The organism is Phenylobacterium sp., assembly GCF_965284355.1.
GTDB lineage: Bacteria > Pseudomonadota > Alphaproteobacteria > Caulobacterales > Caulobacteraceae > Phenylobacterium.
In genome coordinates, this window is the sequence record NZ_OZ260078.1 from 1,228,209 (window position 1) to 1,282,813 (window position 54,605).

Here is a 54,605-nt window from a genome sequence, read left to right on the forward strand (position 1 = left end):
GCTGCACGAAGCCGCCACGCGAAACGGCGGCAAGCCCACGGTCCGCGACATACTGGAATCCTACTTCGCCCCGCCGATGCGCTGGGCGGCGCCTGACAACGATCGTCGCATCTCTATGCAGTTCATCATCCGCGCCCGGTCCGAGGGGACGGCCGACATGCGCGATGTGCTGCGCAACGACGTTTCCCACCTGGAGCGGTTCGCCGGCGCCCTAATGGCCGCGCGCCCGGACCTGCCGAAGGAAGATGTCTACTGGCGGCTGCACTTCGTGCTGGGCATGGTCCACAACAACCGCTTCGCCGAGTTCGACCGGCTGCATCACCTCTCGGGCGGCATCACCCGCGAGGGCGACACCGACGCCCTGCTGCGCCGGATGCTCGACTTCGCCGAAGCCGGCTTCTCGGCCTGACGGTCGCCGATGAGCGGCCTGGTCTGGAAGGCCGCGACCTACCGGTTCCTCGACACCTTCGTCCTGATATTCCCGTTCTACACGGTCATGTTCGCCGAAAACGGCATGGGCCCGGCGCAGATCGGCATAGCGCTGGCCGCATGGTCGTTGACGGGCGTGGCCCTGGAGATCCCGACCGGCGCGCTCGCCGATCGGGTCTCGCGCCGGTGGCTGCTGTTCGCGGCCCAGGTGTTCCGAGGCGCAGGCTTTCTGGTCTGGGCGCTGTGGCCGGGCTTTTGGGGGTATCTCATCGGCTTCGTGCTCTGGGGCGTGAAGAGCGCGCTCGTCTCGGGCACGTTCGAGGCGCTGCTGTTCGACGACCTCAAGGCCGAGGGCCGCGAGCAGGATTATGCCCGGGCCATCGGCCGCGCCCAAACCGGACGGTTCATGGGCCTGATGTCCGCGGCGCTGATCGCCTCGGCCATCGCGGGCGTTGGAAACTATGCGCTCACGTTGATCAGCTCGGCGTCCAGTCTCGTGGGCGCAGCCTCGGCGCTGCTGTTGCCCAAGGCGCCCCGGGCGGCGCGCGCTCAGCGGGCGGACTATCTGGGCGTCATGCGGCGCGGCGTCATGGAAGCGGTGCGGCGGCCCGGCGTGTTGTCGATCCTGCTGTTCATCGCGCTGATGCAGGCCCTGCTCGCCGCCTGCGACGACTACTGGCAGATCTTTGGCCGTGATGTGGGTTTGGAGCGCTCCCAGATCGCTCTGTTCGTGGCGGCGTTGGGCGCCGGTCAAGCGGGCGCGGCCGCTATCGCGCACCGGGCTCCCCTGGCCAGGTCTTGGGCCCTGCCCGTCTGGGTCGCGACCGCGGGGCTGGTGTTGACGGCAGCGGCCGGGGTGTTCGAGCCCTGGCTGTCCGTTCCGCTGGCTGTTCTGTTCACCGCCATGTGCATAGTGGCCCTCGTACAGGCGGATGCGCGGTTCCAGCATGCGCTGTCCGGTGAAGCGCGGGCCACGGTGGCTTCCGTGAAAGGCTTCGCGAGTCAGTGCAGCATCACCCTGCTGATCCTGAATTTCGGCTTGGTGGCCCACGTCAGCGACTATCGAACCGCCTTTCTGGTGCAAGGCGTCGCCCTGACGCTGCTGGGCTCGGCCTACGTTTGGCTCACTCGCCGGCCAGCGGCGGCGGCTTGACGCCCGCGGCCATCGCGGCCGCCTGGCAGTCGGCGGTTTCGCGGGCGCGCCAGGCCGAGGCGCTGGCGGGCTCCCTGGCGTCCTCGTAGGCCAGCGCCACCAGCTTGGCCTTCACGCAGCGGTCCAGGGGGGCGCTGGACGGAGCCTTCTCGTAATCGTTCAGGGCGTCGCGGACCTTGAGCGCATGCGCCGACCGGGCCTGGGCGTCGAGGGCGTCGGCGCAGCCGCCGAGCAGAGCAAGAAGGGGCATGAGCATCGCGGCGATGAGCAGGGTTTGCATGACACCTGAGCATACCCCTCACGCCACAAGGTTCCACGCCAGCTTGAGGTCGTGAACGAAGGCGGCATAGGCGTCGGCCTTGGCGTCCTCGTCGGGCAGCCGCAGCAGGTAGGAAGGATGGTAGGTGACCACCGCCCGGGCCTGATCAGACAGCTGGAGGGCCTGGCCGCGGACCTTGCTGACCGCGGTGGCCTTGCCGAACACCGCGTGCGCGGCGGTCGCGCCCAGGGCCACAATCACGCGCGGCCGCACGATCCGCCGCTCGGCGTCCAGCCACCAGCGGCAGGCGCTGACCTCGCCCGTCGTCGGCGTCTGGTGGATGCGGCGCTTGCCCCGCAGCACGTGCTTGAAGTGTTTCACCGCGTTGGTGACGTAGGTTTCGGCGCGCGGCACGCCGGCCTCGGCCATCGCGCGGTCGAACACCTGGCCCGCCGGTCCCACGAAGGGGCGGCCCGCCAGGTCCTCCTGGTCGCCGGGCTGCTCGCCCACGAACATCAGCCGCGCCTTGGCGGGCCCCTCGCCCGCCACCCCCTGGGTCGCATCCTGCCAGAGGTCGCAGCGGCGGCAGTGGTCGACGCCGGCGGTCACCTCGGCCAGCGTGGTCGCCGACAGGCCCTCCCACGGCGCATCGCGGCTGTTGCGGATGGCCGCCTTCACGACGCGACGGCTGGGTTCGGTGGCGGGCTTGGCGACCATTTCGGCGGTCCGGCTGCGGGCGTTTGCGACCAGCTCCGGAATGAGCGCCGCCTCGGGCAGGTTCCGCCAATAGCGCCGCGGCATCTCCTTGGTCATGGCGTCGGTGTTCAGCCGGGCCGGATTGAAGATCGAGGCGTAGTAGGTCTTCCAGAACTCCTCCAGCTCGTCGGCGCGGGGCGCGTCGGCGGGGTCGGCGCCGGGTGTGAAGGCCAGCTCCACCAGGTTCCAGTGCACGCAGACGTCCGGGGTCAGGATCGACCAGCGGATGTTGGCGAAGCGAGTGCGGAAGAAGGGCGCCGTCAGCTCGGCCACCCGGTGCGCCGGCTCGAACCAGGCGACGAAGGCCTCGCCCTGGTCGTCGTGGGCGCCGCGGAAGCGGACGAAGGCCTTCATCTTGTGGGCCGCCTTGTCGACGTCGCGGCTGAGCTGGCGGGCGAGCAGCACGTCGGGGTCCGAGGCCACCTGCAGCAGCTGAGGCCGGTCCTGCATTCGCCACAGCAGGCGGTAGAGCAGCGCGAACCGCTCGTCCGAGCGATGCAGCACGACGCGCTGGGCCAGATCGACGAAAGCGCGGGGCGCGGTGAAGGACGCGGCCGAAGTTGAGGTTGGCGTCGACTGCCCTTCGGGTCCGTCTTCCGAGAGGTCGGAGGGCGCGAAGAGGGAGGCCTGGCCGTCTACGGTCCAGAGCGTGTCGGGCGGCCCGACCCCGGCCAGGCGCAGGCGCCGGGCCGCGGCGCGCCAGCCGTCGAAGTCGGTCTCATGGGCCAGCCGGACCACCTGCATCAGAAGAGGTCCAGCTGCCGGGGTTCGAGGCGGGCGCGCAGGTCGGCGCGGTCGGTGAGCGCGCCGGGCGACCAGTCGGCGCAGATCAGGAACGGCTTCAGCGTGTTCACCCGACGCGACAGGCGGCCGATGTCGGCCAGGGTCAGGCGGGTGTGGCGGCGCGTGCCGATGATGCGGTCCACCACCTTCACGCCCAGGCCCGGGACGCGCAGCAGGGTCTCGCGCGGCGCGGTGTTCACGTCGACAGGGAAGTCGCCGCGGTTGCGCAACGCCCAGGCCAGCTTGGGGTCGATGGCGAGGTCCAGGTCGTCGGCCTCGCCCACGATCTCGGCGCGCCCGAAGCCATAGAACCGCATCAGCCAGTCGGCCTGGTACAGGCGGTGCTCGCGCATCATGGGCGGGCGCGACAGCGGCAGGCGCGAGGTGGCGTCGGGGATGGGCGAGAAAGCCGAGTAGTAGACCCGACGCAGGCGGTACGCGCCGTACAGGCTCTCGCTGCGCTTGAGGATCGCGCCGTCGGTGGCGCTGTCGGCGCCCACGATCATCTGGGTCGATTGGCCGGCGGGCGCGAAGCGGGGCGCCCGGGTCTTGCGGCCCTTGTCCTTCGAGGCGTCCTCCGACACCCGAACCGCGCCCATGGCCTTGCGGATGCCGGCGGCGTCCTTCTCGGGCGCCAGCGTCGCCAGGCTCTCGTCCTTGGGCAGCTCGATGTTGATGGAGATACGGTCAGCGTAGAGGCCAGCCTCGTTGACCAGCGCCGGCGAGGCCTCGGGGATCACCTTCAGGTGGATGTAGCCTCGGAAATCGTGGTCCTGGCGCAGGGCGCGCGCCACCCGCACCATCGCCTCCATCGTGTAGTCGGCGTTCTTGATGATGCCCGACGAGAGGAACAGACCCTCGATGTAGTTTCGCTGGTAGAAACCCAGGGTGAGCTTGACGACCTCGTCCACCGAGAAGCGCGCCCGCGGGGTGTTCGACGTCACCCGGTTCACGCAGTAGGCGCAATCGTAGACGCAGAAGTTGGTCAGCAGGATCTTCAGCAGGCTGATGCAGCGGCCGTCTGGCGCGTAGGCGTGGCAGATGCCCATGCCGCCATCGGTCGATCCCATCCCCTTCCCGCCCACCGAGTCGCGCTTCACTGACCCGGACGAGGCGCAGGAGGCGTCGTATTTCGCCGCGTCGGACAGGATTTCGAGTTTGCGCTTCAGCGTGAGAGTGGCCACGCGGGGACAGTATTGTTCCGTATTTGTTCACGCAAGCGGCGCTGTGGCGATTTTGAGCTGAGAGCGCCCCGACCTGTCTGCACCGCAGGTCGGGGCTCGCGTCACCTGGGTGTCGGGGGCCCGGAATGTGACACGATCTCAAAAGCTTGGCTGAAGGCCTCCGGATCGACCGGAGGCCTTCGCACACCCGAACCGATCGGCGAGGGACAGGAACGCTCGATCGGCCCACCTGCACAATCGCGGTGGCGGCCGATGGTTCCGTAATTCCCGATATTCCGATGCACGCTCCTGCGCGATGCGTCAGTTCAGGCGCCAGATCTCGAAGTTGAGCAGCGAGGCGAAGGCCACCCACGCCGCGTAGGGCACGAACACCAGGCCGGCGGGGCGGTCGATGCGCCAGAACGTGAGCCCGGTGAGAACGACCGCGACGAACAGCACGGCGATCTCGGCCAGGGCGAGGCCCGGCTGACGCAGGCCGAAGAAGAGCCACGACCAGCCCAGGTTCAGCACGAGCTGGGCTGCGTAGAGACCGATGGCGCGGCGGCGGACCGGGCCGGACGAGGCTTGCCAGACCCGCCAGGCCGCGATGGCCATCAGGGCGTAGAGGGTGGTCCAGACCGGGGCGAAGATGCCGTTCGGCGGGTTGAACGCGGGCTTCTGGAGCGTCGCGTACCAGGTCTCGACGCTGGAGGCCGTGGCCATGCCGCCCAGCGCGGCGACGCCGAACGCGGCCGCCAGGGACACCAGCGCGGGGATCAACGCGCCTCGCAGAGGGCCGGACTTGTGGACGTCGGTCGACATGGGCATGGCCTCGCCTGGGAATTCTATCATCGCCAACGTCGCGGGCCGCGTTCCGATCCCCGCGCGGGGTCAGGCGCGCAGAAGGCGGATCGCAGCCTCGCGCTGCGGGTCCGACTTTAGCGCAAGATCGGCCGCGCGGGTGGGTACGAGATGATCCGGCGCGATCCCTTCGTCGGGCTGGGGCGTGACGGGGAAGGTGGCCACCAGCGGCAGGTCCAGCGCGAAGCCGCACTGCGGGAGGCGCAGGAAGAAGAAGGCGCCGCCGTTGATGCCGCGGCGGCTGCCGCCCGTGGGCTCGCCGACCAGCCGGCCCAGGCGGTGGGTCTTCACGGTCTGGGCGAACTGGAAGGTGGCCGAACTGTTGGTCGCGTCGATGATGGCGATGAGCCGGCCGTCGTAGCGGGCGCCGCGCGGGCGGATCGTGGAACCGCGCGGATCATCGTCCCACCGGGTGAGCCGGTAGAAGCCCTTCGCGTCGGCGCCCACCGCCTGGTCGCCCCAGTTGCGGAAGCTGCGGTCCCAGGTGGTCAGGAACGGGTCGAGCTCGGCGGGGGTGCGACGATAGCGGACGAAGCGCTGGGCGTCGGCGCGGACGAGCTCGCGGTCGACCAGCCGCTCCAGCAGGTGATCGCCGCACTCGGTGCCGCCGGCGTTGCCGCGGAGGTCGAGGATGATCCCCGGCGCCCGCTCGGCGATGGCCGCGTCGACCTCCCGGTCGAGCCAGGCGCGCCAGTCCCAGCGGCTGTTGTAGACGGCCCAGGTGGGCATGGTGATCAGGCGCGAGCGGTCGGGCAGCACCTGCGACGTCCAGACCGGGCCCTCGCGCGGGACGAACTCGGCCGAGCCGCGCTGGGCCAGGCGCTCGGCGCGGGTCAGGAGGTCGGCCGCGACCTCGCGCAACCGCCCGGCGCCGGTTCGCACGGTCAGGGCGACGCGGCCCTCGGCGAAGAGCCCGGGCGCGAGGCGCGGCAGGGCGGCGTCGGGCAGCGGCCACAGCTCCCGACGGTCGAGTTCGGCGAGGCGCATGCGCTTGCCGTCCGCGCCCCCATCGGCCGCGGCCAGGGCCATGAGGGCCGGCAGCAGACCTTTCGTGGCCTGGCCGCCGATCGCCACGACCTCGTCACCCGGATGCAGGCCGCGCACCGGGCCCGCGTCGCTCACGATCATGCGGCCGCCCAGCCATCGCCAGGTGAACGGCAGGCGGTCGCGGCCGGACTGGAAGAACGCCTCCCCCGCCCCCTCCTGGTTGTTCGGGTTGACGAAGGTGTGGCCGCAGCGGAGCCCGGCGGTGAAGGTGGTGAGCGCGAGCCACTGGGCGCCCGGATCGCGCGCCGCCGGCAGGTCGCGGTGCAGGCGGACGAAGCGGGCGGCGAGCTGGCGTTCGCTGTTGTATCGCAGCAGTCCGGGATGCAGCGCGCGGAACGCGGCCTCCACGATCTGGGCGTCGGTCAGCGCCGCGGCGCGGGCGGGTTGGGCGGCCAGGGCCGCGAGGGTCGCCAGGACGGCGCGTCGGGAGAACGTCATAGGGACAAGCTGCCTGGGCTCAGGCCGGATCGCGCCTCACTTCCGGGGTTTCGGACGCAAATTTCGGTTCTGAGCCGCGGCGGCGGGCGGCCGATGGGGCTTCGCCATAGGCGGCCAGGTAGGCGCGGTTGAAGCTGGCCTTGGAGTTGAAGCCGGCCTCGAACGCGAGATCGAGCAGCGGGCGGCGATCGCCGGCGGCCAGGGCGTCGTGCACGGCGCGGGCGCGCAGGCCGTTGATGAAGGCGGCGAAGTTCTGGCCCAGCCCCTCGTTCAGGGCGCGCGAGACATAGTGGGTGTTGGCGCCCAGCCGCGCGGCCAGGTCGGCCAGGGTGAGGTCGGGCTCGCGCCACCAGCCGGCCGCCTCGATCCGGGCGGCCCAGGCCTGCGCGGTCTCACGCCAGTCGCGGGGCGCGCGCTGAGCAAGCGGCTCGGCCGGCGAAAGGATCGGCCGGCGCAGGCTCGCATGACGCCAGCCCTCGATCGCCAGGTAGAGCGCCAGGGCGGCGATCACCAGGTAGAGGCCCAGCCGCTGGAAGTAGCTGAGCCGGCCCAGCCCGATCTCCCACAACTGGAAGCCGGCCCAGGCGGCGAGCGTGATCGTGAGCGCGATAAGGGCCCGGGTCAGCCAGCCCAGGGTGAAGCGCGCCTCGTCGGTGACCACGTCGCCCAGGCGGGCGCGGTAGCGACGCAGGCTGGCGGCCGACGCCAGCGCGTAGACCGACAGGCTGACGGGGGCCGCGGCCGCCAGGACGGGGGCGATGACCGTGTCGGGTCCGTCGGCCCAGGCGAACTTCTGCGCCGGCGGAAGCGCGAAGCAGACGGCGCTGTAGGCGAACTGAGCGGCCGCCGGCGCCAGGTGGATCGCCAGCGAAGGCCGCAGGGGCTGATCGGTCCACGCGCGGACATAGGCGAAAGCCAGCGGCCCCACCGCCAGCGGCGCCGCGAAGGGCGCGAAGGTGAGCCACGGCCAGGCGTCGTAGAACCCCGCGAAGCCGATCGTATAGGGCGTCAGCATGCCGACCAGCACGACGATCAGCGCGGCGAGACAGCGGTTGGCGGGCTGGTTGCGCGGGGTGGACGCCAGCGCGACAGCCAGCAGCAGAACCTGCACGCTCACCAACGCCAGCACCGCCGTGCGCCATCCGAAAACCAGCATCCCCACCGTCCGGCCTGAGTCCCGGCCTTGAGACTAGCGTGTTCGCGGCGTCCAGGGGTCAGCCAGAGCGCAGGCGAAGTGCGCCACCCCTGATTGTATTGCTTCGCAGATGCCCGCGATCATGATTGACTGGCGTGTGCGGAGCGCCATCCGCGTTGGGATTCGTCACGGCATGGGTTGGTCGAGTTCAGAGTGGGCGTCGAGCCATGAGCCGCCCGGCGGCCCGGGTCCCGGCGCGAAGGGTTGGCGGGCGCGCGGCGCGGACCTGCTGGTCAACGCGCGGATCCTGGTGGTCGAGGACGAAATCCTGGTGGCGGCGCTTCTGGAGGATCGGCTCGAGGCGCTGGGGTGCCGGGTCGTCGGTCCGGCGACGGCGGTGGCCGACGCTCTGGAACTGCTGAAGACCGAGGAGATCGACGCCGCGGTGCTGGACGTCAACATCGGCGGGGAGAAGGTGTTTCCGGTCGCCGATGTGCTGGCCGCCCGCAACATCCCCTTCCTGTTCGCCACCGCCTATGGATCGGCCGGCGTCGCCGAGCCCCACAACCGCCGCGACGTTCTGGACAAGCCGTACCAGGCGCGCGCGCTGGAGCACGCCCTGCGCTCGGCCCTGCAGAGCCGACATCGGCATTAGGCAGGGCGGAGGCCATCGATTTCCGAGACTTGGCCTGACCCCCTCCCGCTCTTGGAACGTCATGGCCGGCCTTGTGCCGGCCACCCAGAAGCACCGAGGACTCCAGGTTCGCAGGCGGCGCTGCCGCGAGCAGCCTTGAAGCGCCTGCGTGTCTGGGTGGCCGGCACAAGGCCGGCCATGACGTTCAGTATTCTGGAGATTGAGGGGAGCGTGCTCTTACCGCGCCTTACAACCGCAGGGCCAGGAACACTGTCCCCGGCGGGGTGGGCGCGTAGTAGGCGGCGATCTCGGTGAATCCCATGGCGCGGTAAAGCGAGAGGGCGGCGGTCATGCCGGGCAGCGTGTCGAGGCGCAGCTCGTTGTAGCCGAGGGCGCGGGCGGAGTCGGCGATGGCGGCGGCCAGGGCCCGGCCGAGGCCCGAGCCGCGGGCCGCCGGGTCTAGGTAGAGCCGCTTCATCTCGCACACGCCGCCCTCCAGCGGCCGCAGCGCGACGCAGCCCAGGGGCGCGCCGTCGGGGCCCCGGGCCAGCAGGAGGGCACCCGCGGGCGGGGCGTACTTGCCGGGCAGTCCGGCGAGTTCGGACTCGAAGTCCTGGTAGTCGAGATCGACCGGCAGGCTCGCGGCGTAGGCGCGGAAGAGGTCGGCCACGCCGGCCAGGTCGGCTGGCCCCCGGGCGGGCTGGATGTCGAAGCGGGGCGCCATCGCAACCACTGAGCCCAGGGGGTCGCGCACCGCAAGCCCGTTGCGGGCCTTCCGTCGCAACACGCGCCTCCGCTAAGGTCATGCCATGGGTAACGCGTTCCGTGACAAGCTTGAGCTGGCGCTGAAGGCGCTTTCGATCAGTCGGGGCCAGCTGGCGGCGGAGCTGGCGGTCGACAAGTCGGCCGTCGGGCGCTGGGTGACCGGGGCGGCGGTCCCTACCGGCCACAACCTGGTGCGGCTGACCGCGGCGGTGGCGCGGCGGGTCGAGGGGTTCACGGCCCTGGACTGGGATCGCGACGTGCACGATCTGGCGCAGCGGCTCGGGGCGGGCGACGCCGTGGCGCCGGCCCCCGCGGGCCTGCCGCTGGTGGTGCTGGACGAGGCGCGGGCCAACACCGTGGTGCGGGCGGCGGCCTATGAAGGCTTCTTCCGCTCGACCCGGCCCTATCTGCTGCAGCCGGGGCGGTTCATCCACGACCACGGCATGATCTGGCTGGACGCCGCGACGGGCCTGCTCGCGCTGCGGATCGGCTCGGGCGGCAGCTTCGCCGAGGGCTGGATGCTGCCGCTGCACAATCAGCTGTTCGCGATCGCCGCCGACGCGTCGGGCGGCGCCGTGCTGACCGGGCTGTTCAATGGCGTCTCAGCGCCCAAGGTCGACGTGGTGGACGGGCTGGTGCTGGGCCCCGCCCTGGACCCGGGCCGCACGCCCACCGCCTATGCGATGGTGTTCGAGCGCATCGGCGAACTGACCGGCGACGCGGCGACCGACCACGCCACCTTCGAGCGCCTGGCGTCGCAGGACCCGCTGGCGCCCGAGGGGTCGGTGCCCGAGGCCATGGCCAGCCACCTGTTGCGCGACGTCGGGCCGGCGCAGGTCCCGCTGGGCGGCGACCTGCTGCTGCGCCTGCCGATCAGCCGATCGATGGCGCGGGGCGCGGCCTACCGCGAAGCTTCAAACTCCTGACGGGCGCCCCCGCGCATCGCGATGCATCGCGGTGCAGTCCGGCGCGCCTTCCCGCGACGCCGTGAGCGCGGTCTTCTGACGACAAGGTCCTTGGCCTCGGCGGCGTCAGATGCACGTCCGCGGCCATGGCGCCGGATCGCGGTCCCCCCGCGCCCCGAGCGGGGCGAGGCGCGGCCGCCGCCGAAGGACCCCGCCAGTGCATCCCGGGCCCGGCCGCCCCGGATGCGGGGTTGGGATGGCGCGCCTCCCGGTGCAGGGAGGCGCGCCACACCCATGCCCGCGTGGGCGAGCGCGCCGTATCGTCGCAGGCAGAGTTAACACGCCGACAACCGATGATGGCCCAGATACCCCCGGTCGAATATCGAGGGCCGCATGGCGGGGAGGCTTCAGTCGATTTGGGGCTCTGAGGCGGCGCGTTTGTTCGCGCTCGCGCTGGGCGCCTTTGGACTGGCCGGCGCCTGTCTGGCCTTCATCGGCCCGGAAGACCATGTGGCCGCGATCTGGCCGGCGAACGCGCTGGCGCTTGCCGTCATCCTCCGATCGCCGCCGCGCCTCTGGGCTGCGTACGCCGCTGCGGCCGCCGCCGGGCTGATGGTCGCCAACCTGGCGGTCGGCGATTCCGCCGGTCAGGCCGTATTGCTGGCGGCCTGCAACGGCGGCGAGATCCTGATCGCCGCAGCGCTGGCGAGCCGCCTCACCGCTCGCGACGTCGACGTGACCGAACCGCGCCAACTGCTGGCGCTGTGTTGCGTGGCGGCCGCCGCGCCTATCGTGCCGGCCCTGATGGCGACCGCGGTGCTGGGCGAGGCGAGCGTAGCCACCCTGATCCGCTGGTATCTGGCCAGCGCGCTGGGCCTGGCCGTGGTCACCCCGGCGCTCCTGGCGCTGGTCTCGGACGCAGGCTCACTCAAGGCCACGTTCCGGCGCAGGCGCAACTTCGCACCCCTGGCTATGCTGGTCGCGGCCTGGGCGCTGGCCTTCGGTCAGGAGACCTTCCCGCTTTACTTCCTGCTGTTCCCGCCGCTGGTGTGGTGCGCGATGACCCTGCGCAGCGCCGGCAACGCGCTGGTGCTGCTGCTGACGGGGATCGTGGCCGTGACCGCCACTCTGACCGGCCACGGCATGGCCGGGCTGATCGACGAGGACATGCAGACGAAGCTGGCGGTCCTGCAGGGGCTGCTGGCGACCATGACGTTTTCGACCCTGCCGCTGACCGCACTGCTGGCCCGGCAGCGCCGACTGAACGCCTCGCTGCGCGATGCGCTGGCCCAGGTGGGCAAGAGCGAGGAACGCTATCGCCTCCTGGCCGACAACGCCTCGGACATCGTGATCACGATCGATGACCGGGGCATCCTGACCTACGTGTCGCCGTCGATCCGGCAGCTGGGCCATGCGCCAGAGGACATGATCGGGCAGTCGCCGCTGCCCTACATCCACCCCGACGACCGCGAGGCTGTCGGCGCCCGGATGCGCGAGCGCCGGCTCAGCGGCGAGTTCACGGACGCGCCGCACCAGACCTACCGGATCCTGAAGAAGGACGGGGGCTTCACCTGGGTCGAAGGAAAGCCGTCGGTGATCCGCAACGCCCAGGGCGGGATCTCGGCGGTGATCTCGCAGCTTCGGGACGTCACCGCGCGGATGGAAGCGGAAGCGGCGCTGGCCGAGAGCGAGGCCCGCTACCGGATGCTGGCGGACCACTCGACCGACATCATCCTGAAGGTCGATGCCGCCGACACCATCCTCTATGTCTCGCCGTCCGTGAGCCGCTATGGCTACACCCCCGAGCAACTGATCGGCGTCTCCGGCTACTCCCTGGTGCACCCCGACGATCTGCCGACGGCCCAGGCCCGGATCGCCGAGCTGTTTGGGGACGGCGTCGTCGACGCCACGCGGGACCGCGCCCACCGCATCCGGACCGCCAGCGGACACTACGTCTGGATGGAGGGCAATCCCTCGCTCGTCCCCAACGCCCAGGGCGAAGTCGAGGCGGTGATCTCGCAGATGCGCGACGTGAGCGTTCGCAAGGGACTGGAAGCCGAGCTGCTGGCGGCGCGGGACGAGGCGCAGGCGGTGGCGGCCACCAAGGCCGAGTTCATGGCCAACATGAGCCACGAGGTCCGCACGCCTTTGACCGCCGTGCTGGGGTTCACCGGCCTGCTGGCCAGTCGCGACGATCTGGCCGCGGACGCGCGTCGCCAAGTGGAGCGGATCGGCGCGGCGGGCCAGGCGATGCTGGCCATCGTCAACGACGTGCTGGACTTCTCGAAGCTGGAAGCGGGCCTGATGCCCGTGACGCCCCGGCCGACGGCGCCGCTGGAGGTGCTGGAAACGGCGCTGGCCCTATTCGAGCCACAGGCCGAGGCCAAAGGGCTGCGGCTGTCGTTCGAAGCGTCGGATCTGCCGGCCCACGTCGGGATCGATCCCGACCGCACCCGTCAGGTGCTGCTCAACCTGATCGGCAACGCGGTGAAGTTCACCGACGACGGCGAGGTGGCCGTCAGCGCGATCTATGCCGACGGACGGCTGAAGGTGTCGGTTCGCGACAGCGGGGCGGGCATGACCGAGGCCCAGCAGGCCCGGCTGTTCCAGCGCTTCTCGCAGGTGGACGGCGACGCCGCGCGGGCCGGCGGCGGGACGGGCCTGGGCCTGGCCATCTGTCGCGGCCTGGTGGAGGCCATGGGCGGCGAGATCGGATTGACCAGCGCCGTGGGCCAGGGCTCGACCTTCACGTTCGAGATTCCCGCGCCGGTCTGCGCGGCGGCCGCTGGGCCCGAGGAGGCCTCGCCGCTGGCCGGCGTGGCGGGGCTGCGGGTGCTGGTCGTCGACGACAATCCCACCAATCGCGAGCTGGCGCATGCGGTGATGGCCCAGTTCGGGGTCGAGGTGACCGACGCGTGCGACGGCGCCGAGGCGGTCGAGCTGGCGGCGCAGTGGCCCTATGACGTGATCCTGCTGGATATCCGCATGCCGGTGATGGACGGGCCCACGGCGGCGCGGCGCATCCGCGGCGAGCCGGGTCCGAACAGGGACACGCCGATCCTCGCCTTCTCGGCCGACCACCAGCTGGACGAGACGGTGTCCGGGCTGTTCGACGGCCACGTGCGCAAGCCGATGGAGGTGACGCCGCTGCTCGAGGCATTGGTCGAGGCGACGGCGTGGGAAGACGCGCTGTACGCGGCCGAGGGGTAGTCTCCCTTCCACGCCTGCGGCGCGGTCAGAACTTCCGGCGTCGTGCGTCCTTCAGCATTCCGGCCGCCGCGTTGTGGCCGGGGGCGCCGGTGACGCCGCCGCCGGGATGCGTGCCCGCGCCGCACAGGTAGAGGCCCCGGATGGGGCTGCGGTAGTCGCCGGCGCCCAGCACCGGGCGGGCCGAGAACAGCTGATCCAGGCTGAGGCGACCGTGCATGATGTCGCCGTTCACGAGGCCGAAGGTGCGTTCGAGGTCCAGGGGCGACAGCACCTGGCGGCCCAGGACCGACTTCGCGAAGCCCGGGGCGTGCCTGTCGACCGTGGCGATCATCAGGTCGGCGACCTCGTCGCGATGGTCGTCCCAGGACCGGCCGCCGGGCAGGTCATGGGCGACGTGCTGGCAGAACAGGCTGGCCACGTGCTGGCCCGTGGGGGCCAGGCTGTCGTCCAGGGTGGACGGGATCAGCACCTCGACGATGGGGTCCTTCGACCAGCCGTGGACGCGGGCGTCGTCGTAGGCGCGCTCCATGTAGGCGAGCGAGGGGGCGATGATGATGCCGGCGGTCAGGTGGTCGCCGGGATCCGGCTTCACGGTGAAGCGGGGCAGCTCGCTGAGCGCCACGTTCATGCGGAAGGTGCCTGAGCCCGAGCGGTAGCGGGCGATGCGTTCCTGGAAGTCGGCGGGCTGGGCTCCCGGCGCCATCAGCTTCTGGAAGGTGAGCTGGGGGTGCAGGTTGGAGACGACGGCGCGGGCCGGCAGGGTCTCGCCGGACGTGGTGACCACGCCCGTGGCCCGGCCCTTTTCGGTCAGGATCTCGGCGACGGCGACGTCGGTGCGGAGTTCGACGCCGCGCTCGCGGCAGCAGGCGGCCATGGCCTGGCTGATCGCGCCCATGCCGCCGATGGCGTGGCCCCAGGCGCCCTTCTTGCCGTTCACCTCGCCGAACACGTGGTGCAGCAGCACATAGGCCGAGCCCGGCGTGTAGGGGCTGGCGAAGTTGCCGACGACGCCGTCGAAGCCGTAGGCCGCCTTGATCGGCGCGCTCTCGAACCAGCCGTCCAGCCAGTCACCGGCCGACTGCGAGAACAGGGCCAGGAGGTCGCGCTTGGCGGTGAGGTCCAGCTTGGAGAGCTTGCGGCCCAGCACGGCGCTCTTGAGCAGCTCGGGCAGCGCCTGGGCGAAGCCGCCCTCGACCAGGTTGGGCGGCGTCACGAGGACCAGCTCGCGCAGAACGTCGGCGATGCGGTCCAGGCGGGCCCAGTAGGCGGGCAGCCGCTCGGCGTCCTTCACCGAGAAGCGGGCGGTCTCGGCCTGGGTGATCCCGTCGCCGACGCTGAAGCTGTCGCCGTCCAGGGGCAGGAAGTTGGAGACCTTGCGCTCGACCACCTTCAGGCCGTGGCGGTGCAGCTCCAGGTCGGCGATGACCTGCGGGTTCAGCAGCGAGACGGTGTAGCTGGCCACGGAATTGCGGAAGCCGGGGTGGAATTCCTCGGTCACCGCCGCGCCGCCCAGCACGCCCCGGCGCTCCAGCACCGTCACCTTCAGCCCGGCCTTGGCCAAGTAGGCCGCGCAGGTGAGGCCGTTGTGGCCCCCGCCGACCACGATCACATCGGTTGTCATGGCCGCCGGATGACACGGCGGCGGGCGGCGGGCAACTGGGGGGCCGGTTTCGCTTGCCCGCGGGGCGGCTCACGTTATCCTGGCCACAGGTATCGGGTCGCGCATCGCCGCGACCGGGCTGGCGCACCCGCAGCGAATTCAGGCTGCGAACGCGAACCCAGTCAGGCGTCCGTCGATAACCTGGCGCCACGACCGCTAACCCCAACCGGGAGGCCGCCGTGGCGCGCAAACTCACGTTCGAATTCCTCCGCACGGAGGCCGCGTCGGCCGGCGTGCTCGCAGCCGCCGCCGTGGCCGCGCTGATCGTGGCGAACTCGCCCCTGGCAGGCGACTACTTCGCCCTGCTGAAGAGCGAGCACGCCCTCGCCCTCGGACCGTTGTCGTTGACCCTTTCGGTCTCGGACTGGATCAAGGAAGGGCTGATGTCGCTGTTCTTCCTGGTCGTCGGCCTGGAGATCAAGCACGAGATCCTGCGGGGCGAACTGAGCGATCCGCGCAAGCTGGCCACGCCGGTGATCGCCGCCCTGGGCGGGATGATCGGGCCGGTCGCGGTCTACCTCACCCTGTCGGGCGTCCTGGGCGCGCCGCATGCCGGCTGGCCGATCCCGGTGGCCACGGACATCGCCTTCGCGCTGGGGGTCCTGGCGCTGGTGGGTCGAGGGCTGCCCCCGTCCCTGCGGATCTTCCTGCTGACGCTGGCCATCGTCGACGACCTGGGCGCCATCGTGCTGATCGGCGCCCTCTACAGCGGCGGGACCGATTGGACGATGGCCGGGGCGGCGGCGGGACTGCTGGCCGCCATCGCGCTGGCGGCCCGCCTGGGCAAGATGCCGTCGCCGTTCTGGATCATCGGATTCGCCGCCATCTGGTGGTGCACCGTCCTTTCGGGACTGAGCACCTCGCTGGCCGCCGTCGCGTTCGCCGTCATCGTGCCGCTGAAACCCCGGCGCGAGGATCACCAGAGCCCGCTGCAGGAAGCCATGCACGACCTGCACCCCTACAACGCCTTCCTCGTGCTGCCGCTGTTCGCCTTCGCCAAGGCGGGGGTTTCGATGGCCGGGCTGGGGATGGAGCAGGCGCTGGCCCCGCTGGTCATCGCCATCGCCCTGGGGCTGTTCCTGGGCAAGCAGACCGGGGTGCTGGGCGCCGTGTGGCTGGTCACAAAGCTGAGGCTGGGCGAGCGGCCTGCGGGCGCCACGTGGTTGCAGCTCTATGGGGTGAGCCTGCTGTGCGGCATCGGCTTCACCATGAGCCTGTTCATCGGGGCGCTCGCCTTCCCCGGCCAGGCCACCGACCTGCAGACCGAGGTCAAGCTGGGCGTGCTCGGGGGCAGCGTGCTGTCGGCCATCGCCGCGAGCGTGGTGCTGACCCTGGCGCGGCGCGCCAAGGCGGCGACGCCGGCGGAGGGTGTCTGATGTCCGTCGAGGCCTGGGCGCTGTTCGGCGCGATGATCCTGGGTCTGGTCCACCTGACGGCGGCCTCGTTCACCTTCAAGGCGCAGGTCGGCAACGCCTACTCGGTCGGCGCCCGGGACGAGGATCTGCAGCCATCCGGCGTGGCGGGGCGCCTGGCGCGGGCGCAGAGGAATTTCCTGGAGACCTTTCCGATCTTCGCCGCGGCGGTGCTGCTGCTGGAGCATCTGGAGAGGACCGGGACAACGCTGGGGGTGTGGGGCGCAGCGATGTACCTGACGGGGCGTATGCTGTTCCTGCCCCTCTACGCGGCCGGCCTGCCCTGGATCCGCACGTTCAGCTGGAACTTCGCCTCCCTGGGCCTGGCGATGGTGCTGGCCGCGGTGGTGTGGCGGTAAGATCGGTCGCAGCGGTCAATCCGCGAAGAGCGCCCGGGCCGTGAACGTCGCTGCGACGGCGCCCGCGAGCTGGGCGGCGATGAAGGCCGGAGCTGACGTCGGGTCGATACCCGCAAACGTATCCGACAGGCTGCGAGCCACGGTCACCGCCGGATTGGCGAAGGACGTCGAGGCGGTGAACCAGTAGGCGGCGGTGATGTAGAGGCCGACGGCGACGGACGTGAAATCCGGCCGGAAGCGGATCGTCCCCAGGATCGTCAGGACAAGGCCGAAGGTGGCCAAGGCCTCTGAGAAGGCCTGAGCCGGGCCGTCGCGCAGCTTGGTCGACACCTGCAGGATCGGCTCAGCGAACATCACGTGGGCCGCGTAGACGCCCGCGATGGCGCCGGCGACCTGGGCGGCGAGATAGGCCGCCGCGAGCCCCCAGCCGATCTCGCGGCGCAGCGCGGACACGAGGGTGACCGCAGGGTTGAAGTGGGCGCCCGACAGCGACCCGAAGATGGTGATCAGCACCACCAGCGCTGCGCCCGTGGCGAGGGTGTTGCCCAGCAGCGCGATGGCGACGTTTCCGCCGGCCAGCGTTTCGCCCATGATCCCGGAGCCTACGACCACCGCCAGCAGCAGCGCCGTGCCCAGCGCTTCGGCCATGACGCGGCGGCCGGGACCGACGGGTTCTTGTTGCGGCTCCAGGCTCGCCGCTGTCAGCACTTGGCGCCTTCCGCGGCGCATCCGGCGCCGGCCTGAGCCGCCAGCGGGGCGCAGATCTCGGGCTTGCCGGCGCAGCAGTCCTCCATGAGGAACGCCAGCAGGCCCCGCATCTGTTCGTAGGCGGCGCGGTAGATGATCGATCGGCCGTCGCGGCGCGAGACGATAAGCCCTGCGTTCGACAGGATCGTCAGGTTGGCCGACAGGCTGCTCTGCGGGCTGCCGGTGGTCCGCGCGATCTCGCCAGCGGCCATCCCGTCGGGCCCCGCCTGCACCAGCAGACGGAACACGTCGAGACGGCCGGGATGAGCGAGCGCGCCGAGGCCGCGGATGGCTTCGTCTTTTTCCATTATTCTGGAATATCAGAACAATTGAGTCGCAGCCCAGAGCTTTTGTGTCAGCAGCAGGCGCCGGCGGAGGTCGGGACCGGCTCGGCCTTCGGGGCCGGGGCGCCGCAGCAGGCGGTGGCCGGCGTCTGGGCCTCGAGCGCCGCCAGGGCGTCACTCGCGCCGTAGGTGGTCGCCTCGCCGAACGTATAGAAGGTTTCCCAGCGCAGGCCGGCCGGATCGGCGACCCAGCTCTTGTCGGACTGGGCGTAGCAGCAGGTGGTGGCTTCCTCGTCGAAGGTCTGGGCGCCGGCGTCCTTGAGGCGGCCCGCAAGCTCGGCGAGTTCGGCGTTCGAATCCACCTGGATGCCCACGTGGTCGAGGCCCGCGGCGCGGTCGCGCTGCGAGATGGCGAAATTCACCTTGGGGTCGTCGAGCATCCACTTGGCGTAGTCGTCCTTCACCACGCTCGGCTTCGCGCCGAACAGGGTTTCGTAGAACTGGATGGACTGGTCGAGGTCGGGCACGCTGACGTGCAGGTGGAGGCGCTTCATGAGGTAGGGCTCCGGTTTCGAACTGATGTCTTTCTATATTTCTAGAATATTCGAATCGTCAAGCGGCGCCGCTGGGAAAATGCGTGCGCCGCCGCATGGCGAGCCCGAGTTGGAGCGGAACAATAGGGCTCGCGAGCCATTCCGCGTGCATGGCCCGGCTCGCGATCCGACATGAGACGTTCTACGGCTACGACCGACCGGTTTCGTTCGGCCTGCACCGGCTGCTGGTGCGGCCGCGCGACAGCCACGCCATCCGGGTGACCGAGGCCCTGCTGACCGTCTCGCCGCCCGGCGAGACCCGCTGGGTCTACGATGCGCTGGGCAACTCGGTGTGCTGCTTCACGCCTCAGGGGCAGTCGAGCGGACTGTCGATCGTCAGCGAACTGGTGATCGAGCGCTTCCCGGCCCAGTTGTCGGACGTGCGGATCGAGGATCCGCAGACGGCGACCCCCATCGTCTATGCCCCGACCGACCGCGCCGTGCTGGCCCCCTTCCTGGATCCCGTCACGGAGGACGCCAACGGCGACCTGCTGAAGTGGCTCCGCAACCTGGTGGGCAGCCCCCACGAGCCCGCGCTGGATTCGCTGATGCGGCTGAACCAGTACATCCACGACACCTTCGATTACGAAGCGAGAGACATGGGCGCGGCCCAGGACCCGGCGCATACGGTGCGGATGGGATCTGGCACGTGCCGCGACTTCGCCTGGCTGATGGTCGAATCGCTGCGCCGGCTGGGCTACGCGGCGCGGTTCGTGACCGGCTATCTCTATTGCCCGGCGAACGCGGGGATGCGCGGCGCGGGCGCGACGCATGCGTGGTGCGAGGCTTTCCTGCCCGACCTGGGCTGGACCGAGTTCGATCCCACCAACGCGCTGGTCGAGAGCCCCGACCTGATCCCCGTGGCCGTCGCCCGCAGGCCGGCCGAAGCCGCCCCGGTGTCTGGGACAATCTTCGGCGACCCGGGCGGCGCCTACCTCAGCGTTCACGTGGATGTGCGCGCCGTCGATTCGCTTCCCGGCGCCGCTTCGGTCATGGATTTCAGCAGCGAAGACATGTGGAAAGGCGGCCGCCATGACTCACGGCTTCCAACAGCAGGGCAAAATGCTGGGGCTGGCGTTCCCGAAATCGGCCGCCATGCCGCAACACGGGCAGAAGCCCCCTGAGAAGCCCCTGCCCGTCCGCGCGCCACGCAGCTATAAGCCGCGTCCGGGACACTGATCCTTCCGTACAGACGGCGAGCCCCAGTTGGCCGCGAAAGAGGATGACAGCATGAGCCTGGTTTTGGGTCGTCGCGAACTGCTGACCGCGGGCGTGGGCCTGCTGGTCCCCAGTGCAGCTCTGGCGGCGCCGCCGCCGCGACTGTCCTTCGCGGTGTTTCGCAATGGAACCAAGGTGGGCGAGCACGTCATCAATTTCTCGGGCGACGACGATGCGCGCACGCTGACCACCGACGTGAACATGGTGGTCAAGGTCGGGCCGGTGCCGGTCTACAAGTACAAGCACACGGCGGTCGAGAAGTGGGCCGGCGGCAAGTTCGTCAGCGTCGAGACGACCACCAACGGCAACGGCAAGATCACGAAGGCCTCGGCGCGGGCCATGGGCGGGTACGTGGCGATCACCGGCCCCACCGGCGCCTCGCGCGGGCCGGCCGACGCGGCGCCGCTTAGCCACTGGAACCAGGCCAGCTTCGGGCGGCCCCTGTTCAACCAGCAGGAAGGCAAGATGCTGAAGGTGACCTGCACCCGTGTGAAGCCCGGCCACTGGCAGATCCGCGGCGAAGCCGAGATCGACGACTTCTATGACGCGAACGGCAACTGGCTGGCGCTGCGTGGCAAGCTCGAGGACGGCTCGAAGCTGGAATACAAGCGCATCTGACCGCGCGCGAGGGGTCCTCGCTTCCTTCCCTTCCGGACGGTGAGGCGGGAGCCGTTGCGTGGCCGGCTTGGCCGTGCCTAACTCCACCCATGTGTCCCGGCTACGAACGCCTCAGGGGTTAAGAGCCCCCGCCGAACCCAAGGCTCCCCGCACGCTGCGGGCGTGAGCCTTTGCGCGCACCCCTTTCCCGGGCGTTCCTTCGATGAGCTTCTTCTCCAACGCGGCGGTGAACCGCCTCAATCTGCATTCCGGCATCCAGACGCTGGCCCAGGAGGCCGGCGGCATATTCATCCTGGTCTTCCTGCTGAAGGCGGGCGTTCCGGCCCCGCTGGTGCTGTGTTCGATGGCGGCGATGACCGCCGGCCGCTTTGTGCTGCGGCCCTTTGTCCTGCCGATCGCGCGGCGTCTCGGCCTGCGCACCACGCTGGTCCTGGGGACCCTGATGGAAGCGGCCGTCTTCCCGATCCTGCCGTTCGTGAAGGGCGTGGACGGAGCGTTCCTGGCCATGGTGCTCGTGAGCCCGCTGGGCAGCGTGCTCTACTGGACCTGCTATCACGCCTACTTCGCCGCCGTGGGCGACGACGAGCATCGGGGCGGTCAGGTGGCGGTGCGCACGGCGCTGATGGCGCTGGTCGGCATCGGCGCGCCGCTGCTGGGCGGCTGGGCGCTGTTCCTGGGCGGGCCATGGCTGGCCTTCCCGGCCGCGGGCGTGCTCCAGATGCTGGCGGCCCTGCCGCTGCTGGGCGCGCCGCAGGTGGCCGTGGCCCCGGCGGCCCCGGGCGGCTTCCGCGTCGCCTGGATGGGCTCGGCGCTGATGGCGTGCGACGGCATCTTCGCGGGCGGCTACCACTATGTCTGGCAGGTCGCGCTGTTCATTGCCCTGGGCGAGAGCTTCACCGCCTATGGCGGGGCAATGGCGCTCTCGGCGTTGGCGGGGACCGTCTTCACGCTGTGGATCGGCAGGCACATCGACGCCGGCAAGGGCCGATCGGCCATCCTCATCGCCTTTGTCGTGGCGGCCGGCGTGCTGGCGCTGCGCGGCGTCAGCCTGGGCTCACCCTGGCTCGCGGTGACCGCCAATGCGCTGGGGGCGCTGGTGGTGGCGGTCTGGGTCCCGGCGCTGATGGCCCCGATCTACAACCTCGCCAAGGCCTCGCCCTGCCCCCTGCGGTTCAGCGTGGCGACCGAGTGCGGCTGGGACATCGGCTGCGGCGTGTCGTGCCTGGTGGGCGCGGCGATCGTGGCCAGCGGGGCGACCTATGCAGCGCCGATCCTGATCGGCCTGGTGGGCGTCACCATGGCCTCGGGGCTGCTGTGGAGGCGCTACGGCGCCTCGGGCCCCACGGCGTTGAGCACATAGGCGTCGAAGGCGGCCCGGGCGGTGGTGAGGCAGCCGTCGACCTGGGCCACCGTCACGATGCCGTCGAACTTGCTGAGGTCGGCGTCGGGGCAGACCTTGTCCATGCTGGGCGCGGCGCGGCGCACGCGGGCGGGCGCCACCAGCAGCTTCAGCACCTGGACGCGGCTCTCGTTGACGCTGGCCAGCTGGGTGCGGGGCGCGCGGACGGGCGCCGCGGCGCCGGCCAGCCGGGTGACCTGGCCCGCGGTGTCGACCAGCACGACGCTGCGGCCCTGGGCGATCTGCAGGCTCTCGCCGCTGGCCACCTCGCGGCCGCGCACGATCGCGGGATCGGTGGACGACACGACGACAAAGTCGGCGGCGGCGGCGGCGCCGGCAAGGCCGGCGGCCAGCGCCAGGCCGAGGATCAGACTACGCAAGGGCGCCTCCACTGGACCGGCGGCGACTCTGGCGACCGTGGGCTGTACGTCAAGCGCTTGCCCCCGTCACGCGACCTGGCGGAAACCGAAAACTTCGTATGGCGCAGGCCGCTCTGGGCGTTGCGCCGTCGGCAAATCCCCCTAGCATTGGAACAGGGTGCTCCGCGCGCGGACCGCACTTTCGAAATTTCGTTGCTTTCAGGGAGCCGTGAAGCCGGGCGCCAAGACCCCGGCGGTGCGGGCTAAGTGTTGGACAAGCTCGAGGAAACCGAAGACCTCGCCCAGGTGGCGGCCGACGACGATCTGGCCGTCCGCGAGGCGGCCTACGAGAAGTTCGTCTGGGACAACCTCAAGCGCAACTACATCGGCAACTACCTGCACGGCATGCTGGGGATGACCGGCTTCCGGCTGGTCAACGCCCCCACCTTCCTGCCGGCCTATCTGTTCGCGGTCTCGGGTTCGAACACCATCGTCGGCCTGGCGCTGGCCTTGCAGCAGGTGGGCGGGATCATCTCGCCGATCTTCGGGGCCACCAAGGTCGAGCACCGCACCAAGGTCATGCCGGCCGCCATGTGGATGGGCGGCCTGGGGCGACTGGCCATTCTGGGCATGGGCGTGGCGGGCTGGTTCCTGTCGGGCCAGCCGCTGGTCTGGGCCCTGCTCTTCTTCATCCTGATGTTCGGCATCTTCATGGGCGCCCAACGGGTGGTCTTCAACGTGCTGATGTCGAAGGTGATTCCCATCAGCCGACGGGGGCGGCTGCAGGCGTGGCGCAACGCCACCGGGGGCCTGATCGCCGCGATCCTGGCCTGGGTCGCGGGCAAGTACTTCGTCGACGCCAACCTGTTCGGCAACGGCTACGGCACGACCTTCATCTTCGCCTTCCTGCTGACCAGCGCGGGGCTGTGGGCGCTGCAGCTCCTGCTCAGGGAGCCGGAGCCGCCGACGGTCCGGGCCCAGGGGCGGTTCCGGGACCGCCTGCGCGACTTCCCCGCCCTGATCGCCCAGGACAAGGCCTACGCCTTCTTCCTGGTCGTGCAGATGCTGGCGACCTCGGCGCGGATCGCGACGCCGTTCTACATCCTCTACGTGGGCCGGGTGATCGGCGCCGACGGGGCGACCGTCGGACTGCTCTCGTTCGCGTTCCTGGGGGCCGACACGGTCTCGAACCTGGTCTGGGGCTACCTGGGCGACAAGACCGGCTTCCGGCTGGTGCTGATCGTGTCGATCCTGGGCTGGATGGCCGCGACGCTGATGCTGCTGAACCTGCACGACGTGACGTCGATCTTCGCCGCCTTCGCCCTGCTGGGGGCCTCGCTCAGCGGCTACATGATGGCGGCGAACACCATGATCCTGGAGTTCGGCGCCCGCGACGACCTGCCGATGCGCATCGCGGTGTCGGCCACGGCGGAGAGCATCACCGCCACCGCCGGGCCGCTGGTGGGCGGCGTCGTCGCCGAGATCTATGGCTACGACGTGGTGTTCATGGCCTCGCTGGGCTTCCTGGTGGCCGCCTTCGTGATCCTGCTGACCGCGGTGCGGGACCCACGCCGTCGCCTCGCGGCCTAGGCTGAGGCTGCGGAACCGCAGCGCTTGACCGGCATTTTCGCTCTCGGGGTCGATTGGCCGGACTGGCCGTCACATGCCGAGGAGCAATGGCTATTACTGCGGAAGAACCCGGTGACGCCCGGACAGGCATCGCCGGGCTCGACGACGTTCTGGGCGGCGGCCTCAAGCGCAACCGCGTGTTCCTCTTCGAGGGCGCGCCCGGCACGGGCAAGACCACGGCGGCCCTCAGCTACCTGATGGCCGGCGCGGCGGCGGGCGAGAAGGTGCTTTACGTCACCCTGTCCGAGACCGAGGCCGAGCTGCGCGACACCGCCGCCTCGCACGGCTGGAGCCTGGAGGGCGTCGAGGTCTTCGAGCTGGTTCCGCCCGAGAACCTGCTGGACGAGCACCAGCAGCAGAGCCTGCTCTATTCGTCCGACCTGGAGCTGGGCGAGACGACCCGGATGATCCTGGACGCCGTCGAGCGATCCGAGCCCAGCCGCGTGGTGATCGACAGTCTGTCGGAAATCCGGCTGCTCGCGCAGGGGTCGCTGCGGTATCGCCGCCAGGTCCTGGCGCTGAAGCACTACTTCGCCAAGCACGGCGCGACCGTGGTGCTGCTGGACGACCTGACGGCCGAGATTTCGGACAAGACGGTGCACAGCGTGGCCCACGGCGTCGTGCGTCTCGAGGAGCTGGCGCCCGAATACGGGGCCGAGCGCCGGCGCGTGCGGGTCACGAAGTACCGGGGCCGCAAGTTCCGGGGCGGCTATCACGACTTCACGATCAAGACCGGCGGCCTGGAAATCTACCCCCGTCTGGTCTCGTCCGAGCACAAGACCGACTTCGACCGCACGCCGCTGACCAGTGGCGTCCCGGGCCTGGACGAGCTGCTGGGCGGCGGACTGGATCGCGGGTCGAGCTGCCTGATCCTGGGCCCGGCCGGCACCGGCAAGTCTCTGATGGCGCTGTACTTCGCAATGTCGGCGATCCAGCGCGGCGAGAAGGCGGCGCTGTTCGTCTTCGACGAAGAGCTGGGTCTGCTGTTCGAGCGCGCCAAGGGCCTCGGATTCAACCTGAAACCATTGCACGACGAGGGCAGTCTGGTGGTGCAGCAGGTCGACGCCGCCGAGCTGTCGCCCGGCGAGTTCACCGCCAACGTGCGCCATTGCGTCAGGGAGCGCGGCATACGAACCGTCATCATCGACAGCCTGAACGGCTATCAGGCGGCGATGCCGGAAGAGCACTTCCTGCTGCTGCATATGCACGAGCTGCTGCAGTTCCTGAACCGGCAAGGCGCGACCACCTTCCTGACCGTCGCCCAGCACGGGCTGGTGGGCGAGACGAAGGCGCCGGTGGATGTCACCTACCTGGCCGACACCGTGCTGCTGCTCCGCTACTTCGAGGCCGCGGGCGAGGTGCGTCGGGCGGTGTCGGTGATCAAGAAGCGTTCGGGACAGCACGAGAAGACGATCCGCGAGTACGAGATCGACCAGAGCGGCCTGAACGTCGGCCCGCCGCTGACCGAGTTCCAGGGCGTGCTGCGCGGCGTGCCGAACTTCGTGGGCCCGGGCTCCGGCCTGCTGGGCGAACGGTCCGCATGACCGCCGGTTCGAGCGCGGGCTCCGAACGGACGATCGTCCTGGCCCCCATGGGGCGCGACGCCCAGATTGCGGCGGCCATCCTGGGCGAGGCGAAGATCGAGACGGCGATCTGCCCCGACATGGCGTCGCTGTTGCCGACGCTGGAAGCGGGCGCCGGCCTGGCGGTGATCGTGGAAGAGGTGCTGCACGAGCAGGACTACGGCGACTTCGCCCGCTGGGTCGAGGCTCAGCCGGCCTGGTCGGACTTCCCGGTGATCGTGCTGGCCCAGCGCGGCGGCGGGATCGAGCGCAACCCGGCGGCCGGCCGGTTCATCCAGGCGCTGGGCAACGTCAGCTTCCTGGAGCGTCCGTTCCATCCCACCACCCTGGTCAGCATCGTCCAGACCGCCTTGCGCGGGCGCAGGCGGCAGTACGAGGCGCGCGAACGCCTGCACACGCTGCGCGCAGCGGTGCGTCGCCAGCAGCAGGATCAGGCGCACCTGCGGCTGCTGATCAACGAGCTGAACCACCGCGTGAAGAACACGCTGGCCACTGTGCAGTCGCTGGTCGCCCAGACGCTGCGCAGCGCTGATGTCTCCACCCGCACGCGGGACGCGCTGACCTCGCGGATCGTGGCGCTGTCGAAGGCGCACGATGTGCTGACCAACGAGCAGTGGTCGGGCGCCGACCTGGCCGAGATCGCGGGCCAGGCGGCGCAGCCGTTCCGGCTGGGCCTGGGCGAGGCGCGGATCATCATGCGTGGCCCCCAGGTGCGCGTCCCGCCCAAGACCGCCATCGCCATGGCGCTGGCGGTGCACGAACTGGCCACCAACGCCGTGAAGTACGGTGCGCTGTCGGGGCAGGACGGACGCGTGGAGTTCACCTGGCGGATCTCGGGCCGGGCCTCAGCGCGCCAGCTGACGGCGGTGTGGCGCGAGATCGACGGGCCGCGCGTGAGCCCGCCCACGCGCGCCGGCTTCGGCACGCGGCTCATCCAGCGCGGACTGGCGGCTGACCTGAACGGCGAGGTGACCATCCAGTATCCGCCCGAGGGCGTGATCTGCACGATCCGCGCCATGCTGGACGCCGCCGACCTGGACGCCGCGGAGATCGAGCCGCCCTTGGAGCCCCGCCGCCGCCCCGCCGCGCCCCCCGAGGATCCGGCCGAAGCGCCGTCGCCCGCCTAGCGGCGATTGGGCCGTCGCGCCAGGCCGTGCTATGGCCCGGCGATGGTCCGTCGCAGCGCAAACCCGTCCGGTTGCTCGAACGCCACCCTCGCGGGGCGTCTGGCCGGTCGTGCGCGTGTGAACGCCTAGCCTTCCAGACAAGCCCCGCCGGACCGGCCGGGGCTTTGGATCACATCAGGAAGGCGCCTCCCCGGCCTCCGGCTCACTCAGACGAGAGACCGAGATGGACGACCGAAAACCCCTGCCCCCTACGCCCGTGCTGGAGACCGCGCGGCTGATCCTGCGCCCGCTCGCCGAGACCGACATCCCGACGATCCAGCGGATCTTCCCCCAGTGGGAGCTGGTGAAGCACCTGGGCCCGCAGATTCCCTGGCCCTACCCGGGCGACGGGGCCGCCACGAACATGGCGATGTGCCTGGATCAGCGCGCCAAGGGCGAGAAGTTCTTCTGGGCGATCACATTGAAGGGGGACGACACCCTGCGCGGCCGCATCGACCTCTGGCCGTTCGATGGCCAGCGTCGCGACATGCGCGGCTTCTGGCTCGACCCCGAGCTTTGGGGACAGGGCCTGATGATGGAGGCGGCCGAGGCGGTGACGGCCTACGCCTTCGAGGTGCTGGAATGGCCGTTCCTCTACCTGAGCAACTCGGCGAAGAACGTCGGCTCGCACCGGGTGAAGGAGAAGCAGGGGGCCGTGGAGATCGCCCGCGAACCCTTCGCCTATGTGTCGGGGCCGGCTGACAAGGTGACCTGGATTCTGCGCCGTGAAGCCTGGCTCGCGAGGCCTGCGACATGAGCTTCCTGCCCTCTTTTTCGGCATGAATTGCACGAAAAGTCAGCGAATCTGCCGTCGGACGGGCATGCACGCGGGCGCCCGTCCGATAGGCGGTTGGCCGGCTACATGCTCACTGCCTATGCACGCCTTGCCTCGCGCATAGGCAGATCGGCGGAATACCGCCGGCGGCGCGGGGTCGAGGGGGAGACGCCATGACCCGGGCGCGCGTGCTGGCCGGACTTTCGACGCTGATTTTCGCGGCATCCGGCGCGGGCTCGGCCCTGGCGCAGGACGCTCCGCCCACGGCTGATCCGGCCAACACCGCCTGGATCCTGGCGGCGACCGCGTTGGTGCTGTTCATGACCCTGCCGGGATTGGCCCTGTTCTACGCGGGCCTGGTGCGGGCCAAGAACGCGCTCAGCGTGATGATGCATTGCGTGGCGATCGCCTGCCTGGCCTCGGTGCTGTGGCTGCTGGGCGGCTACAGCCTGGCCTTCTCGGGCTCGAACCCCTTCATCGGCGATCTCGCCAAGTTCGGCCTGCCCGGCGGCCGCGACGCCGTCAGCGGCACGCTGCCCGAGACGGTGTTCTTCGCCTTCCAGATGACCTTCGCGATCATCACCCCCGGGCTGATCGTCGGCGCCTACGTCGAGCGGATCAAGTTCGGGGCGGTGCTGATGTTCTCGGGCCTCTGGCTGCTGCTGGTCTATGCGCCGGTCTGCCACTGGGTATGGGGCGGCGGATGGCTGGCCCAGATGAAGGTCATGGACTACGCGGGCGGCCTGGTGGTCCATGCGACGGCCGGCGTCTCGTCGCTGGTGGCGGTGGCGATGCTGGGGCCGCGCGATGGCTTCCCGGGCGACCTGCACCCGCCGCACAACCCCGGCATGACGATGATGGGCGCCGGCATGCTTTGGGTGGGCTGGTACGGCTTCAACGCGGGCAGCGCGCTGGCGGCCGACGCGGCGGCGGGCTCGGCCCTGGTGGCGACCCACCTGTCGGCGGCGACCGCGGGCCTCGTCTGGGCGCTGATCGAGCGCGTGAAGTTCGGGCGCACCAGCATGATCGGCGTGGTCACCGGCGTCGTGGCCGGCCTCGCCACCGTAACCCCGGCCTCGGGCTTCGTGGGTCCGGTCGGCGGCGTCGTCCTGGGCGCGCTGGGCAGCCTGATCTGCTTCCACTGCGTGGGTCCGGTGAAGTCCAAGCTGAGGCTGGACGACAGCCTGGACGTCTTCGCCGTCCACGGCGTGGGCGGCATCCTGGGCACCCTGGGCGTCGCCGTGCTGGCCTCGGCCCAGCTGGGCGGCGTGGGCTACGCCGAGGGCATGACCATGGGCAGCCAGGCCGGCGTGCAGGCGCTGGGCGTGCTCACCGTCTGCGCCTGGTCGGCGGCGGCCTCGGCCGTAATCCTGCTCATCTGCAAGGTCACCGTGGGCCTGCGCGCCACCCCGGAAGCGATCGAAGACGGGCTCGACCTCTCGACCCATGGCGAGCGGGCGTATCAGAACTAGTGGGTTGAGCTGCGGGCGATTCCGCCCGCTTGATCGACGCAGATGATCCAGGTTCCCACGGCGCTCTGGGCGCACACCGCCTTCGATCTTGCCGCCTGGGGTGCGGGCCTGGGCTTGAGCGTCGTGCTCCACCGCTGGCGGCTGCGGGGGTTGACCGAGGCCGTCGCCGGCAAAGTGGGCGGCGGCTACTTCGCGGCGTTGGCGGCGGGCGCCATTCCCGGCGCCTGGCTGGCCGGATCGCTGAACTCGCTGCAGAACGCCCAACCCGCCCTGTCGCATAGCGTGGTGGGCGCTCTTGTCGGCGCGATCGTGGGCGTCGAGGTCTACAAGGCCCTGCGCGGCGTGAAGGGCTCAACCGGTGGGATGTTCGTCGGGCCGTTCGCGCTGGGCGTTGTGATCGGGCGCTGGGGCTGCCTGTTCGCGGGCAAACCCGACGGGACCTATGGCGCGCCTACCGCCCTGCCCTGGGCCGTCGACCTGGGTGACGGGATCGGACGCCATCCCGTGCAGGCCTACGAGAGCCTGGCCATGGCTCTGTTCCTGGCCGTCTACCTCGAGGGACTGGCGCGCAGACGGCCCTGGGCGATGCGGCGGGGGTTCTACGCGCTGTGCCTCTGGTACGGGGCCACCCGCTTCGGTTGGGAGTTCCTCAAACCCTATCCATCGTTGATTGGACCGCTTAACCTCTTCCACGTGCTGTGCGGGGGGCTGGTCGCTTATGGATGGGTCTACTATCGAGCCAGCCTCGTCCGCGATCGCGCGGAAGGCCGCGCCCTACCTGTTCCTGGGCCAGACCACGAGCCTGTGTGAGACCTGCCTGGCGCTGGTCCCGGCCAAGGTGATCGGCGAGGACGGCAAGGTCTTCTACCTCAAGCGCTGTCGCGAGCACGGGGTGCAGAAGACCCTGATCGCCGACGACATCGCCTATTGGAAATCCCAGCGCGACTGGCTGAAGCCCGGCGACCGGCCGCTCTCAGTGGCCACGCGCACCGAACACGGATGTCCCTACGACTGCGGTCTCTGCCCCGACCACGAGCAGCACTCGTGCCTGGCGATCGTGGAGATCAACGAGGCCTGCAACCTGTCGTGCCCCGTCTGCTTCGCCGACTCATCGGTGAAGCGCGAGGCCCATCGGCCGCTGGCCGAGATCGAGCGGATGCTGGACGTGATCGTCGAGGCCGAGGGCGAGCCTGATCTTGTCCAGCTCTCGGGCGGCGAGCCCACCATCCATCCGCAGTTCTGGGAGATTCTGGACGCGGCCAAGGCGCGGCCGATCCGGCATCTGATGATCAACACCAACGGCCTGCGGATCGCGCGCGAGCCGGGCTTCGCCGAGCGGCTGGCCGCCTACATGCCGGGCTTCGAGGTCTATCTGCAGTTCGACAGCCTGAAACGCGATGCGCTGATCGAATTGCGCGGCGCCGACCTCACCAAGGTGCGGGTCGAGGCGCTGGAGGCGCTGGAGCGGGCCAACATCTCCACAACCCTCGTGGTGACGCTGAAAAAGGGCGTCAACGACGACGAGATCGCCGACATCGTCCGCTTCGCGCTGAACTGGCGCTGCGTGCGCGGGGTGACATTCCAGCCGATCCAGGACGCCGGGCGCAACGACGGATTTGACGCTAAGCAGCATCGGATGGTGTTGACCGAGGTGCGTCGGAAAATCGCCGAGGCCGGCGTCTTCGGCCTGGACGACCTGATCCCCCTGCCCTGCAACCCGGACCAGATCTGCATCGGCTATGGCCTCAGGAACGGGCGGGAGGTGCAGCCGGTGACGGCGATGCTGCCGCGCGAGCTGTTCGTGGCCGCGGCGCCCAACACGGTGACCTTCGAGAGCTATCCCGAGCTGCGCGAGAAGGTGTTCGAACTGCTGTCGCTCTCGACCGCGCAGGGCAATACGTCGGACAAGCTCGCCAACCTGCTCTGCTGCCTGCCGGAGGCGGCGGTGCCGCAGGAGGTGGCCTACGAGAACACCTTCCGGGTGGTGGTGAGCCAGTTCCTGGACCGCTTCAACTTCGACTTGGGGACCGTCAAGCGCAGCTGCGTGCACTTCGTGCAGCCCGACGGGCGGATCATCCCCTTCGACACTTACAACACGTTCTACCGGCCGGGCGCGGCAGGGGCCGAGGCGTTGAAGCGGGGGCAAGGTCTATGAGCGAGCGGCGGGCGGTCCAACGGTTCTTCGGCGCGGCGCTGATCGGCGTGGGCGTACTGATGATGCTGCTGTGCGGCGGCTGCGGCGCGCTGTTCTCCATCGGCTTCTTCATCAGTGGCCTGGCCTCGTCGAACCACGAGGACATCAGTATGGTCATCATGCCGATCCTGCTGGGCGGCGTGCCGGCCGCCGTCGGACTGGGCCTGTTCATCGTCGGGCGGGATTTGCGGCGACCGACCAACAGGGCCGCACCACTACCACCATCGGTCGACGACAACGACGGCGGCGACGACGGCGGCGTCCACCCGTAGAGTGCCACGCCGCCGTCGCTCGAGAACCGCGGGTGTTCTGGCCAACTGAGATCGGTATCTAGCTTCTACAGAGAGCTCAGGATCTCGGCGACGCAGCTATCGGCGTCGCGTCCGGCAGTGTCGATCACTAGGCGTTCGCGCGTCCAGGGGCGATAGTCGCGCGCGGCGACCTCTTCCCAGGTCGGCGGCGTCAGGCCGGGCACGTCAGGCGCACGGGACTCGACCCGCCGGCGGTGCTCCGCAGCGTCGCTGCAGATGATCTCGATCTCCACGAACTCGGCCGCCGCTCGTCGCGCGGCGTCGCGCCAGGCGTCGCGGGTCTCCATCCAGGGGTTCACGCTGTCGCCGACCACGTCCAGGCCCAGGCGCAGGTTGTCGACGGCCAGGGCGCAGGCGGCGCGGTAGCCTTCGTCGGTGATCGGGGTCGCCTCGTCGGCGATGGCCGTCTCAATGGTGTCGATGCGCAGCCAGACGGCCCGGAGCTGGCGGGCCAGCTCGCGGGCTATGGTCGATTTCCCGGTTCCCGGCAGGCCTGCGAAGACGACCAGCAGGGGCAAGGGGTCAGGCCGCCGCCTGCTTGCGCACGGCGCCGACGATGCGGGCCTTGGCGATCTCGTTGGCGACTTCGTGGGTGGGGCGGCGTTCGTGCTGGGCCTGGTCGAGGACTTCCTCGAGGGTCAGCATCAGGCGGTCGAGCTTGGCGTCCACCCAGGCCGGGTCGAAGGCTTCGTCGCGGTCGAGGGCGCGGATCTCGCCGGCGACGTTGATGATGCCGCCCCCGTTGATGACGTAGTCGGGGGCGTAGAGAACGCCGCGGTTGAAGAGTTCGCGGCCCGCGTCGGCGGAGGCCAGCTGATTGTTCGCGGCGCCGGCGATGATCTTCGCCCGGATGCGCGACAGGGTGTCGAGGCTGATGGCGCCGCCCAGGGCGCAGGGGGCGAAGACGTCGGCTTCGACGTCGAAGATGGCGGAGGGGGCCACGACCTCGGCGTTCGTCTCGGCGCCCACGCGGCGCAGGGTCTCGCCGTTGACGTCGGTGAGGATCAGCCGGGCGCCGGCAGCGTGCAGCTTCTTCGCCAGGTATTCGCCGACGTGGCCCACGCCCTGGATGGCGACGCGGACGCCGCCCAAGTCGCGCTTCAGCGCGCGCTGCACGCAGAGGCGCACGCCGCGGAACACGCCCTCGGCGGTGACCGGGCTGGGGTCGCCCGAGGCGGCGGCGTGGCCGTCGAGGCCGGCGACGTAGCGGGTCTGGGTGCGGGCGTAGGCCAGGTCGACGGGCGAGACGCCCACGTCCTCGGCGGTCCAGTACTTGCCGCCGACGTCTTCCACGGCGCGGCCGAAGGCTTCGAACAGCTGAGGCGTCTTCTGGGTGCGGCTGTCGCCGATGATGACCGACTTGCCGCCGCCCAACTCGAGGTCGGCCATGGCGTTCTTGTAGGACATGGCGCGCGAGAGGCGCAGCGCGTCGACCAGGGCCTCTTCCGAGGACGCGTAGGGCCACATGCGGCAGCCGCCGGCAGCGGGGCCGCGCGCGGTGGAGTGGACGGCGATGATGCACTTCAGGCCGGATTTTTCATCCGAGAAGGCGTGGACGCCTTCATGTCCCTCGAATGCCGGGGAATCGAACAAGGTCATGCCGTGAACTCTATATCCTGGGGGAGGAATTTCGCTGCATCTACGCCTCGCCGGGTCATCTCACAACCCCGCGGCGCGGCGCGAAGCGTCGCGGTTGGCGTCCTTGGCGGCGCCGGGGATCGGCGGCGCGTCGGACGGCAGCGGCGCGTCGGGATCGCGGATGAAGCTGAGCATGTCGGCGATCACCACCGCGCGCTGCTTGTCGCGGGTGAGCAGATGGTGGCCGGCGGCGTAGTAGGCGCTGCGGTCCGAGGGCTGGAGGCGCTTCACCGCCTTGAAGGCGGCGTTCTTGGGGATGATCTGGTCGTTGGCGCCGTAGAGGTAGAACGTGGGCACGTGGTCGTCGCCGACCCGGGCGGCCGCCTTGTCCATCAGCTTGACCAGCCCGTAGAGGGTGTCGGACCGCGCGCCCCAGATCATCAGCCGGTCGCGGCCCATGGCGATCAGCTCGTCGCGGTTGTCGGTGGGGTAGATGCGGTTCGTGACCCAGCGGGGCGGCGTGTAGACCTTGCCGGCCGTGAAGTTGGCGGCCAGCCACAGCAGGGTCTTGTTGGGCAGGGGCTGGGACTTGAAGCCCCAGACGCCGGGGGCCAGCAGCAGCAGGCGGTCGGCCGGCGGCGGGTCGTCGCCCGCGAAGGCGACAGCGGCCACCGAGCCGCCCATGCTCTCGCCCACCACGGCGACGACGGCGTTCGGATGCCGGGCGCGCGCCAGGGCGGTCACCGTGCGCAGGTCCTGGCTCATCAGCTCGGCGCCGGCCCACACGCCGCGGCCGGGAGAGCGGCCGAAGCCGCGCTGGTCGTAGGCGTAGGTCGTCACGCCCTGGGCGGCCCAGGCCTCGGCGGCGAAGTGGAAGGCGTTGGCGTAGTCGTTCATGCCGTGGGCGGCGACGATGACGGCCCACGGCTCGCCCTCGGCCTGCCACGTCGTGAGCCCCAGCCGCGCGCCGTCGAAGGTGACCACCGCGTCGCTCTCGAAGTGGGGGCCCTGGAAGCCCGCGGCCGGGGTCAGCGGCTGCTGCCGCAGCATGGGCGAGCAGGCCGATAGCGTCAGCAGCAGGACGGCGAGGACGAGACGCATCATCACGGGGGACTATAGAGCCCGCCCGTTAACCCTGAGAAAAGGGCGACCTTGCGTCGCCCTCCCCTTACCCGATGCCGAACATCGCCCGTTCCTGGGTCACGATCGGCGCGAACGAGGGCCGCGCCAGGATCGCGTCGACGTACTTCGCCGTGCGCGGATAGGACTGGGCGTCGATGCCGTGGCCGCAGAGCACCAGGTTCTGGAAGGGGCTGGCCACGGCGAGGTCGGCGAGGGTGATCCGGTCCTCCAACAGGAAGCCCGACTCGGGAATCGTCTTCTCAAGGTAGCTGAAGATGGCCGGAAGCTGCGCCTTGCCCGTCTCGACGGCGGCGGCATTGGTCTCCTGATTGAGGAAGCGCGGCGCCACGACCAAGTTGAAGAACAACGCCCCGGCGGCGGCCACCAGGATGGTGTCGGCGAACTCGTCGTACCAGATGGCCCGCGCCCGGGCCCTGGGCTCGGCGGGGATCAGGTTCGGCTCGGGCTGGATCGCCTCGAGATAGGTGACGATGGCCGAGGAGTCCGAGATCAGGAAGTCGCCGTCCCGGAAGCCCGGCATCTTGCCGAAGGGGCTGGCGTCCTTGAACTCGGGCGGGCCCGCGCCCATCCCGGCCTGCTGCAATTCGACGGCGATCCCCTTCTCTGCGGCGAAGGCCAGCGTCTTGCGGACAAAGGGGCTGAGCGTGGAGCCGTAGACGATCATGGGGTTTCCTCCTTCTCCGCGCCCGGCAGGCGCATGCGCCAGACGCCCCGGAACGTGTCGGGGTCGGCCGGCTTGTTGTGGCGCAGGATCACCAGCTTGTCCTGGCGCGCAAGGCCGATGGCGACGGCCCGCACCTTGCCAAGCTCGCGCTGCCAGCGCTCTTCGCTGAGCGCCCGCGCCACCTGCTCGGGCGAGATCGACTTGCCGGCCGGAACCTTGGCCAGCAGGTCGAGGATCAGGGCCTCGACCGGGTCCATCAGCCGCCCCGCTTCAGGGTCTCGCGGGCGATGATCACCTGCTGGATCTGGCTGGTGCCCTCGTAGATGCGGAAGATGCGCACGTCGCGGTACAGCCGCTCGATCCCGTAGTCGGCGACATAGCCGGCGCCGCCGAAGATCTGGACGGCCTTGTCAGCCACGCGGCCCACCATCTCGGAAGCGAAGTACTTGGCGGCGGCCGCCTCCATGGTGACGTTCTGGCCGGCGTCGCGCTTGCGGGCCGTCTCCATCGTCAGCGCCTTGGCGGCCAGGACCTCGGTCTTGCAGTCGGCGATCATGCCCTGGAGCAGCTGGAACGACGACAGCGGCTGGCCGAACTGCTTGCGCTCGGACATGTAGGCCACGCAGTCGGCGATCAGGCGTTCCGCGACGCCGACGCAGAGGGCCGAGATGTGCAGGCGGCCCTTGTCCAGCACCTGCATGGCCACCTTGAAGCCTTCGCCCTCGGCGCCGATGCGGTTCTCGGCCGGGACGCGGACGTTATCGAAGAAGACCTCGGAGACGGGCGCGCCCTGCTGGCCCATCTTCTTCTCGGACTTGCCGACGGTGACGCCGGGGGTCGAGCGCTCGACCAGGAAGGCCGAGACGCCGCCGCCGCCCGGCTTGTTGGGGTCGGTGCGGGCCATGACGGTGAAGAGATGCGCCTTGGCGGCGTTGGTGATGTAGCGCTTGGCTCCGTTGATCACATAGTGGTCGCCGTCACGGACGGCGCGGGTCTGGACCGCGCCGGAGTCTGACCCGGCCTCGGGCTCGGTGAGGGCGAACGAGGTGATGATCTCGCCCGAGGCGATGCCGGGGAGGTACTTCTCCTTCTGGTCCTCGGTCCCGAACATCACCAGCGCCTGGCTGCCGATGCCCACGTTGGTGCCGAAGGTGGAGCGGAACGCCGGGCTGGTGCGGCCCAGTTCGACCACCACCAGGCACTCGTCCTCCATAGACAGGTCCAGGCCGCCGTACGACTCGGGGATCGACAGGCCGAACAGGCCCAGGGCCTTCATTTCCTCGACCACGTCCTGGGGCATGGCGTCGTCCTCGGCCACCTGGGCCTCGAGGGGGCGCAGCCGTTCGGTCACAAAGCGGCGGACGGTGTCGATGAGCTGGTCGCGGGTCTCGGCGTCGAGCGCCATGGGCGGGTCCCCCTCTGGAAAGCGGGGCGGACCCTAGTGTCAGGCGCGGCGCATCGCAATCCGCGTCTATGGCCTGCGGCCCGCCGCCTTAACGTGCGATGCGGTCAGCGGGGAAAGTCATATCGACGACGATCCCCTCGGCCCGCCAGTCACGGGTGTAGCGGCCCGCCAGCTGGCGCGTGACCGCGTTCTCCACGAGCACCGAGCCGAACCCCTTCAGCTCCACGGGCGGCGCGCCAGGTCCGCGGGGCGAGCCGCGCTCGCGCCAGATCATCTGGACCATCGGGGGACCGACGACGACTTCGACATCGACCCGACCGGCGCTGGTGCTGAGCGCGCCGTACTTCATGGCGTTGGTGGCCAGCTCGTGGACGACCAGGGCGACCGAGGTCGTCGCGCCCTTGCCGATGGGGGCGTCATCGCCGGAGATGAACACCCGCTGGTCCGGCCCCGCGCCCCCGCCGTAGGGCTCGAGCAGCACCCGCAGGAGGCCGAGCAGGGTGTGGTCGGACTGCGCCTCGCGCCCCAGGAGCTCGGGTGGCGAGACATAGGCGATCGCGCGGCCAAGGCCGTGCAGGCGCGCCCGCAGGGCTTCGATGGTCGGCCGCGCCTCGGCGGCCCCCCGCGCCGACAGCGAGATCACGCCGTCCACGACCGCGAACATGTTCTTGATCCGGTGCGCCAGTTCGCGGGTGAACAGGCTGCGTTCCTCGTCGAGGCGGCGGCTCTCGGTGACGTCGCGCGAGATCGAGATGATCTCCCGGGGTCGACCGCCCTCGTCCAGGACCGGCCAAACCACCACCTCCCACGATTTCAGCGTCCCGGAGCCGGTCGGGCAGTCGGCGACGAACTTCGAGTTGCGCCCGCCGTTGGCCTGCGCGATCGCCGTCTGGATCACCTCGCGCTCTCTGTCGGGCCAGAGGCTGGCCCAGGGACGGCCCCGCAGCGCCTCGAAGTCCTCGATCTCCATGAGGCAGACGCCGTTGGCGTTCATCGCCAGCAGGTCACCCTCGAGACTTACGATCTTCACGCAGTCTTCGCTGGCGTCGAACAAGCTGGCGGCCAGCGCCCCGGGCGTCGCCCGGCTTCCCTGGATCGACACCTCAAGCAATGCGCGCCTCCTGCAGACAGCACCGGGGCGACTCCACCCGCCCTGTTCACCGGCACTTTATCGCAACATTGGGTCGGCTTGACGCAATTATTGCGCTCGCCGACCTAAGTCGGAAAGTCGACACAGATCTACACGGCGGGCGGCGGGGGCGGCTCGCAAGGCCGGGCAGTGTCGGTCGGCCGGAAGCGCGTCAGGCCGACGGCGACGACCGGGCGCTTCCAGGTTTCGGTGCGGACCCCGTGGGCCGGCACTGCGCAGACGGGCGCCGGCAGGGGCGTCACCTTTCCTTGGCGCATGATCAGAGCGATGGCGCCGTAGTCCAGCGCCTGGCCGGTCTGGTTCCAGACCTTGAGGATCGTCGCGCGCACCTCGGCCGATCCGTCGAGGGCCACGGCGAACTCGCCCTCGGCAGGCGGTTCGAACGCCTCGGTCACCTCGCCCTCGGGATGGGCGGCGGCGAGCTTGCCCTCTTCCACCCTGGTCAGCACCGGCAGGCCCTTGTCGTCCAGCCGGAACACCGCGCGCTGGCCCAGCACGACCTGCAGGGTCTCGCCCTGAACCAGGGTCTTCTGCTCGACGGTCAGCGACCTGGCGGCGGCGACGGCGGCGGGCGCCGTCCTGGTCTCGTCGACCGGCTTGGCCGCGGCCGGCGGCTCGACGGTTTTCTCGTCCAGCCCTGGAAGGTCAGCCGCCACCGCCTCGCGAGGCGCGGTCTGGACAGGGCCGTCGTCCTCCGGGACAGGCTGGACGGCGAGAGCGAAGAGGAGGGCGAGGGACGCGAACATGAGGGCGTAACGTACGGGCGGCTATTCGGTGACGACAAGACGGTTGCGCTCGCACGGCTGGCCAAGCGCCTCTTCCCCATCGCGCACCCCCGTGCTTAGACGCGCACCTTCAGACGGCTCAGTGAAGGTTTCAACGCGAATGGACGGCGCCGCGGACAGCGAGAACAACTATACCTCGAAGCTGGTCCAGGTGACCGAGGGCGAATGGGCGGGCTGGTCCTGCTATCCCGGCGGGGACCCCTTCGAGGACCTGGCGGGCACGTTCTATTTCAAGATCGATGATGACGGGCGGCCGGTCTGCGCCTTCCGCGCCGAGCGCAAGCACCTGAACGGCGGCGGCTTCCTGCACGGCGGCTGCGTGATGACGTTCGCCGACTTCTCGCTGTTCGTGATCGCCCGCGACGTCATCGACGGATCGTCCACGGTGACCGCCACCTTCAACTGCGAGCTGGTCGGCACCGCGTTCGAAGGCGACCTGGTCGAGTGCCGCGGCGAGGTCGTGAAGGCCGGCCGCAGCATGGTGTTCGTGCGCGGCATGATCACCAGCAAGGGCGAGCCGCTGGCCAGCTTCTCGTCGGTGCTCAAGAAGACCAAGCGACCCTCCTGAGGCCGAAATCTCGGTGGTGGCGCCCAGGACACACCTGTGACCCCGTTGCGTTACGGCCTTGAAATTGTCGGGGTCGCAGGCGACCTAAGCGCGACCATGATCCAGCGAACCCTGATTTCCGCCCTGATCGCCGCCGCCGCGGTCGCCGCAGTTCCTGTGTCGGCCAGCGCGCAGGACGCGATCTATGGCGTGTGGCGTAATCCGAAGAACTCGGTGCACATCGATATCCAGCCCTGCGGCCAGTATCTGTGCGGCCGGGTCGTGTGGGCCAACGCCAATGCGCGCGAGGACGCGAAGAAGGGCGGCACCAAGGAGCTGATCGGCTCGCAGCTGCTGCGCAATTTCTCGCCCGGCAAGGGCGGCGCCTGGAAGGGCAAGGTGTTCGTGCCCGACCTGAACGTCACGGTCTCGGGCACCGCCGAACTGCTCGACAACAACACGCTGCGCGCCCGCGGCTGCGTCTTCGCCGGCATCGGCTGCAAGTCGCAGAACTGGAAGCGCGTCCAGAGCTAGCCATGGCGCTGGCGCCGCTGACCCCGGCCGACATCCCCGAAGTGATGCGGATCGAGCGCCTGCCCGGCTATGAGGCGTATATCGGCCGCTGGGACGCCGACGAGCATGCCGCCGAGCTGGGCTCGCCCGACGCGCGCTACTTCGGCGTGCACGAGGGCGCCGGCCTGGCCGGCTTCGTGATCCTGCAGAGGTTCCGCGAGCCCAGCGTGCGGCTGCGACGCATCGCGGTGGATGGGGTCGAGCGCGGGCTGGGCACGCGCATCCTGCGCGTCGTCATGGATTGGGTGTTCGAGCGTTCCGACGCCACGGCGCTGCACCTGGACGTCCACGTCGACAACGCCCGCGCCCAGCATGTCTACACTCGGGAAGGCTTCGTCGATCAGGGCCGGTTCGACGCGCAGCACCGCCTGATGGAGATCTCCCGCTCGGCCTGGTCGGCGCGGCGCAGCGGCTGACGCCGACAAGCTCGGCACTGGACACGCGGCCCCGGGTCGCCCAGCAATTGGGACCAGCCCGTCGACAGAACCGGGCATCTGGGAGAGCTCGCGAATGATCCAGGTCGCATGCCACTGCGGCGCCGCCGCCCTGACGGTCCCGACCGCGCCGGCCGATGTGACGGAGTGCAACTGCTCGATTTGTCGACGCCTGGGCGCCCGCTGGGCCTACTACAATCCCCTTGAGGTCACCCTGCCCGCGCCGGCCACCACCCAGGTCTATGTCTGGGGCGACCGGATGCTGGCGTTCCACCGATGCAAGGCCTGCGGCGTGATCACCCACTGGCAGAGCCTGGACGGGGCCCGCGATCGCATGGCGATCAACGCCCGGCTAATCGACGACCTGGACTGGGGCGCCATCCGCGTGCGCCAGTTCGACGGCGCCGCCACCTGGAAGTACCTGGACGAGTAGGTGAGCGCAGCGTACGGCGGACGGCCCTCCTCACCCGTAGGGAGAGGGGGACCGCGGCACGCGGTGGAGGGGGAACGCTTCACGCGCTGCGCCTCGCCGGTCTACCCCCTCCACCATGCTGCGCATGGTCCCCCTCCCCCTACGGGTGAGGAGAAGGAACAGTTGAACGCATGAAGCTTTCCGTACTCGACCTTTCGCCGGTCACCGGCGATGCGACCCAGGCAGAGGCCGTGCGCCAGTCGATCGAGATCGCGAAGGCGGCCGAGGCGCTGGGCTACCACCGCTTCTGGCTGGCCGAGCATCACAACATCGCCGCCCTGGGCTCGCCCAACCCCGAGATCCTGATCGCCGCGATCAGCCAGCACACGCAACGCATCCGGCTGGGCTCGGGCGGGGTGATGCTGGTGAACTACTCGCCGCTGAAGGTGGCCGAGACGTTCATGGAGCTGGAGGCGCTGGCGCCGGGCCGGATCGACCTGGGCCTGGGCCGCGCGCTGGGCGCCGATGCGCGAACCGGCGGGGCGCTGCGTTCGGTGGGGTCGGACGCCTTCCCGCAGTACTTCCAGCTGCTGTCGGCGTGGCTGTTGGATGCCTCCGGCACGGTCCCGATCCCGGAAGGCCACCCGATCTACGACATCAAGGCCAACCCCGCGGGCCCCTCGCACCCCGACCTGTTCGTGCTATGCACGTCGGAGGAGAGCGCCACCTTCGCCGGCATGATGGGCGTGGGCATGGTGTTCGCCGAGTTCATCGCCCGCGCCGAGGCCGGGCCCGCGATCGCCGCCTACCGCCGGGCCTTCAGGCCGTCGGCCTACCGCACCGAGCCGTGGGCCGGGACGGCGGTCATCGCCTACGCAGCCGAGACCGAGGAAGCCGGGTGGCGCGGCGACGCGCCCCGTCGGGCCGGGACCGTATCGATGCTGTCGGGCCGCCGCCGCCGCTTCACCGATATCGAAGACGCCGAGGCCTTCCTCGCCGAATGGGCCGGCACGCCGCTGCTGGCGGACGTCGAGGGCCGCAGCATCGCCGGCGAGGCCGGAGCGGTGCGCGGCCTGCTTCAGGACAAGGCCAAGCGGGTTGTGGCCGACGAGGTGTTCGTGATGTCGGCCGGGCCGTCGCTGCCCGAGCGGATCCGCTCGCTGGAACTGCTGGCGCCTTAGCGGCGTAGCGCCCCCTCCACCACTACGTGGTCCCCCTCCCCCGCAAGCAGGTGGGGAACTAGGGAGATCGACGCATCAGTTCCTCCCCCATGCCAATGGGGGAGGGGGACCGCGAAGCGGTGGAGGGGGCGCGGGTTCACCCCGCCAGGCTAGTCGGACGCCTTCCAGACGCCGTCCACCTTGGTGAGGCTGGCCCATTCGCCGGGGCCCAGCATGACGGCGGCGGTCTCGCGACGGATGACCACGCGACGCGGCGCCTTCAGCTCGCGGACCATCCGGGTGGTGAACCGGGCCAGCTCCTTCAGGATCTCGGGCGGGATGGCCTCCAGGTTGCGGGCCGAGTCGGCGGTGGACAGAGCGGCGGCGGCCTTGAAGTCCTTGCGGCTCAGCGCCTCTGCGCGGGCCAGCAGCACCTTCGCCGGTTCGGACGCCGCAGCCGCCGGCCCCTTGAGGTCGGCCTCCACCGCGTTCGTGAACACGGGGGCCGAGAACTCGAAGATCATGCTGTCGCTGGCGTCGGCTTTCAGTTCGCCCGAGACGCGGGTCGGGCTGGCGTCCAGGCGGCTCCAGAGGCCCTCGGTGTTGCTGATGGTGGTGGTGGCCATGGAGTAGCCGGGCTCGGGCTTGGTCAGGATCGTGGCGACGAGCGAGGTCTTGTCCGCCGGATCGAGCTTGAGCAGCAGGCCTTCCAGCTTGCCGTCGCGCGCCATGCCCCAGACCGGCGGGAACGCCAGGCCGCAGATCGCCGAGACCGGAACCTCGCGGTCGCTCAGCAGCACCCGCAAGCCGTTGCCCTCGTCCGAGAAGCCCTCGGTATTGTCGACCGCCAGCGCGATCGCATGGGTCACCTTGAAGTCCGCGCCATCGTGATTGTAGCGGCCGGCCGCGCGGCCGGGATCGATGGCGAAGGCGGGCCTGGCGGCCAGCGCCAGGCCGCCGGCCAGAACCGCGCGCCGGTCCATCACGCGGACGCCTGGGCCGGGGCCTTCTGGGGCATCCCCGCCTGGGCGGCGGGGCGGGCCCGCATGGCGTCGGCCCACCGGGCGACGTGGGTCAGGTCCTGGGGCAGGCGGAACTTGATCATGCGGCCGAAGTCGAGGCTCACGAAGGCGATGATGTCGGCGATGGTCAGCCGGTCGGCGGCGATCCACTCGCTTTCGGCCAGCCGCCGGTCCAGGATCTTCAGCGCCCGCGTGGCGCCGGTAAGGTTGTGCTCGCCGATCACAGGGACCTGCGCCTCCAGCGCGCCCATGGCCGGATGGGTGTGGCGCACCCCCATCATCATCGGCGTGGCCAGCATCATCTCGGCGCGGCGCAGCCACATCTCGATGGTGGCGGTCTCTTCGGGCGTGCGGCCGAAGAGGTTAGGCTCAGGATACTTCGCCTCGAGATAGCGGCAGATCGCGACGCTCTCGGTGATGCAGTCGCCGTTCTCCATCTCCAGCATCGGCACGTTCGGCAGCCCGGCCTTGGCCAGGTAGTCGGGCGTCTTGTGCTGGTTTTCGAAGAGGTTGAGCGTGACGATCTCGACGTCGTTGATGCCCTTCTCGGCCATGAACCAGCGGACCCGTCGCGGATTGGGCGCGAGCGGCGTGTCGTAGAGCTTCATGGCGTTTCCTCCCTTGCCGTGAAGCTAGCGCCCTTCCCCGGCGGCGAGGCAAGCGTTACGACGCCTGCAGGTCGAGGGAGTGAGTATGGCGTTTCACCTGAGGCGCGCGTGGCGGGCGCTGTGGTCGGACCCGCCCGCCCCACCCCCGCCGACGGCGGACGCGCCGCCATCGTCGCGCGACCTGAAGGCTGTCAACGTCGCCTACGTCGAGGGCGTGAAGGCCAGCATGCCGCACGCGCGGGCGATGGAGTACGCCATCGGCGACGGGTTCGAGTTGATCGGCGGGATGGAGGCGGCGCTGGTCCGCCACTACGGCCTGCCGCAGGACGGCTACCTCGTCGACGTGGGCTGCGGCGCGGGGCGGCTGGCCAAGCCGCTGTCCGCCTGGCTGAAGGGCCGCTACCTCGGTTTCGACCTGGTGCCCGACCTGGTGGCCCACGCGCAGACGATCGCGGCGCGCCCCGACTGGCGCTTCGAGGTGATCGACCACATCGGCATCCCGGCGGCCGACGGCCAGGCCGACATGGTCTGCTTCTTCTCGGTGCTGACCCACCTGCTGCACGAGCAGAGCTACTGGTACCTTGAGGAGGCGCGGCGGGTGCTGAAGCCGGGCGGGCGGATCGTGCTGTCGTTCCTGGAGTTCCGCGAACCCGGCCACCTGCCGATCTTCCAGGCGACCCTGGCCGGCGCCAAGGCGCAGGTGGTGGCCCCGATGAACGTCTTCCTCGAACGGGTGGCGCTAGAGGTCTTCGCCCGCGAGCTGAACCTCAGTATCGTCGAGTTCCGCGACGGCGGCGACCACATCGTGCCGGAAGGCAACCTGGGTCAGGCGCTGTGCGTGCTGGAGAAGCCGGCCTAAAGCGGGCCTCAGGCCGTCCCCTGGGCCGGGGCCTCCGCCGCCTTGTCGCCGCGCAACGCCGACCACAGCAGGGTCGCCGCCGCGTAGAGCACCACGACGATCACCAGCCAGCGCAGAGGTTCGATCGGCAGCGACTTGACCACGAACGCCGCCACCAGGACCGCCGGAATGCCGCCCAGCGACAGGCCCAGCGGGATGCGCAGATCCACGTCGGTCGTCTTGATGTAGCGGACGCAGGCCCCGGCCGCGGCCACGGCGCCGCCGCCCGCCATGATCGGGAAGCACAGCCGCGGGTCCATGCCCATGAGGCTCAGCATGACCAGCATGGGCGCATAGTGCCCGACGCCGAAACAGACGAGCACGCCGAAGACGAAGCTGGCGGCGATGGCGACGGCCGTCAGCCCGGGCGGCAAGGCGCTGGCCGTCCCGCCGACGGGCATCATGTCCAGGTTGGCCAGGGCGTAGAAGACCGCGGCCAGGATGAGCGCCCCGGCCACCACCGCCTGCACGACGCGCACGGGCGCACGGGCGACGAGATCGACCCCGAAATAGGTTCCGACCGTGAGCGCGAGGGCGCAACCGGTCAGCAAGACCGGATCGACCCCTACGCCCAGGAGCACCAGGAAGATCAGGGCCTGGACGAACGTCGGCGGCGTGTGGCCGATCAGCATGGTCGCGGGGATCAGGCGGTCGGGGACGTGCCGTCGGAACCTGAGCCAGGCGGCGGTGGGGGCGAACGAGCCGATGCCGAGCGCGTCGAAGAAGTTGGTCACGGCGCCGACGCCGATCGCTTCCGGAAGCGGCCGTACGGGTTTGGCGCGCAGCGCCTGGATCATGGTCCAACTGAAGTAAGCGATCCCCAGTGCGATCGCGCCTACGAGCACAGCAAGCATTCGCCCCCCTCACCCACCGCGGCACACTGGGCCCCGGCGCAGGGCGCGGCAAGGCTCAGCCGAACAGCCCGGCGGGCAGCAGGCCCACGATCGAGGCGGTGAGGCAGGTGGCGAGGAAGCCGGCCATCATGGCCTTCCAGACCATGCCCACGATCTCGTTGCGCCGCTCGGGCACCAGCACCGAGAAGCCGGCCAGGTTGATGCCCACCGAGGCGATGTTGGCGAAACCGCACAGCGCATAGGTCATCAGCACCCGCGAGCGCGGGTCCATGGCCTCGACCGGGATCGCGCCCATGCGGATGAAGGCGGTGAACTCGGTCAGCACCAGCTTCACGCCCAGCAGCGAGCCGGCGGTGGGCGCATCCTTCCACGGCACGCCGATGGCCCAGGCCAGCGGGGCGAACAGCACGCCCAGGCCACGCTCGACCGACAGCGGCGCGCCGGCCACGTCGCCGAACGCGCCCAGGATGTTGTTGACCATCGCGGTCAGGGCCACGAACACGATCAGCGTCGCGCCGACATTGAGCATGATCTGCAGGCCGTCGGTGGTGCCCTTGATCAGGGCGTCGATCGAGCTGTCGTACTTCTTGGCGGCCAGGGGATCGTAGGCCTGGGCCTCCTCGATGGCGGCGTCGCGGGGCACGATGATGCGGGCCAGCAGCACGCCGGCCGGGGCCGAGACGATGGACGCGGTCAACACGTGGGCCGCCGCGCTCGGCAGGACCCCCGCCAGGATCGTCGCATAGGCCACCATGGTGGAGCCCGAGACGCAGGCCATGCCGACGGCGATCAGCATGAACAGTTCCGAGCGCGACAGGCTGGGCAGGTAGCTGCGGATGAAGATCGGCCCCTCGACCTGGCCCATGAAGACGGTGGCGGCGGTGGCCAGGGCCGGCGGGCCGCGCAGGCCCATGGTCTTCTCGAACACCACGCCGAAGGCCTGGGTGATCCAGACCAGGATCTTCCAGTGCCACAGCAGGGCCGCGAGCGCGCACACCACCAGGATCACCGGCAGCACCCGGAACGCGAAGACGAACAGCGAGCCGGGGTCGGTCAGCGTGTAGGGCTGGTTGGGCGTGCCCGCCAGGAAGCCGAACACGAACGCGACGCCTGCCTGGGTGGACTTGGCCAGCCCGTCCACCGCCACGCCCACGCCCTCGAGCGCGGCGCGCACCGGCGGCAGGGCGAACAGCATGAGGACGAGGATCGCCTGCACCAGGATGGCGCCGATCGCCAGCTTCCAGGGGAAGCGCCGGCGGTTCTCCGACACCGCCCAGCAGATCGCGAGCACCAACGCGACGCCGACCAGGCTCTGGGCGTTCTCAGGTCCGAAAGCGAGCATGCATCCCCCGACGCGGGCCGCGACTCCGCGGCTTGGCCAGCCAATCCACGCCGAAAGCGGTCAGGGCGCAAGGGCGGCGTTCGGGTGGGGGCCTACCGGCGCCCGCAGATGCGAAAGAGCTGAGCGAAGCGCCAATTACGGGTCACCTCGGCGCGACGGAACCACACGTCTGCGCCGGTTCGCCCGGGCCATCCACGGATTTGCAACCGGTGAGGATGACCGTCGGCAGGGACCAATCTCTAAGGAGCCGCTCCGGCTGAGGGCACGAGCGTGGCCACGGCGGCGCGCACGAGCGTCTTCGGCGGAGCCCAGGGATAGGCCGAGATCGTCATCAGGTTCTTTCCGATCCCGTTGAGGAGGCAAAGGAGCAGCTGCCCCCTCAGCTCCACGTCTTCCGGCGCTGTCCCGGGGGCGAGGGCGGCGGCGAGGCATTCGCGGAACAGGTTGAAGCGGCTCACGATCGGATCGCCGCCTACGAAGAGGCTGACGTCGGCGTCCGTGATGCCGCTGGACATGAACACCATGAAGTAGTGCTCGCGGTGCTCCTGCCAGTAGACGACGTAGCCGAGGGCGACGGCGTTCAGCCGTTCGAACGGATCAGGTTCGGCCGCGGCGACCTGGTCGAGACCGTCGAACAGCTCGGTGAACACCTCCGCCCAGAGCGCCCGCAGGATGTCGATCTTGCCCTCGAAGTACCGGTAGATCGTCATGGGGGTGCAGCCGGCTTCGTCTGCGAGCCGCCGCATCGACACCGCGCCGTAGCCGAATTCCTGGAACAGCTTCAGCGCGCAGCCGGAAATGTGGCTGCGCATGTCGGCGACCTGGCTGGCCGACAGGGCGGGGCGTCCCCGCGTCCGCCCCGGCGTCTCTGATCCTGACGTTCGCTTCGCGGGCATGCCCTTCCCTACGGAACTCGGAGGCCTTGACCAAGCTGCGGATTAAACTATAACGCGTTCTCACAAAATGGAGGTCGCCGGTGCGCGGGCTTGTCCTGGGAGTGTCGGTCGGGTGGCTCGCGGCGTCTGCGGCGGACGCGACGCCGCCCAGCCCGAATGGCTGGTGGCGGACGCAGATGCATGGTGCGACCGTCGAGATCCGGGACTGCGGCGATCGCTCGCCGTGCGCCTTCCTCGCCTGGGTCGACAGCGCCACCGCCAAGGGAAACACGCGCGACGTGCGCAACCCGGACGCCCGGCTTCGCGCTCGGCCGCTGATCGGCGTCCCAATCCTGTGGGGGCTGCGCCCGTCGGCGGCGGGATGGACGGGCGGCGGCGCCTACAACCCCGAGACGGGGCAGACCTTCCGCAGCTCGCTACGCGTCCTGCCGAACGACCGACTGCAGGTGACGGGCTGCCTGGGCCCCCTGTGCCGGTCCGAAATCTGGGTTCGAGCCCATCCTGTCAGAACGATCGAAGGGATCTGATATGCCGCATGCCGCGACCACCGCACCAAGCCTGACCGACCGGGAGATCTCGCGCTTCCGCATCCTGTTCGTCGTGTCGGCGCTCTGGAACTTCGCCGGCTCCATCCCTGGGGTCGTCGATCCGGCCGGCATGTTCGCCCGGGAGTTCGGCCATGCGCTGACGGATCCCGTGATGGTGTCGGTCTATCGCGGCGCCTGGGCGACGTCGTTGATCTACGCGTTCGGGTTCCTGCTGGCCGCGCGGAGCCCCGAGCGGCACTACGGGATCGTCCTGATGGGCGGCATCGGCAAGTTCCTCTTCGCCCTGAACCTGCTCGTCATGCACCTGAACGGCTGGACGTCGTCGTTCGCCCTCCTCGTGATCGGGGGCGACTTCGTCTTCGTGAGCCTGTTCGTCCTCTACCTTGCGCGGCTCCGCCGCAATGGCGGACGGCTGCTGTAGCGGCCGGCGCGCCGACGCGGTTCCTCAGGCCTTGATCGAGGCGATCGAGCCTTCGCGGTATGGCGTGGCGGGGGCCGCCGGCGTCTGCGCGGGAGCCGGCGCGGCGGCCAGGGCGGCTTTGGCGGCGTCGGAGAGCCGGACCTCGTCCTGCGGGGCGGCGCGACCGAAGAGCTGAGAGACCGCCTGGGTCCATTCCGGCGAGTTGTTGTCGCTGCGCAGCGAGAGACGCAGCGCGGTGGCGAACTTCGGATCGTCGGCGGCCTTGGCCTGGGCGGCCTTCTGGTCGAGCGCGCCGTTGGCGCCGACGACGCCCGCCGCCTTCATGAAGCCCACGACCTGGGCCTGGGCGTCGATGTTGGCTCGCCAGGCCGAGGCGTCCGCGTACGGCTTGGTCCCGCTGCGGTCGGCGACGTTGATCGTGGTGCGGAAGAGCAGATCCCGGTCAGGCGGGGACAGGCGATCGAAGCGGTCGGCCACCGCCTGCAGCGCCGCTCCCGGGCCGCCGGTCTGCCGCGCGGCGTTCATCGCCTGGACGAAGTCGCGGCCCAGGGCCTGGGCGCGCTGGCCGATGTCGCTGTCATAGGTGGCCTGGTCCAGCACCTTGCGGCGCTCGGGGTCGATCCCGGCCAGCCGCCCGCCCGCCGACATGGCCTGCAGCGCCTGGTAGGCCTCGACCCGCTGGGCCTCGCCGGCCTTGCCGCTGATGTCGTTCACCGTGGCGGCCAGGGTGTCGAACTCGGCCATCCGCGTCGCATAGTCCGCGGACGTGACAGCACCCACCGCCCGCACCGGGGTGACGGGGGTCGGATAGGCGGAGGTGGCGACAGACGTGACGTACATCGGGCGGGGCAGGTCGCAGTGGAGCCTCACCCTTGCGCGCCAAGGCCTAAAGAAGTCCTGCACAGCCCTGCGACACGATCGCCGGCCCGGATTACGAAGGTTTAATCGGCCCCTCCGCATCTGAGGGTTTCCCCTCGGGTCTCTAGGCTTTGAGCGCACAGCGCGCGCCCCGATCCGGCCCGCCGTTACGGCGATTTAACTGGCTCCGATCCGGCGACGTGGCGAACTCCGCGCTCGAAGGTTGAGGGCTGACCGTCACAATGTCTCTGGCGCTTGCGACACTGCTGTACGAATGGCGACGCTACAGCGCCGCCATGGTGGCGCTGGCGGTGGCCGGCCTGCTGATCCTGGCGCAGGTGGGCATGTTCACCGGCATCGTGAAGGGCGTGACCGCCACGCTCGACCGGTCCCGCGCGGACCTCATCATCATGCCCGCCAAGATGGAGAGCCTGATCAACTCGGGCGGCGGCTCCCTGCCCGCGCGCCTTCAGCCGCAGATGTACATGCACCCCGAGGTGGCCGAGGTCGCCGCCTGGGACATCGAGGGCGGCCGTTGGGTGAACCATCCCAAGGACGGCAAGAAGGCGGTCACCACCTACGTCGACGTGAACCTGGTCGACACGCGGCCGGGCGCCGTGACCCTGCCGGTCGACTTCACCGAGGAAACGCGCCGCGCGCTGATGGAGCCCTACTCGGTGGCCATCGACGAGAGCCAGCTGGGCCGCCTGGGCGTGAAGCTGGGCGACACCGCCTCGCTGAACGGCAAGACCATCCGGGTTCGGGCGATCCTTACCGGCTATCCCAACATCAACAACGCCTCGATCACCGTCTCGCGCGACACGCTGCGCCTGCTGGGCATGGTGCAGAAGAACGGCAAGACCGGTCCGCTGATGGTGCGCCTCAAGGACCCCGCCCGCGCCGAAATCGTCCGCGAGCAACTGAACGAGAGCGCGAAGGGCGCCTACCGCGCCTGGACCCGGGCCGAGCTGGCCCAGGCCAACCAGGGCGCGCTGATGAAGGAACAGATCATCGGCCTGTTCATCACCGCCACGGTGATCATCGGGACGTTCATCGGCATAGCGATCACGTCCATGACCCTGCGCGGCGCGATCCTGTCCAGCATCAAGGAATTCGCCAGCCTGCGGGCCCTGGGCGTGCCCATGAACGCGCTGCGGGCCATCGTGCTGGAGCTGTCGCTGTGGGTGGGGGTGGCCGGCTTCATCGTCACCGCCATCCTGACCGTCGGGGTCTACCTCCTCGCCCTGAAAGGCGGCGTGCCGATGGGCTTCCCCCTCTTCTGGGACATCTTCGTCGCCATCCTCCTCCTCGTCATCGCCGGCCTCTCGGGCCTGTTCTCGATCGGCGTGCTGAAGAAGAGCCAACCTGCGGATCTGCTGCGATGAGCCTGACCAAGACCGCGATCTCGGCCCAGGGCCTGTACAAGCGCTTCAAGACCGGGCGCACGCACGTCGAGGTGCTCAAGCGGGTCGACTTCGACGCCCTGCACGGCGACGTGACCATGGTCATGGGCCCCTCGGGCTCGGGCAAGTCGACGCTGGTGGCGGCGCTGTCGGGCCTGTTGAAGCCCGACGAGGGCCAGGTGAACGGCATGGGTCAGGACCTGTGGAGCCTGAAGCCCGGCAAGCTGGACCGGTTCCGCCTGGACCACTGCGGCTTCATCTTCCAGGGCTTCAACCTGTTCTCGGCGCTGACCGCGCTGCAGCAGGTCGAGATCATCCTGAAGTACAAGGGCGTGCCCAAGCGCGAGGCCCGCGAGCGGGCGGCCCACGCGCTGACCGAGGTGGGCCTGGAAAACAAGCTGAACCAGCGGCCGTCCGAGCTGTCGGGCGGCGAGAAGCAGCGGGTGGCCATCGCTCGCGCGCTCGCCAAGGACCCGCAGCTGATCTTCGCCGACGAGCCCACCAGCGCGCTCGACAGCGAGAACGGCCAGGTGGTGATCAAGCTGCTCCACCGCGCCGCCAAGCAGCACGGCGCCGCCGTGATCTGCGTCACCCACGACCCCCGCCTCGAGACCTTTGCGGACCGCGTCATCCACCTGGAGGACGGCCGCATCCTGGACGACCGGCGCACCGAACACGCGGCCAACATTTCCGGCGCCGCCCACCTCAAACCCGCGCTCATCGGAGCCTGAAGACTATGCCTGCCCTCCTCCGCAACCGTTTCGTCTGGATCGTCGCCCTCGTCCTGGTCCTGGGCGGCGGTGGGTTCGTCTTCATGCAGGGTCAGGCCAAGGCCAAGAAGGCCGAGGAGGCCAAGGCCGCCGCGAACGTGAAGCCCAGCCCCTACGCGGCCATCGCCAACGGCAAGGCCGACGTGGAAGGCGGCCTGATCCAGGTGGCGGCCCGCCGCGCCGGCGTCATCCGCGAGGTGCTGGCCCAGGAAGGCGACATGGTCACCAAGGATCAGGTGCTGGCCCGCCTGGAAGACGACGAGCCCCGCCTGGCCGCCGCCCGCGCCGAGGCCGAGGTGCGCCAGGCGCGCGCTTCGCTGGCCCTGCTGCAGGTGCAGCTGTCGGCCGCCCAGCGCGAGCAGCGCCGGATGGAAGGCCTGGCGCCGTCGAACTTCGTGGCCGCCCAGAAGCTGGACCAGTCGCGCGACATCGTGCGCGAAGCCGAGGCGCGGATCATGGCCCAGCACGCGCTGATCGCCACGGCCCAGGCCCGCGCCAACGAAGCGCGCTATAACCAGGAACTGTCGGTGATCCGTGCGCCCGCCGACGGCCGCATCGTTCGCCGCTACGCCAACCCCGGCGCCGGCGCCTCGACCCTGAACGTCTCCAACATGTTCGACCTGGAGCCCGGCTCGGGCCGCATCGTCCGCGCCGAGATCCCCGAGGGCTCGCTCTCGGTGGTCAATGTGGGCCAGGCCGTGCAGATGTCGCCCGAGAGCGACCCGACCAAGGTCTACACGGGCAAGGTGCTGCGCCGCGCCGCCGTCTTCGGCGCCCGCAAGCTGCAGTCGGACGACCCCAACGAGAAGACCGACGACCGCGTGGTCGAAGTGGTCGTGGACTCGTCGGGCGCTCCGTTCCTGATCGGCCAGCGCGTGCTGGTGAAGTTCGTGCGCGGCACGCAGCAGGCCGAGGTGGCCCGCGTTCCGGCGAGCTAAGGCGCCTTCCCTCCCCCTCGTGGGGAGGGTGGCGAGCGCAGCGAGACGGGTGGGAAGTCATGATCCTCCCCACCCCCTGAGTTCTGGCCCACACTTCCCCACCCTGGCGGCTGCGCCGCCGGTCCCTCCCCGGCGGGGAGGGAAGGGCCAGCTTGACGCGTGGGTCCCCGCGCCGCACAACGCGCGCCGAATTTCGAACACGTGTTCAAGAGGGACTCCTGATGGCGGACATCCGCTTCGACGGCAAAGTGGCGATCGTGACGGGCGCCGGCGGCGGCCTGGGCCGGCAGCATGCGCTGGAACTCGCGCGCCGGGGCGCCAAGGTCGTGGTCAACGACCTGGGCGGCTCGATGGACGGCTCGGGCGGCGGCTCGGACGCGGCCAACAAGGTCGTGGAAGAGATCAAGGCGTTGGGCGGCGAAGCCATCGCCAACGGCTCGTCGGTCACCGACGACGCCGGCGTGGCCCGGATGGTCCAGGACGCCATGGACGCCTGGGGCCGCATCGACATCCTGATCGCGAACGCCGGCATCCTGCGCGACAAGAGCTTCGCCAAGATGGAGTTCGGCGACTTCCAGGTCGTGGTCGACGTCCACCTGTTCGGCACCGTGAAGCCGGTGAAGGCGGTCTGGGAAATCATGCGCACCCAGAACTACGGGCGCATCATCGTCACCACCTCGTCGTCGGGCCTTTACGGCAACTTCGGCCAGTCGAACTACGGCGCGGCCAAGCTGGGCCTGATCGGCTTCATGAACACGCTGAAGCTCGAGGGCCAGAAGAACAACATCCACGTCAACGCCATCAGCCCGGTGGCCGCGACCCGGATGACCGAGAACCTGGGCATGCCCGCCGAGGCCCTTGCGGCGCTCAAGCCCGAGCTGGTGACGCCCGGCGTCGTCTTCCTGTGCTCGGAAGAGGCTCCCACCGGCCACATCCTGACGGCCGGCGCGGGTGCTTTCGCGCTCAGCCGCATCGTCGAGACCGAGGGCGTCTACCTCGGCCCGAACGCCACGGTGGAACAGGTGCGCGACAGCTGGGCCAAGATCACCGACGACGCGGGCCAGAAGGCCTACCTCAACGGCGGCGAGCAGTCGGGCAAGTTCTTCCGCAAGATGGCGGGCGGCTGACCACAACCTGGCCGCGTCGGCTCCGAGCGGAGGCGGCGCGGCCAGGTCGGCCCCCGCGGGCCGTCTTTCGAGTTTGTAACCCAATTCCTCTTGCGCCCTGCCAACTGAACGCGCGTAACCTGGAGCACGCGCCCGCTCCAGAGGCGCGCCGGAGGAGCAGGTCTAAGTGTCCAAGGGCCCCAAGAGCGCCGACGCAGCGCTGTCTTTACCTGCCATCCTGGTGTTCGCGAGCGCCAGCATTCCGGTAGGGGCCCTGGGCCTCGCCGCCACGGTCCACCTTCCCCGCTATTTCGCCTCCGAGCTCGGTCTCTCGCTGGCGGTCGTCGGCACGGTCTTCGCGCTCGTGCGGTTCATCGACATCCCCATCGACGCCGGCATCGGCCTGGCCATGGACCGCACGAACACGCGGTTCGGCCGCTATCGGATCTGGATGGCGTGCGGCGCTCCGGTGCTGATGCTGGGCTTCTACATGCTGATCCAGGCCAACAGCTCGGTCGGCGCGTTCTATCTCGGCGCCTGGCTGTTGGTGATGTACCTCGGCTACTCCGGCATCTTCCTGTCGCACCTGGCCTGGGGCGGACGCCTCGCGGCGACTTATCAGGAGCGGTCCCGCATCTTCGGAGCGATCACCGGCCTGGGCGTGGTGGGCGCCATGGCCGTGTTGCTGATCCCGGTGTTCATGACGCGAGCAGGCGCCAGCGACGCCGAGGGCGTCCGGGCGATGATCTGGTTCATCATCGCCAGCGCCGCCGTCACGTGCCTTCTCGTAGTCGCCGTCTCGCCGGAGCGGATCGCACGGGACCACACCACGCAGTTCACGCTCAAGGACTACGCCTCGCTGTTCACCCGCGGGAACGTCGTGCGTCTTCTGGCGGCCGACCTGCTGGTGACCCTGGGCCCCGGCTGGATGGCGGCCATGTACCTGTTCTACTTCAAGGACAGCCGCGGCTTCGACACCGCCCAGGCCAACCTGCTGCTGCTGATCTACGTGGCGGCCGGGTTCGCGGGCGCGCCCCTGGCGGCCTGGCTGGCGAACCGGATCAGCAAGCACAGGGCGCTGATCGTCAACACCACCATCTATTCACTGGGCCTCATCGCGCTCCCGTTCTTCCCGCCCGGCGAGTTTCTGATCTTCGCGCCGGGCATGTTCCTGGTGGGCGCCATGGCGGCGGGTTTCACCGTGATGATCCGGGCGATCTGCGCCGATATCGCCGATGAGCTGCGCCTGGAGAGCGGGCGTGAGTGGATGGGTCTGATGTACGCCGGCATCACCGCCACCTCGAAGCTGGCGACAGCCGGCTCGATCTTCCTGACGTTCAACGTGCTGGCCGCCATCGGCTACAAGGCGCAGGCTGGAGCCGTGAACACGCCCGAGGCCATCCGCGGGCTGGAGATCGCCTACATCGTAGGGCCGATCGTGTTCGTCATGGCCGCCGGCGCCTGCTTCATCGGCTACCGCCTGAGCGCCGATCGGCACGCCGAGATCCAGCGCAAGCTCGATGAGCGTGACGCCCTGGTCGATCCGGCCGCGGGCCTCGAGGCCATGACGGGCGACGACCTCGCCCCCGCCAACCGTCCCTCGTGACGGCGCAACGGCTGCCCTTCGGGCTGGCGGTCGCGTTCGCGGCCACCAGCCTGCCGCTGAGCGGCCTCGGGATCGCGGCCTCGGTCCATCTGCCGGCCTACTTCGCCGCTAGCCTGGGCGTGGAACTCGCCGTCGTTGGGGCGGCCTTCGCTCTGGCCCGCGGCATC

At 69.9% G+C, this 54,605-nt stretch carries 58 protein-coding genes (2 of these 58 cut by a window edge); 32 read left to right on the forward strand and 26 right to left on the reverse strand.

Annotated features, from left to right (window positions below):
- Together ACQ66R_RS05930 and ACQ66R_RS05935 are read left to right on the forward strand one after the other, a co-directional pair.
- Positions 1–409: the 3' portion of a TetR/AcrR family transcriptional regulator gene (locus ACQ66R_RS05930; RefSeq protein WP_430420087.1), read on the forward strand. 251 nt of this gene lie to the left of the window's left edge; 409 of the gene's 660 nt are visible here — the last part of the coding sequence; its start codon lies off the left edge, out of view; the stop codon is at positions 407–409.
- Between the two features lie 9 nt (positions 410–418).
- Entirely contained in the window at positions 419–1,582 is a 1,164-nt protein-coding gene (locus tag ACQ66R_RS05935; RefSeq protein WP_430420089.1) for an MFS transporter, read from the forward strand.
- Here ACQ66R_RS05935 and ACQ66R_RS05940 read toward each other — a convergent pair.
- The 6 genes from ACQ66R_RS05940 to ACQ66R_RS05965 all read right to left on the reverse strand — a co-directional run bounded on the left by ACQ66R_RS05940 (position 1,554) and on the right by ACQ66R_RS05965 (position 8,045).
- Positions 1,554–1,862 carry a hypothetical protein gene (locus ACQ66R_RS05940; RefSeq protein WP_430420091.1) on the reverse strand — a complete coding sequence of 103 codons (309 nt, stop codon included), beginning with the start codon at positions 1,860–1,862 and terminating at the stop codon, positions 1,554–1,556. The two genes, ACQ66R_RS05935 and ACQ66R_RS05940, sit on opposite strands and share 29 nt — an antisense overlap.
- An 18-nt stretch (positions 1,863–1,880) precedes the next feature.
- Entirely contained in the window at positions 1,881–3,341 is a 1,461-nt protein-coding gene (locus tag ACQ66R_RS05945) for a UdgX family uracil-DNA binding protein (RefSeq protein ID WP_430420093.1), read from the reverse strand.
- Complete coding sequence (locus ACQ66R_RS05950) at positions 3,341–4,564, reverse strand: putative DNA modification/repair radical SAM protein (protein ID WP_430420094.1); 1,224 nt, start codon at positions 4,562–4,564, stop codon at positions 3,341–3,343. Before ACQ66R_RS05950 ends, ACQ66R_RS05945 begins: the two co-directional genes overlap by 1 nt.
- 300 nt (positions 4,565–4,864) lie before the next feature.
- Positions 4,865–5,365 (reverse strand): TspO/MBR family protein, encoded by a 501-nt coding sequence (locus tag ACQ66R_RS05955; RefSeq protein ID WP_430420096.1) that lies wholly within the window; start codon positions 5,363–5,365, stop codon positions 4,865–4,867.
- A 69-nt stretch (positions 5,366–5,434) separates the two neighbouring features.
- Complete coding sequence (locus tag ACQ66R_RS05960) at positions 5,435–6,889, reverse strand: S41 family peptidase (protein WP_430420098.1); 1,455 nt, start codon at positions 6,887–6,889, stop codon at positions 5,435–5,437.
- 19 nt (positions 6,890–6,908) lie between these two features.
- A complete protein-coding gene (locus tag ACQ66R_RS05965) occupies positions 6,909–8,045 on the reverse strand; it encodes a helix-turn-helix domain-containing protein (RefSeq protein WP_430420100.1) in 1,137 nt (378 codons plus the stop codon).
- Positions 8,046–8,217: 172 nt separating this feature from the next.
- Here ACQ66R_RS05965 and ACQ66R_RS05970 point away from each other — a divergent pair, with 172 nt between their 5' ends.
- Positions 8,218–8,679, forward strand: coding sequence for a response regulator (locus tag ACQ66R_RS05970; protein WP_430420102.1), 462 nt, complete (start codon positions 8,218–8,220; stop codon positions 8,677–8,679).
- A 226-nt stretch (positions 8,680–8,905) separates the two neighbouring features.
- Here the strand turns inward: ACQ66R_RS05970 and ACQ66R_RS05975 are convergent, their stop codons facing one another.
- Positions 8,906–9,442 carry a GNAT family N-acetyltransferase gene (locus ACQ66R_RS05975; RefSeq protein WP_430420104.1) on the reverse strand — a complete coding sequence of 179 codons (537 nt, stop codon included), beginning with the start codon at positions 9,440–9,442 and terminating at the stop codon, positions 8,906–8,908.
- 25 nt (positions 9,443–9,467) lie between these two features.
- Between ACQ66R_RS05975 and ACQ66R_RS05980 the strand changes: the two genes are divergently transcribed.
- A complete protein-coding gene (locus tag ACQ66R_RS05980; protein WP_430420106.1) occupies positions 9,468–10,349 on the forward strand; it encodes a hypothetical protein in 882 nt (293 codons plus the stop codon).
- A gap of 417 nt (positions 10,350–10,766) precedes the next feature.
- Positions 10,767–13,538, forward strand: a complete 2,772-nt coding sequence (locus ACQ66R_RS05985; RefSeq protein WP_430420108.1) for a PAS domain S-box protein — start codon at positions 10,767–10,769, stop codon at positions 13,536–13,538.
- Between the two features lie 25 nt (positions 13,539–13,563).
- Here the strand turns inward: ACQ66R_RS05985 and ACQ66R_RS05990 are convergent, their stop codons facing one another.
- Complete coding sequence (locus tag ACQ66R_RS05990) at positions 13,564–15,159, reverse strand: phytoene desaturase family protein (protein WP_430420110.1); 1,596 nt, start codon at positions 15,157–15,159, stop codon at positions 13,564–13,566.
- A 218-nt stretch (positions 15,160–15,377) separates the two neighbouring features.
- Between ACQ66R_RS05990 and nhaA the strand changes: the two genes are divergently transcribed.
- Complete coding sequence (gene nhaA / locus ACQ66R_RS05995) at positions 15,378–16,574, forward strand: Na+/H+ antiporter NhaA (RefSeq protein WP_430420112.1); 1,197 nt, start codon at positions 15,378–15,380, stop codon at positions 16,572–16,574.
- Positions 16,574–16,969, forward strand: a complete 396-nt coding sequence (locus ACQ66R_RS06000; protein WP_430420114.1) for an MAPEG family protein — start codon at positions 16,574–16,576, stop codon at positions 16,967–16,969. The genes nhaA and ACQ66R_RS06000 overlap by 1 nt, the downstream gene beginning before the upstream one ends.
- Before the next feature lie 15 nt (positions 16,970–16,984).
- Here ACQ66R_RS06000 and ACQ66R_RS06005 read toward each other — a convergent pair whose 3' ends face one another.
- From ACQ66R_RS06005 to ACQ66R_RS06015, 3 genes are read right to left on the reverse strand one after another with little or no spacing between them, the layout of a single operon-like run.
- The gene (locus ACQ66R_RS06005) at positions 16,985–17,617 is read right to left on the reverse strand and encodes an aquaporin (RefSeq protein ID WP_430426227.1); all 633 of its coding nucleotides are present in this window, start codon (positions 17,615–17,617) and stop codon (positions 16,985–16,987) included.
- Positions 17,618–17,670: 53 nt separating this feature from the next.
- Positions 17,671–18,024: an ArsR/SmtB family transcription factor gene (locus ACQ66R_RS06010; RefSeq protein WP_430420116.1), complete on the reverse strand. Its 354-nt coding sequence runs from the start codon at positions 18,022–18,024 to the stop codon at positions 17,671–17,673.
- 47 nt (positions 18,025–18,071) lie between these two features.
- The gene (locus ACQ66R_RS06015; RefSeq protein ID WP_430420118.1) at positions 18,072–18,554 is read right to left on the reverse strand and encodes an ArsI/CadI family heavy metal resistance metalloenzyme; all 483 of its coding nucleotides are present in this window, start codon (positions 18,552–18,554) and stop codon (positions 18,072–18,074) included.
- A gap of 149 nt (positions 18,555–18,703) precedes the next feature.
- On the opposite strand from ACQ66R_RS06015, the gene ACQ66R_RS06020 reads away from it, so the two are divergent.
- The 3 genes from ACQ66R_RS06020 to ACQ66R_RS06030 all read left to right on the forward strand — a co-directional run bounded on the left by ACQ66R_RS06020 (position 18,704) and on the right by ACQ66R_RS06030 (position 21,789).
- A complete protein-coding gene (locus ACQ66R_RS06020; protein WP_430420120.1) occupies positions 18,704–19,717 on the forward strand; it encodes a transglutaminase family protein in 1,014 nt (337 codons plus the stop codon).
- Between the two features lie 106 nt (positions 19,718–19,823).
- On the forward strand, positions 19,824–20,429 hold the full coding sequence (locus tag ACQ66R_RS06025; RefSeq protein WP_430420122.1) for a DUF6134 family protein: 606 nt from the start codon (positions 19,824–19,826) through the stop codon (positions 20,427–20,429).
- Between the two features lie 202 nt (positions 20,430–20,631).
- Entirely contained in the window at positions 20,632–21,789 is a 1,158-nt protein-coding gene (locus ACQ66R_RS06030; protein WP_430420124.1) for a hypothetical protein, read from the forward strand.
- Here ACQ66R_RS06030 and ACQ66R_RS06035 read toward each other — a convergent pair.
- Positions 21,753–22,208 carry a hypothetical protein gene (locus ACQ66R_RS06035; protein ID WP_430420126.1) on the reverse strand — a complete coding sequence of 152 codons (456 nt, stop codon included), beginning with the start codon at positions 22,206–22,208 and terminating at the stop codon, positions 21,753–21,755. The two genes, ACQ66R_RS06030 and ACQ66R_RS06035, sit on opposite strands and share 37 nt — an antisense overlap.
- Before the next feature lie 249 nt (positions 22,209–22,457).
- Here ACQ66R_RS06035 and ACQ66R_RS06040 point away from each other — a divergent pair, with 249 nt between their 5' ends.
- From ACQ66R_RS06040 to ACQ66R_RS06075, 8 genes are all read left to right on the forward strand, one after another.
- Complete coding sequence (locus ACQ66R_RS06040; RefSeq protein WP_430420128.1) at positions 22,458–23,777, forward strand: MFS transporter; 1,320 nt, start codon at positions 22,458–22,460, stop codon at positions 23,775–23,777.
- Positions 23,778–23,863: 86 nt separating this feature from the next.
- A complete protein-coding gene (locus tag ACQ66R_RS06045; RefSeq protein WP_430420130.1) occupies positions 23,864–25,360 on the forward strand; it encodes an ATPase domain-containing protein in 1,497 nt (498 codons plus the stop codon).
- Positions 25,357–26,526: a sensor histidine kinase gene (locus ACQ66R_RS06050; RefSeq protein WP_430420132.1), complete on the forward strand. Its 1,170-nt coding sequence runs from the start codon at positions 25,357–25,359 to the stop codon at positions 26,524–26,526. Before ACQ66R_RS06045 ends, ACQ66R_RS06050 begins: the two co-directional genes overlap by 4 nt.
- Before the next feature lie 223 nt (positions 26,527–26,749).
- Complete coding sequence (locus ACQ66R_RS06055) at positions 26,750–27,322, forward strand: GNAT family N-acetyltransferase (RefSeq protein WP_430420134.1); 573 nt, start codon at positions 26,750–26,752, stop codon at positions 27,320–27,322.
- A gap of 191 nt (positions 27,323–27,513) precedes the next feature.
- The gene (locus ACQ66R_RS06060) at positions 27,514–28,812 is read left to right on the forward strand and encodes an ammonium transporter (RefSeq protein WP_430420136.1); all 1,299 of its coding nucleotides are present in this window, start codon (positions 27,514–27,516) and stop codon (positions 28,810–28,812) included.
- A gap of 42 nt (positions 28,813–28,854) precedes the next feature.
- On the forward strand, positions 28,855–29,622 hold the full coding sequence (locus ACQ66R_RS06065) for a prolipoprotein diacylglyceryl transferase family protein (protein ID WP_430420138.1): 768 nt from the start codon (positions 28,855–28,857) through the stop codon (positions 29,620–29,622).
- Positions 29,531–30,967 carry a radical SAM protein gene (locus tag ACQ66R_RS06070; RefSeq protein ID WP_430420140.1) on the forward strand — a complete coding sequence of 479 codons (1,437 nt, stop codon included), beginning with the start codon at positions 29,531–29,533 and terminating at the stop codon, positions 30,965–30,967. The genes ACQ66R_RS06065 and ACQ66R_RS06070 overlap by 92 nt, the downstream gene beginning before the upstream one ends.
- Positions 30,964–31,278, forward strand: a complete 315-nt coding sequence (locus ACQ66R_RS06075) for a hypothetical protein (RefSeq protein WP_430420142.1) — start codon at positions 30,964–30,966, stop codon at positions 31,276–31,278. The genes ACQ66R_RS06070 and ACQ66R_RS06075 overlap by 4 nt, the downstream gene beginning before the upstream one ends.
- Before the next feature lie 65 nt (positions 31,279–31,343).
- Here the strand turns inward: ACQ66R_RS06075 and ACQ66R_RS06080 are convergent, their stop codons facing one another.
- The 8 genes from ACQ66R_RS06080 to ACQ66R_RS06115 all read right to left on the reverse strand — a co-directional run bounded on the left by ACQ66R_RS06080 (position 31,344) and on the right by ACQ66R_RS06115 (position 38,003).
- Positions 31,344–31,835 carry an AAA family ATPase gene (locus ACQ66R_RS06080; protein WP_430420144.1) on the reverse strand — a complete coding sequence of 164 codons (492 nt, stop codon included), beginning with the start codon at positions 31,833–31,835 and terminating at the stop codon, positions 31,344–31,346.
- A 4-nt stretch (positions 31,836–31,839) separates the two neighbouring features.
- Positions 31,840–32,916: a Glu/Leu/Phe/Val dehydrogenase dimerization domain-containing protein gene (locus tag ACQ66R_RS06085; RefSeq protein ID WP_430420146.1), complete on the reverse strand. Its 1,077-nt coding sequence runs from the start codon at positions 32,914–32,916 to the stop codon at positions 31,840–31,842.
- Between the two features lie 60 nt (positions 32,917–32,976).
- Positions 32,977–33,999 carry an alpha/beta fold hydrolase gene (locus ACQ66R_RS06090; protein WP_430420148.1) on the reverse strand — a complete coding sequence of 341 codons (1,023 nt, stop codon included), beginning with the start codon at positions 33,997–33,999 and terminating at the stop codon, positions 32,977–32,979.
- A 64-nt stretch (positions 34,000–34,063) separates the two neighbouring features.
- Positions 34,064–34,702 (reverse strand): glutathione S-transferase family protein, encoded by a 639-nt coding sequence (locus ACQ66R_RS06095; protein ID WP_430420150.1) that lies wholly within the window; start codon positions 34,700–34,702, stop codon positions 34,064–34,066.
- Positions 34,699–34,959: a DUF3253 domain-containing protein gene (locus ACQ66R_RS06100; RefSeq protein ID WP_430420152.1), complete on the reverse strand. Its 261-nt coding sequence runs from the start codon at positions 34,957–34,959 to the stop codon at positions 34,699–34,701. Before ACQ66R_RS06100 ends, ACQ66R_RS06095 begins: the two co-directional genes overlap by 4 nt.
- Positions 34,959–36,107: an acyl-CoA dehydrogenase family protein gene (locus ACQ66R_RS06105; RefSeq protein WP_430420154.1), complete on the reverse strand. Its 1,149-nt coding sequence runs from the start codon at positions 36,105–36,107 to the stop codon at positions 34,959–34,961. The genes ACQ66R_RS06100 and ACQ66R_RS06105 overlap by 1 nt, the downstream gene beginning before the upstream one ends.
- An 88-nt stretch (positions 36,108–36,195) precedes the next feature.
- The gene (locus ACQ66R_RS06110; RefSeq protein WP_430426229.1) at positions 36,196–37,209 is read right to left on the reverse strand and encodes a PAS domain-containing protein; all 1,014 of its coding nucleotides are present in this window, start codon (positions 37,207–37,209) and stop codon (positions 36,196–36,198) included.
- A gap of 137 nt (positions 37,210–37,346) precedes the next feature.
- The gene (locus ACQ66R_RS06115) at positions 37,347–38,003 is read right to left on the reverse strand and encodes a hypothetical protein (protein ID WP_430420156.1); all 657 of its coding nucleotides are present in this window, start codon (positions 38,001–38,003) and stop codon (positions 37,347–37,349) included.
- Between the two features lie 139 nt (positions 38,004–38,142).
- On the opposite strand from ACQ66R_RS06115, the gene ACQ66R_RS06120 reads away from it, so the two are divergent.
- The 5 genes from ACQ66R_RS06120 (at position 38,143) to ACQ66R_RS06140 (ending at position 41,189) form a co-directional block, all read left to right on the forward strand.
- Positions 38,143–38,610: a PaaI family thioesterase gene (locus ACQ66R_RS06120; protein ID WP_430420158.1), complete on the forward strand. Its 468-nt coding sequence runs from the start codon at positions 38,143–38,145 to the stop codon at positions 38,608–38,610.
- Positions 38,611–38,706: 96 nt separating this feature from the next.
- Entirely contained in the window at positions 38,707–39,123 is a 417-nt protein-coding gene (locus ACQ66R_RS06125) for a DUF2147 domain-containing protein (RefSeq protein ID WP_430420160.1), read from the forward strand.
- Between the two features lie 2 nt (positions 39,124–39,125).
- The gene (locus ACQ66R_RS06130; protein WP_430420161.1) at positions 39,126–39,578 is read left to right on the forward strand and encodes a GNAT family N-acetyltransferase; all 453 of its coding nucleotides are present in this window, start codon (positions 39,126–39,128) and stop codon (positions 39,576–39,578) included.
- 94 nt (positions 39,579–39,672) lie between these two features.
- Entirely contained in the window at positions 39,673–40,029 is a 357-nt protein-coding gene (locus ACQ66R_RS06135; RefSeq protein ID WP_430420163.1) for a GFA family protein, read from the forward strand.
- A 170-nt stretch (positions 40,030–40,199) separates the two neighbouring features.
- Positions 40,200–41,189: an MsnO8 family LLM class oxidoreductase gene (locus tag ACQ66R_RS06140; protein WP_430420165.1), complete on the forward strand. Its 990-nt coding sequence runs from the start codon at positions 40,200–40,202 to the stop codon at positions 41,187–41,189.
- Between the two features lie 149 nt (positions 41,190–41,338).
- Here ACQ66R_RS06140 and ACQ66R_RS06145 read toward each other — a convergent pair whose 3' ends face one another.
- A complete protein-coding gene (locus ACQ66R_RS06145; RefSeq protein ID WP_430420167.1) occupies positions 41,339–42,151 on the reverse strand; it encodes a hypothetical protein in 813 nt (270 codons plus the stop codon).
- On the reverse strand, positions 42,151–42,798 hold the full coding sequence (locus ACQ66R_RS06150; RefSeq protein WP_430420168.1) for a glutathione S-transferase family protein: 648 nt from the start codon (positions 42,796–42,798) through the stop codon (positions 42,151–42,153). Before ACQ66R_RS06150 ends, ACQ66R_RS06145 begins: the two co-directional genes overlap by 1 nt.
- An 85-nt stretch (positions 42,799–42,883) precedes the next feature.
- Between ACQ66R_RS06150 and ACQ66R_RS06155 the strand changes: the two genes are divergently transcribed.
- Positions 42,884–43,657 (forward strand): class I SAM-dependent methyltransferase, encoded by a 774-nt coding sequence (locus ACQ66R_RS06155; protein WP_430420169.1) that lies wholly within the window; start codon positions 42,884–42,886, stop codon positions 43,655–43,657.
- 8 nt (positions 43,658–43,665) lie between these two features.
- Here the strand turns inward: ACQ66R_RS06155 and ACQ66R_RS06160 are convergent, their stop codons facing one another.
- From ACQ66R_RS06160 to ACQ66R_RS06170, 3 genes are all read right to left on the reverse strand, one after another.
- Positions 43,666–44,550, reverse strand: coding sequence for a TSUP family transporter (locus ACQ66R_RS06160; protein WP_430420171.1), 885 nt, complete (start codon positions 44,548–44,550; stop codon positions 43,666–43,668).
- 55 nt (positions 44,551–44,605) lie between these two features.
- Positions 44,606–45,892 (reverse strand): NupC/NupG family nucleoside CNT transporter, encoded by a 1,287-nt coding sequence (locus tag ACQ66R_RS06165; protein WP_430420173.1) that lies wholly within the window; start codon positions 45,890–45,892, stop codon positions 44,606–44,608.
- A gap of 239 nt (positions 45,893–46,131) precedes the next feature.
- Positions 46,132–46,788 (reverse strand): TetR/AcrR family transcriptional regulator, encoded by a 657-nt coding sequence (locus tag ACQ66R_RS06170; RefSeq protein ID WP_430420175.1) that lies wholly within the window; start codon positions 46,786–46,788, stop codon positions 46,132–46,134.
- A gap of 80 nt (positions 46,789–46,868) precedes the next feature.
- Here ACQ66R_RS06170 and ACQ66R_RS06175 point away from each other — a divergent pair, with 80 nt between their 5' ends.
- A complete protein-coding gene (locus ACQ66R_RS06175; RefSeq protein ID WP_430420177.1) occupies positions 46,869–47,315 on the forward strand; it encodes a DUF2147 domain-containing protein in 447 nt (148 codons plus the stop codon).
- A 1-nt stretch (position 47,316) separates the two neighbouring features.
- Positions 47,317–47,757, forward strand: coding sequence for a hypothetical protein (locus ACQ66R_RS06180; RefSeq protein WP_430420179.1), 441 nt, complete (start codon positions 47,317–47,319; stop codon positions 47,755–47,757).
- 24 nt (positions 47,758–47,781) lie between these two features.
- Here ACQ66R_RS06180 and ACQ66R_RS06185 read toward each other — a convergent pair whose 3' ends face one another.
- Positions 47,782–48,627: a hypothetical protein gene (locus ACQ66R_RS06185; protein ID WP_430420181.1), complete on the reverse strand. Its 846-nt coding sequence runs from the start codon at positions 48,625–48,627 to the stop codon at positions 47,782–47,784.
- 230 nt (positions 48,628–48,857) lie between these two features.
- Between ACQ66R_RS06185 and ACQ66R_RS06190 the strand changes: the two genes are divergently transcribed.
- The 6 genes from ACQ66R_RS06190 to ACQ66R_RS06215 form a co-directional block, all read left to right on the forward strand.
- The gene (locus ACQ66R_RS06190) at positions 48,858–50,000 is read left to right on the forward strand and encodes an ABC transporter permease (RefSeq protein ID WP_430420183.1); all 1,143 of its coding nucleotides are present in this window, start codon (positions 48,858–48,860) and stop codon (positions 49,998–50,000) included.
- On the forward strand, positions 49,997–50,749 hold the full coding sequence (locus tag ACQ66R_RS06195) for an ABC transporter ATP-binding protein (protein WP_430420185.1): 753 nt from the start codon (positions 49,997–49,999) through the stop codon (positions 50,747–50,749). Before ACQ66R_RS06190 ends, ACQ66R_RS06195 begins: the two co-directional genes overlap by 4 nt.
- 5 nt (positions 50,750–50,754) lie before the next feature.
- Entirely contained in the window at positions 50,755–51,726 is a 972-nt protein-coding gene (locus ACQ66R_RS06200; protein WP_430420187.1) for an HlyD family secretion protein, read from the forward strand.
- A 221-nt stretch (positions 51,727–51,947) separates the two neighbouring features.
- A complete protein-coding gene (locus ACQ66R_RS06205; RefSeq protein ID WP_430420189.1) occupies positions 51,948–52,853 on the forward strand; it encodes an SDR family NAD(P)-dependent oxidoreductase in 906 nt (301 codons plus the stop codon).
- Between the two features lie 166 nt (positions 52,854–53,019).
- On the forward strand, positions 53,020–54,438 hold the full coding sequence (locus ACQ66R_RS06210) for an MFS transporter (RefSeq protein ID WP_430420191.1): 1,419 nt from the start codon (positions 53,020–53,022) through the stop codon (positions 54,436–54,438).
- Positions 54,435–54,605, forward strand: the 5' end (the start) of a protein-coding gene (locus tag ACQ66R_RS06215; RefSeq protein ID WP_430420193.1) for an MFS transporter. 1,230 nt of this gene lie beyond the right edge of the window; the window shows 171 of its 1,401 coding nt (coding positions 1–171); the start codon lies at positions 54,435–54,437; the stop codon falls past the right edge of the window. The genes ACQ66R_RS06210 and ACQ66R_RS06215 overlap by 4 nt, the downstream gene beginning before the upstream one ends.

Coding starts and splice junctions, on each gene's coding strand:
- ACQ66R_RS06095 (WP_430420150.1), bottom strand. CDS start 34,702: ATGATCGTCTACGGCTCCACGCTCAGCCCCTTTGTCCGCAAGACGCTG.
- ACQ66R_RS05940 (WP_430420091.1), bottom strand. CDS start 1,862: ATGCAAACCCTGCTCATCGCCGCGATGCTCATGCCCCTTCTTGCTCTG.
- ACQ66R_RS05945 (WP_430420093.1), bottom strand. CDS start 3,341: ATGCAGGTGGTCCGGCTGGCCCATGAGACCGACTTCGACGGCTGGCGC.
- ACQ66R_RS06205 (WP_430420189.1), top strand. CDS start 51,948: ATGGCGGACATCCGCTTCGACGGCAAAGTGGCGATCGTGACGGGCGCC.
- ACQ66R_RS06115 (WP_430420156.1), bottom strand. CDS start 38,003: ATGTTCGCGTCCCTCGCCCTCCTCTTCGCTCTCGCCGTCCAGCCTGTC.
- ACQ66R_RS06055 (WP_430420134.1), top strand. CDS start 26,750: ATGGACGACCGAAAACCCCTGCCCCCTACGCCCGTGCTGGAGACCGCG.
- ACQ66R_RS06065 (WP_430420138.1), top strand. CDS start 28,855: ATGATCCAGGTTCCCACGGCGCTCTGGGCGCACACCGCCTTCGATCTT.
- ACQ66R_RS06150 (WP_430420168.1), bottom strand. CDS start 42,798: ATGAAGCTCTACGACACGCCGCTCGCGCCCAATCCGCGACGGGTCCGC.
- ACQ66R_RS05960 (WP_430420098.1), bottom strand. CDS start 6,889: ATGACGTTCTCCCGACGCGCCGTCCTGGCGACCCTCGCGGCCCTGGCC.
- ACQ66R_RS06050 (WP_430420132.1), top strand. CDS start 25,357: ATGACCGCCGGTTCGAGCGCGGGCTCCGAACGGACGATCGTCCTGGCC.
- ACQ66R_RS06190 (WP_430420183.1), top strand. CDS start 48,858: ATGTCTCTGGCGCTTGCGACACTGCTGTACGAATGGCGACGCTACAGC.
- ACQ66R_RS06180 (WP_430420179.1), top strand. CDS start 47,317: ATGCCGCATGCCGCGACCACCGCACCAAGCCTGACCGACCGGGAGATC.
- ACQ66R_RS06000 (WP_430420114.1), top strand. CDS start 16,574: ATGTCCGTCGAGGCCTGGGCGCTGTTCGGCGCGATGATCCTGGGTCTG.
- ACQ66R_RS06135 (WP_430420163.1), top strand. CDS start 39,673: ATGATCCAGGTCGCATGCCACTGCGGCGCCGCCGCCCTGACGGTCCCG.
- ACQ66R_RS06005 (WP_430426227.1), bottom strand. CDS start 17,617: ATGGCCGAAGCGCTGGGCACGGCGCTGCTGCTGGCGGTGGTCGTAGGC.
- ACQ66R_RS05970 (WP_430420102.1), top strand. CDS start 8,218: ATGGGTTGGTCGAGTTCAGAGTGGGCGTCGAGCCATGAGCCGCCCGGC.
- ACQ66R_RS06160 (WP_430420171.1), bottom strand. CDS start 44,550: ATGCTTGCTGTGCTCGTAGGCGCGATCGCACTGGGGATCGCTTACTTC.
- ACQ66R_RS06195 (WP_430420185.1), top strand. CDS start 49,997: ATGAGCCTGACCAAGACCGCGATCTCGGCCCAGGGCCTGTACAAGCGC.
- ACQ66R_RS06045 (WP_430420130.1), top strand. CDS start 23,864: ATGGCTATTACTGCGGAAGAACCCGGTGACGCCCGGACAGGCATCGCC.
- ACQ66R_RS06070 (WP_430420140.1), top strand. CDS start 29,531: ATGGATGGGTCTACTATCGAGCCAGCCTCGTCCGCGATCGCGCGGAAG.
- ACQ66R_RS05990 (WP_430420110.1), bottom strand. CDS start 15,159: ATGACAACCGATGTGATCGTGGTCGGCGGGGGCCACAACGGCCTCACC.
- ACQ66R_RS06020 (WP_430420120.1), top strand. CDS start 18,704: ATGGCCCGGCTCGCGATCCGACATGAGACGTTCTACGGCTACGACCGA.
- ACQ66R_RS06085 (WP_430420146.1), bottom strand. CDS start 32,916: ATGACCTTGTTCGATTCCCCGGCATTCGAGGGACATGAAGGCGTCCAC.
- ACQ66R_RS06090 (WP_430420148.1), bottom strand. CDS start 33,999: ATGATGCGTCTCGTCCTCGCCGTCCTGCTGCTGACGCTATCGGCCTGC.
- ACQ66R_RS06105 (WP_430420154.1), bottom strand. CDS start 36,107: ATGGCGCTCGACGCCGAGACCCGCGACCAGCTCATCGACACCGTCCGC.
- ACQ66R_RS05935 (WP_430420089.1), top strand. CDS start 419: ATGAGCGGCCTGGTCTGGAAGGCCGCGACCTACCGGTTCCTCGACACC.
- ACQ66R_RS06130 (WP_430420161.1), top strand. CDS start 39,126: ATGGCGCTGGCGCCGCTGACCCCGGCCGACATCCCCGAAGTGATGCGG.
- ACQ66R_RS06075 (WP_430420142.1), top strand. CDS start 30,964: ATGAGCGAGCGGCGGGCGGTCCAACGGTTCTTCGGCGCGGCGCTGATC.
- ACQ66R_RS05980 (WP_430420106.1), top strand. CDS start 9,468: ATGGGTAACGCGTTCCGTGACAAGCTTGAGCTGGCGCTGAAGGCGCTT.
- ACQ66R_RS06010 (WP_430420116.1), bottom strand. CDS start 18,024: ATGGAAAAAGACGAAGCCATCCGCGGCCTCGGCGCGCTCGCTCATCCC.
- ACQ66R_RS06165 (WP_430420173.1), bottom strand. CDS start 45,892: ATGCTCGCTTTCGGACCTGAGAACGCCCAGAGCCTGGTCGGCGTCGCG.
- ACQ66R_RS06170 (WP_430420175.1), bottom strand. CDS start 46,788: ATGCCCGCGAAGCGAACGTCAGGATCAGAGACGCCGGGGCGGACGCGG.
- ACQ66R_RS06120 (WP_430420158.1), top strand. CDS start 38,143: ATGGACGGCGCCGCGGACAGCGAGAACAACTATACCTCGAAGCTGGTC.
- ACQ66R_RS06025 (WP_430420122.1), top strand. CDS start 19,824: ATGAGCCTGGTTTTGGGTCGTCGCGAACTGCTGACCGCGGGCGTGGGC.
- ACQ66R_RS05955 (WP_430420096.1), bottom strand. CDS start 5,365: ATGTCGACCGACGTCCACAAGTCCGGCCCTCTGCGAGGCGCGTTGATC.
- ACQ66R_RS06125 (WP_430420160.1), top strand. CDS start 38,707: ATGATCCAGCGAACCCTGATTTCCGCCCTGATCGCCGCCGCCGCGGTC.
- ACQ66R_RS06060 (WP_430420136.1), top strand. CDS start 27,514: ATGACCCGGGCGCGCGTGCTGGCCGGACTTTCGACGCTGATTTTCGCG.
- ACQ66R_RS06100 (WP_430420152.1), bottom strand. CDS start 34,959: ATGGACCCGGTCGAGGCCCTGATCCTCGACCTGCTGGCCAAGGTTCCG.
- ACQ66R_RS06200 (WP_430420187.1), top strand. CDS start 50,755: ATGCCTGCCCTCCTCCGCAACCGTTTCGTCTGGATCGTCGCCCTCGTC.
- ACQ66R_RS05965 (WP_430420100.1), bottom strand. CDS start 8,045: ATGCTGGTTTTCGGATGGCGCACGGCGGTGCTGGCGTTGGTGAGCGTG.
- ACQ66R_RS06030 (WP_430420124.1), top strand. CDS start 20,632: ATGAGCTTCTTCTCCAACGCGGCGGTGAACCGCCTCAATCTGCATTCC.
- ACQ66R_RS06145 (WP_430420167.1), bottom strand. CDS start 42,151: ATGGACCGGCGCGCGGTTCTGGCCGGCGGCCTGGCGCTGGCCGCCAGG.
- ACQ66R_RS06140 (WP_430420165.1), top strand. CDS start 40,200: ATGAAGCTTTCCGTACTCGACCTTTCGCCGGTCACCGGCGATGCGACC.
- ACQ66R_RS06155 (WP_430420169.1), top strand. CDS start 42,884: ATGGCGTTTCACCTGAGGCGCGCGTGGCGGGCGCTGTGGTCGGACCCG.
- ACQ66R_RS06015 (WP_430420118.1), bottom strand. CDS start 18,554: ATGAAGCGCCTCCACCTGCACGTCAGCGTGCCCGACCTCGACCAGTCC.